General features: G+C 67.3%; 31 protein-coding genes and 5 pseudogenes. 15 read left to right on the forward strand and 21 right to left on the reverse strand.

Translation table 11 applies throughout. The features are described from left to right. The 4 genes and pseudogenes from PV679_RS32060 to PV679_RS32075 form a co-directional block, all read left to right on the forward strand. Positions 1-112 (forward strand): annotated as a pseudogene (locus PV679_RS32060) (ketol-acid reductoisomerase); the annotation flags it as partial. Positions 113-115: 3 nt separating this feature from the next. Beyond that, positions 116-610: an MEKHLA domain-containing protein gene (locus PV679_RS32065; protein ID WP_319684289.1), complete on the forward strand. Its 495-nt coding sequence runs from the start codon at positions 116-118 to the stop codon at positions 608-610. Between the two features lie 270 nt (positions 611-880). Then, positions 881-1,324: a cupin domain-containing protein gene (locus PV679_RS32070; protein WP_416069845.1), complete on the forward strand. Its 444-nt coding sequence runs from the start codon at positions 881-883 to the stop codon at positions 1,322-1,324. Between the two features lie 247 nt (positions 1,325-1,571). Next, complete coding sequence (locus PV679_RS32075) at positions 1,572-3,005, forward strand: aldehyde dehydrogenase family protein (protein WP_319684291.1); 1,434 nt, start codon at positions 1,572-1,574, stop codon at positions 3,003-3,005. Between the two features lie 554 nt (positions 3,006-3,559). Here the strand turns inward: PV679_RS32075 and PV679_RS32080 are convergent. Beyond that, positions 3,560-4,507 (reverse strand): D-2-hydroxyacid dehydrogenase family protein, encoded by a 948-nt coding sequence (locus PV679_RS32080; RefSeq protein WP_319684293.1) that lies wholly within the window; start codon positions 4,505-4,507, stop codon positions 3,560-3,562. A 371-nt stretch (positions 4,508-4,878) separates the two neighbouring features. On the opposite strand from PV679_RS32080, the gene PV679_RS32085 reads away from it, so the two are divergent. The 4 genes from PV679_RS32085 to PV679_RS32100 are packed head-to-tail and all read left to right on the forward strand — an operon-like array spanning position 4,879 to position 12,707. Beyond that, positions 4,879-8,205, forward strand: coding sequence for an ABC transporter permease (locus tag PV679_RS32085; protein ID WP_319684295.1), 3,327 nt, complete (start codon positions 4,879-4,881; stop codon positions 8,203-8,205). 1 nt (position 8,206) lies between these two features. After that, the gene (locus tag PV679_RS32090) at positions 8,207-10,984 is read left to right on the forward strand and encodes an FtsX-like permease family protein (RefSeq protein ID WP_319684296.1); all 2,778 of its coding nucleotides are present in this window, start codon (positions 8,207-8,209) and stop codon (positions 10,982-10,984) included. Beyond that, entirely contained in the window at positions 10,981-11,967 is a 987-nt protein-coding gene (locus PV679_RS32095; protein WP_319684298.1) for an ABC transporter ATP-binding protein, read from the forward strand. The genes PV679_RS32090 and PV679_RS32095 overlap by 4 nt, the downstream gene beginning before the upstream one ends. A 59-nt stretch (positions 11,968-12,026) precedes the next feature. Continuing rightward, positions 12,027-12,707 (forward strand): ABC transporter ATP-binding protein, encoded by a 681-nt coding sequence (locus PV679_RS32100; RefSeq protein ID WP_416069848.1) that lies wholly within the window; start codon positions 12,027-12,029, stop codon positions 12,705-12,707. Between the two features lie 664 nt (positions 12,708-13,371). Here the strand turns inward: PV679_RS32100 and PV679_RS32105 are convergent. The 6 genes and pseudogenes from PV679_RS32105 to PV679_RS32130 all read right to left on the reverse strand — a co-directional run. Then, positions 13,372-13,947 (reverse strand): hypothetical protein, encoded by a 576-nt coding sequence (locus PV679_RS32105; protein WP_319684301.1) that lies wholly within the window; start codon positions 13,945-13,947, stop codon positions 13,372-13,374. After that, positions 13,944-15,341: a hypothetical protein gene (locus tag PV679_RS32110; protein WP_319684303.1), complete on the reverse strand. Its 1,398-nt coding sequence runs from the start codon at positions 15,339-15,341 to the stop codon at positions 13,944-13,946. Before PV679_RS32110 ends, PV679_RS32105 begins: the two co-directional genes overlap by 4 nt. Further along, positions 15,338-15,655: pseudogene (locus tag PV679_RS32115) on the reverse strand (ATP-binding cassette domain-containing protein); the annotation flags it as partial. The gene PV679_RS32110 and the pseudogene PV679_RS32115, both read right to left, overlap by 4 nt. A gap of 62 nt (positions 15,656-15,717) precedes the next feature. Further along, a complete protein-coding gene (locus PV679_RS32120; protein WP_319684305.1) occupies positions 15,718-15,936 on the reverse strand; it encodes a hypothetical protein in 219 nt (72 codons plus the stop codon). Positions 15,937-16,546: 610 nt separating this feature from the next. Next, on the reverse strand, positions 16,547-16,936 hold the full coding sequence (locus PV679_RS32125) for a peptidoglycan-binding domain-containing protein (RefSeq protein ID WP_319684306.1): 390 nt from the start codon (positions 16,934-16,936) through the stop codon (positions 16,547-16,549). 312 nt (positions 16,937-17,248) lie between these two features. Then, positions 17,249-17,556 (reverse strand): annotated as a pseudogene (locus tag PV679_RS32130) (SDR family oxidoreductase); the annotation flags it as partial. A gap of 120 nt (positions 17,557-17,676) precedes the next feature. Here PV679_RS32130 and PV679_RS32135 point away from each other — a divergent pair. Next, the gene (locus PV679_RS32135; protein ID WP_319684308.1) at positions 17,677-17,955 is read left to right on the forward strand and encodes a hypothetical protein; all 279 of its coding nucleotides are present in this window, start codon (positions 17,677-17,679) and stop codon (positions 17,953-17,955) included. Between the two features lie 214 nt (positions 17,956-18,169). Here PV679_RS32135 and PV679_RS32140 read toward each other — a convergent pair whose 3' ends face one another. Further along, a complete protein-coding gene (locus tag PV679_RS32140) occupies positions 18,170-18,493 on the reverse strand; it encodes a helix-turn-helix domain-containing protein (protein ID WP_319684310.1) in 324 nt (107 codons plus the stop codon). A 452-nt stretch (positions 18,494-18,945) separates the two neighbouring features. Between PV679_RS32140 and PV679_RS32145 the strand changes: the two genes are divergently transcribed. Both PV679_RS32145 and PV679_RS32150 read left to right on the forward strand, forming a co-directional pair. Continuing rightward, positions 18,946-20,142 carry a carboxymuconolactone decarboxylase family protein gene (locus PV679_RS32145; protein ID WP_319684312.1) on the forward strand — a complete coding sequence of 399 codons (1,197 nt, stop codon included), beginning with the start codon at positions 18,946-18,948 and terminating at the stop codon, positions 20,140-20,142. Between the two features lie 318 nt (positions 20,143-20,460). After that, the gene (locus tag PV679_RS32150; protein ID WP_319684314.1) at positions 20,461-21,681 is read left to right on the forward strand and encodes a cation:proton antiporter; all 1,221 of its coding nucleotides are present in this window, start codon (positions 20,461-20,463) and stop codon (positions 21,679-21,681) included. On the opposite strand, the gene PV679_RS36270 is transcribed toward PV679_RS32150, so the two are convergent. Beyond that, a complete protein-coding gene (locus PV679_RS36270) occupies positions 21,660-22,268 on the reverse strand; it encodes a MarR family transcriptional regulator (protein ID WP_416069849.1) in 609 nt (202 codons plus the stop codon). The two genes, PV679_RS32150 and PV679_RS36270, sit on opposite strands and share 22 nt — an antisense overlap. 58 nt (positions 22,269-22,326) lie before the next feature. Here PV679_RS36270 and PV679_RS32155 point away from each other — a divergent pair, with 58 nt between their 5' ends. Continuing rightward, entirely contained in the window at positions 22,327-24,711 is a 2,385-nt protein-coding gene (locus PV679_RS32155; RefSeq protein ID WP_319684316.1) for a GH92 family glycosyl hydrolase, read from the forward strand. A 412-nt stretch (positions 24,712-25,123) separates the two neighbouring features. Here the strand turns inward: PV679_RS32155 and PV679_RS32160 are convergent, their stop codons facing one another. The 3 genes and pseudogenes from PV679_RS32160 to PV679_RS32170 form a co-directional block, all read right to left on the reverse strand. Further along, complete coding sequence (locus PV679_RS32160) at positions 25,124-25,552, reverse strand: hypothetical protein (protein ID WP_319684318.1); 429 nt, start codon at positions 25,550-25,552, stop codon at positions 25,124-25,126. Positions 25,553-26,776: 1,224 nt separating this feature from the next. Next, positions 26,777-27,574, reverse strand: a complete 798-nt coding sequence (locus PV679_RS32165; RefSeq protein ID WP_319684320.1) for an SDR family NAD(P)-dependent oxidoreductase — start codon at positions 27,572-27,574, stop codon at positions 26,777-26,779. 380 nt (positions 27,575-27,954) lie between these two features. Further along, positions 27,955-28,105, reverse strand: a pseudogene (locus tag PV679_RS32170) (IS5/IS1182 family transposase); the annotation flags it as partial. 504 nt (positions 28,106-28,609) lie between these two features. Between PV679_RS32170 and PV679_RS32175 the strand changes: the two are divergent. Next, positions 28,610-29,317, forward strand: coding sequence for a response regulator transcription factor (locus PV679_RS32175; protein WP_416069846.1), 708 nt, complete (start codon positions 28,610-28,612; stop codon positions 29,315-29,317). Positions 29,318-29,448: 131 nt separating this feature from the next. On the opposite strand, the gene PV679_RS32180 is transcribed toward PV679_RS32175, so the two are convergent. The 6 genes and pseudogenes from PV679_RS32180 to PV679_RS32205 form a co-directional block, all read right to left on the reverse strand. Further along, on the reverse strand, positions 29,449-30,315 hold the full coding sequence (locus PV679_RS32180) for an alpha/beta hydrolase (RefSeq protein WP_319684322.1): 867 nt from the start codon (positions 30,313-30,315) through the stop codon (positions 29,449-29,451). Between the two features lie 639 nt (positions 30,316-30,954). Next, positions 30,955-32,268, reverse strand: coding sequence for an MFS transporter (locus tag PV679_RS32185; protein ID WP_319684324.1), 1,314 nt, complete (start codon positions 32,266-32,268; stop codon positions 30,955-30,957). Further along, positions 32,265-32,867 (reverse strand): helix-turn-helix domain-containing protein, encoded by a 603-nt coding sequence (locus tag PV679_RS32190; RefSeq protein WP_319684326.1) that lies wholly within the window; start codon positions 32,865-32,867, stop codon positions 32,265-32,267. Before PV679_RS32190 ends, PV679_RS32185 begins: the two co-directional genes overlap by 4 nt. Positions 32,868-33,282: 415 nt before the next feature. Further along, complete coding sequence (locus PV679_RS32195; protein ID WP_319684327.1) at positions 33,283-33,657, reverse strand: VOC family protein; 375 nt, start codon at positions 33,655-33,657, stop codon at positions 33,283-33,285. A 237-nt stretch (positions 33,658-33,894) separates the two neighbouring features. Then, positions 33,895-34,587 carry a class I SAM-dependent methyltransferase gene (locus PV679_RS32200; protein WP_319684328.1) on the reverse strand — a complete coding sequence of 231 codons (693 nt, stop codon included), beginning with the start codon at positions 34,585-34,587 and terminating at the stop codon, positions 33,895-33,897. 209 nt (positions 34,588-34,796) lie between these two features. Further along, positions 34,797-34,961, reverse strand: a pseudogene (locus PV679_RS32205) (pirin family protein); the annotation flags it as partial. A 97-nt stretch (positions 34,962-35,058) separates the two neighbouring features. Between PV679_RS32205 and PV679_RS32210 the strand changes: the two are divergent. Beyond that, complete coding sequence (locus PV679_RS32210; protein ID WP_319684329.1) at positions 35,059-36,213, forward strand: tyrosine-type recombinase/integrase; 1,155 nt, start codon at positions 35,059-35,061, stop codon at positions 36,211-36,213. A 125-nt stretch (positions 36,214-36,338) separates the two neighbouring features. On the opposite strand, the gene PV679_RS32215 is transcribed toward PV679_RS32210, so the two are convergent. Continuing rightward, the gene (locus PV679_RS32215) at positions 36,339-36,524 is read right to left on the reverse strand and encodes a helix-turn-helix domain-containing protein (RefSeq protein ID WP_319684331.1); all 186 of its coding nucleotides are present in this window, start codon (positions 36,522-36,524) and stop codon (positions 36,339-36,341) included. A 370-nt stretch (positions 36,525-36,894) separates the two neighbouring features. Next, positions 36,895-37,977 (reverse strand): PP2C family protein-serine/threonine phosphatase, encoded by a 1,083-nt coding sequence (locus tag PV679_RS32220; protein WP_319684334.1) that lies wholly within the window; start codon positions 37,975-37,977, stop codon positions 36,895-36,897. A gap of 341 nt (positions 37,978-38,318) precedes the next feature. On the opposite strand from PV679_RS32220, the gene PV679_RS32225 reads away from it, so the two are divergent. Next, positions 38,319-39,602 carry an IS256 family transposase gene (locus tag PV679_RS32225; protein WP_416069847.1) on the forward strand — a complete coding sequence of 428 codons (1,284 nt, stop codon included), beginning with the start codon at positions 38,319-38,321 and terminating at the stop codon, positions 39,600-39,602. A 268-nt stretch (positions 39,603-39,870) separates the two neighbouring features. Here PV679_RS32225 and PV679_RS32230 read toward each other — a convergent pair whose 3' ends face one another. Then, positions 39,871-40,374, reverse strand: coding sequence for a hypothetical protein (locus PV679_RS32230; RefSeq protein WP_319684337.1), 504 nt, complete (start codon positions 40,372-40,374; stop codon positions 39,871-39,873). Between the last annotated feature and the right edge of the window lie 476 nt (positions 40,375-40,850).

Below are 40,850 nucleotides of genomic sequence, written 5' to 3' on the forward strand. Positions count from 1 at the left end.
CCACGGCGGTCTGAAGAAGTACAACGAGTACAAGAAGGCCGACAGCGAGCACCTGCTGGAGACCACGGGCCGTGAGCTGCGCAAGCTCATGAGCTGGGTGAGCGAGGACTGACGAGTGCCCGACATACCCGTCACCCGTACCGCCGAGCTGTGGCGGAGTGCCGGTTTCGCGGCGCTGCTGCTGCGCAGTCACCTGGAGGTTACGGGTACGCCACTCTGCCCACCGCGCTGGTCATCCCACCAGGAGGCAGCGCGCTGGCTGTACGCCTCGGCACCCTTCGGCCTGCTGGCCCACGACACCGATGACGACCCCAAGTTCTTCTACGCCAACCAGGCGGCCCAAAGCTGTTTCGGCTACGGCTGGGACGAGTTCGACGGTATGCCGTCCCGGCTGTCCGCCGCGTCCGACCGGCAGACGGAGCGGGAATCCTTCGTACAGTCCGTCCGGAGCAAGGGATTCGCCACCGGTTACCGGGGATTGCGGCGAGCCCGCAGCGGATCGGAGTTCTGGATCGAGGACGTGACCATGTGGGATCTCATCGACGAATCCGGAACCCTTCACGGTCAGGCCGCCGTGTTCCGCTCCTGGTCGGAACACGGGGAAGGATGACGCGAGGCTGACTGTCCCGCTGCCCGCCCGGCGCGCCTCCGAGGTGCCTGGGCGGGCAGCGCGCACATCGGCCGAGTGTGTCGCATCCAGCCTCATCGACTTCTTCGGCCTGCTTGCGCGCCGGACGACACGTCGCCGCTCGCGATGGACGCCTCGGCCGCGCTCCTGGGATTCCTGCCGCATATTGGTGGGTTTGTCCGGCCCTCGCCGTGGAACAGTTGTGTGAGCGTTGCGGCTCATCAGCGCTTGGGACCCATGGAGGTGACCACAGTGTCCAACGACGAATCAGTGAACAGGACCGACAAGCAGCCGCGGTCCGAAGCGTGGAAGACGGCTCTCACCACGCTGCAGGACGTCAAGCCGCCGTACATTCCCGAGGACGGGTCCGTGATGACCATCCTCATCGAGTATCCGCCCGGCGACCCCGGAACCCCTCCGCACCGCCACTCGGGCCCTGCGTTCGGTTATGTGCTCGAAGGCGAGATGCGCTTCGAGCTGGAGGGCGAACCGGAGCGTGTGATCAAGGCCGGCAAAACGTTCTGGGAGCCGGGCGGCGACGTGATCCACTACCAGGACGGTAACGCCAGGACGGACTCGTGGAGCCGTTTCGTCGTCACCATGATGTGTGAACCCGGAAAGCCGATGCTCACACTCGTCGACGAGGAGGAGCTGGCACAGCGGGCGCACTTGCGCGCGCCTCGGCCCACGGTCTGATCAAGGCTGCCCGTCCGGGCCGGCACCGAGCCACTTCTCCGCGGCGGCGGCACGGTGTGCTGTCCCGGAAGCGTGGCGGCGTGGTCGCCTCGATCGCCTCTCGCACACCGTGACGGGCCATGGTCCGATGTCCGCCGGCGCGGATATCCGTCGGCCCTCGGCAACCCATGCTCCGGCAGGGATGTGAAGGGCATCACAGGACAGACTGTCCCTGGTTGTCCATCTGGCCGCGATGTTTTCTGGGCTCATGAACAACTCAAGCGTATTCACCTATCCCCTTCCCTCCCACTGGATCGACGGACGCGCGGTTCCCTCGGACGGACCGGTCCTCGATGTGATCAACCCGGCCACTGGCGCCGTCGTCTCGTCAGTTCCACAGGGCACGGCCGAGGATGTCGACCTCGCGGTGAAGGCAGCCACCGCGGCCTTCCCCGGCTGGGCGGCGGCGGCCCCAGCCGAGCGCGTGGCGGTACTCCGGCGTGTGGTGGAGGGCATACAGAAGCGCGCGGAGGAGATCGCGGCGACGATCACGGCGGAGATGGGAGCCCCTATCTCTTTCGCGCGGATGGCGCAGGCCGGGCTGCCGGTCCTCGCGGCGACCGCCGCCATCGACGCGGCGGAGGACTTCCCCTGGACGGAGGAGATCGCGAACTCGCTGATCGTGCGCGAGCCGGTCGGTGTGGTGGGTGCGATCACTCCCTGGAACTTCCCGTTGCAGCAGCTTGTGACGAAGGTGGTTTCCGCTCTGCTGGCGGGCAACGCCGTGGTGCTCAAGCCCTCCGAGTTGGCGCCGCTGACCGCGAGGATCTTCGCGGAGATCACTGCTGACGCCGGACTTCCGCCGGGTGTTCTGAACGTTGTGCACGGCACGGGGCCCGTTGTCGGCGAGGCGATCGCCGCGCACAGCGACGTCGACATGGTGTCATTCACCGGCTCCACCGCCGCGGGCAAACGAGTGTCCGTGGTCGCCTCCGGAACGGTGAAGCGCGTCGCGCTGGAACTCGGCGGTAAGGCAGCCCACATCATCCTCCCCGACGCCGATCTGCGCGAAGCCGTCACCCGCGGCCTGTCCTACGCCTGGAGCAACGCCGGCCAGGCCTGCGGGGCCTGGACACGCATGCTGGTCCCGGCCGAGCTGCACGATCAGGTGGTGGAACTGCTGCGCGACGCCGCCGCCGGTTACCCGGTCGGTGACCCGAGCGACGAACACACCCTGGTCGGCCCGCTGGCCTCCGAGGTCCAGCGGCAGCGGGTGGCCTCCTACATCGATCGAGGCGTCGCCGACGGTGCCACCTTGGTGGTCGGCGGACCGGGCAGGCCGGAGGGCCTGGAGACCGGCGCCTATGTCAGGCCCACCGTCTTCGCGCATGTCGACCCGGACTCCGCCATCGCACAGGAAGAGATCTTCGGACCGGTCCTCGTCGTGATCCCGTACACCGACGACGACCACGCGGTGGCCATCGCCAACAGCACCGTCTACGGTCTCAACGCCGCGGTCGCGGGCGAGCCGGAGCACGCACTGGCCATCGCCCGACGGCTCCGTGTCGGCCAGGTCGACATCAATGGCGGACAGTTCAACTTCCTGGCCCCGTTCGGCGGCTACAAGCAGTCCGGTAACGGACGCGAGATGGGACGCGCCGGTCTGGAAGAGTTCCTGGAGACGAAGGCCATCACGAGCTGACATGAGCGGTCCGTGTGGCTCCTGCCGGGACGAGCCCGACCCCGGCAGGAGCCACACGTCAAGGCCACAACATCCGGACCGCCTCCCGTCCACTCGTCGGCGGCATCGACCACACCATGTGTGGGACAACCCGGCGCCGCCGCACCACAGCGGCCGGATCCGCCGCTCGGCTCGGCTGCGGGAGATGCTCCGGTCAGCCGCGCATGACTGGCCCGGAGTGGATCCTCGGCACCGGGCCGGCTTGAAAAGCTCACTGAACATTGGGCCATCTGACGCCGTGTACTGTCACAACGGCGAACGCAGGCACGGTCGATATGGCCGGGCCCAGTACGGTCAACGCCATTTCTTTGTGGCCGTCCACTGTCGTGCTGCCGCACGAACGGGCGGCGGATTTGCGCGGAGATGACAAGATGACACGGCAAAAGTGAGGATCCGGACAGCGAGGCTCTCGCCGTGGTGGATTTTGACTCCGTTGCAGTCTGTGTGGAATTTCCGTCGTCTTCGACCGGACAACGCTATGAGGCCGTGCCCGGTGGAGGAGCCGAGCGAAGCGGTTACGGCAGGACACGGATCGGTCTGCCGGAGAGAAACGCGGCGATATCTTCGACGGCGTCTCGGTAAAAGACCTCATATTGCTCATGGGTTACATATCCGATATGGCCAGTGAGAACTACATTGTCCAGGCCCCGGAGAGGATGGTCCGGTTGCAAAGGCTCGGTGTTGTAGACATCGATGGCCGCGCCTCCGATCTGTTTCCTGCTGAGGGATTCCACCAAGGCGTCTTCGTCCACAATGGGACCTCTTGAGGTATTGACCAGAATCGCTGTCGGTTTCATCAATGACAGCTCAACCGCAGACACAAGCCCTCGCGTGCGATCACCGCCTCTTACGTGGATCGACACGATGTCGGACGTGGCGAACAGCTCTTCCTTGGACACGGCCATTACGCCGTGCCGCATCGCTTCCGAGGCACTGAGATGCGAACTCCACGCAATGGTGCGCATTTCAAAAGCCTGTCCGACTTTTGCCACCCTCTTCCCAAGCTTGCCGAGTCCCAGAAGGCCCAGCGTCTTCCCGCTCAGGTCTGTTCCCACGCTGGTTTGCCAGCCGCCCTGGCGCATTGACTGCACTTCGCCCGGGATATTCCTGGCAGCCGCGAGGATCAGCCCCCATGTCATCTCCGCCGCTGGAGACTCCAGATATCCGGTGGCCGAGACCACAATCCCCAGATCCCGGGCCGCAGCCACATCAATCGCGTCATTGTATGGCCCGGTGGTGACAAGAAGTTTCAACTCGGGCAGCCTGCCGAGTAGCTGAGCAGGGAATCTCGTCCGCTCGCGCATCGCCACAATAATCTCCGCCGAAGCAATGTCTTTGATCAGCGCGGTATCATCTGCGAACGGTTTCGAATAGACCATCACATCGGCATCCAGTGAGTCCCAGTCGGCAAAGCTGAGTGCCACGTTCTGATAGTCGTCAAGAATGGCGATTCTCGTAGCCATGAGCCACCTTCCAGTTCGTTTCTGCCGTGGTACTCGATACGACACGCTGCATCTGTCCGAGCGCTGTGGTTCCGCCGTTCCTCTCTCCTCGGCCAACCTCTCACGCGGACACCGGACTGGCCCGGCCGACGGATCTCAGCGGCTGCCCCGAGCACTCAGGCGCTCCTCACTCGTCCGGGAGGTCGCACGCCAGAGGCGGACCACTCCGAGTGACACCGTCGGCTCGGCGGTTGCCCTCACCGCCTCCGGCCCCGACAACACATGTTGTAACCTTCGCCTCCGTGGGTCCGTGTGTCCGGGCCACCCGCCCCCATGGACAGTTTCCGAACGCGGGCGACAAGCCACGGTGATGCTCAGGCGGGCAGGTACGAGTGACAGGGTTCATACTTCTGCGGGTCCAGGCACATCGCCTGTTGCTGACCGCCGCCCTGCTCGCCATCCTTCTGACCACGTGCGTACTCACCGCGCTCGTCGCACTGTCCGACTCGGTCGGCGACAACGCGCTGCGCTACACCCTGGCCCGACGTGAGGCCGCTTCGACCGCCCTCGTCGTCACCGCCGGAATCCCTCACGAGAGGCGGGACGCGGCACAGGCCGCGGTGGTCCGCGGTGCCCGGAAAACCTTCGGCGGCCTGCCGACGACCGTACGCCGACTGGAGCGGTCCGGGCCGTACGCCCTGCCGTCGGCCCTCCAGGACCCGGCGGCCTCGTCCACATACCCCGATCTCACCTATGTCGCGGCACTGGACCGTTCCCGGATCGAGCTGACGGCGGGGACGCTGCCCGGTCCGGCGCCGTCCGCCGGCCGGCCCCTGCCGGTCGCGCTTCCGCACGGCGTGGCACAGGAGTTGAAGCTGCGTCCGGGCAGCGTGCTGACACTCACCGACCGGCTGTCCGACAAGCCTCTGACGGTACGGCTCACGGGCCTGTACCGCGTCGTGGACCGGACCGATCCGTACTGGCAGCTCGACAGCCTGCGCGGCCGCGGTCTCAGCCGGCTCGTCTTCACCGCCTACGGGCCGCTGCTGGCCGATCCCTCGGCCCTGTCGTCGGGACGTGTCAGCGACGGTGACACGGGCTGGCTGGCGACGGCCGACTTCCGCGGAGTGGGCACCGACCGGATCGGCGCGCTGCGCACCGCTGCCACACGCGGAGTCGAGGAACTGAGCGAGGATCCCGCGCTGGCCGGGTCGGTGACCGCACACAGCGGGCTGGCCACCGTGCTCACCCGGGCCGAACGTGCCCTGTTGGTGTCCCGCTCCACCCTGATGATCGTCGGCGTGCAGCTCGTACTCCTGGCCGCGTACGCCCTGCTGCTCGTCTCCCGGCTGCTGAGCAGTGAGCGGGCCGCCGAGACGCAACTCCTGGCGGCGCGAGGCGCCTCCAGACGGAGAATCGCCGCGCTCGCGTGCGCGGAGGCGCTGTCGCTGACCCTCCCGGCGGCGCTCTGTGCCCCGCCCGCGTCAGGTCCGCTGGTCCGGCTCATGACCCAAGGTTCCGTCGCCGGCGGTCCGGTGCCCGCGTCCCACCACGTGGATCCGTCCCGCGTCTGGGTCACGGCGGCCCTCGTCGCGGCGTGCTGCGCGATGGCGCTGCTCGCGCCCGCTCTGGTCCGTTCGGCCGATGTCGGACGGCGAGGCCGCTCCGCGGCGCTGCCCGCTCCCGTACGCGCCGGGGCCGATCTCGGCCTGCTGCTCCTCGCCGCCGTGGCCCTCTGGCAACTGGAGCGGCGGACGAGCGGGGCCCTCACCGGTGACCGCGAGGGACAGCTCGGTATCGATCCGCTCCTGGTGGCCGCGCCCGCACTGGCACTGCTGGCCGGAACCGTCCTCGCGCTGCGCCTGTTGCCGCCGGCCGCGCGACTGGCGGAGCGGGTCGCGGCCCGTGGGCGCGGCGTGTCGGCGGCACTGGCGGGCTGGCAGTTCAGCCGTCGGCTGTCGCGCGGCGCGGGACCGGCCCTGCTGCTGGTCCTCGCGGTCGCGATGGGCGTGCTGGCGATCGGTCAGAGCGCCTCCTGGGAGCGCTCGCAGAACGACCAGGCGGATTTCCGCGCGGGCACCTCGGTCCGCGTGGTGGCCGACCAGGAGATCTCGCCCGGCGAAGCGGGCCGTTACGCCGGACTGCCGGGAGTGCGCGCGGCGGCCCCCGCCCATCGTGCGAGCCTGGAGCTGTCGGGCAACCGCTCCGCCACCGTGCTGGCCCTCGACACCACGGAGTCGGAGGATCAACTGCTGCTGAGGCGGGATCTCGCCCGGCGTCCGAGCGGCGACCTGCGGAAAGCACTCCTGCCGCAGGACGCCTCCCACCCGGGCGCGGCACTGCCGGCCGGCACCCGGCGGCTGGTGCTCGACCTGCGGATCGGCCGGCCGGGAGCCGCGTCCACGGCCGGTTTCCTTCCCACGGTCACGGTGCTCCTGGAGGACGGCTACGGACTGCCGTACCGCATCCCGGCAGGCGAGATACCGTCCGACGGCGCCATCCACTCCCTGGCCGTGAGCCTGGACGAGGCCGCCTCGCGGATCCGCACGGCCCCTCACGGGCAGATGACGCTCACCGGTCTGGTCCTGAGCGGACGCGTGCCGCCCGGCGCGCGCGGCGAGCAGCGCCTGAGCGTCGAGCGCCTGACGGCTGCCGGACCCGGGAAAGCGGCGCGCCCCGTCCCCGTACCGCCAGGCCTGCGCTGGGCGGGTTCCGCCACCACGACGGTCGACGGGGTCGCCGGGAAGGCCGCCACGCTGCGCACGGCCGCGACAGCGGCGACGCCACTGTCCGTGGTGTACGCGGTCGGATCCAGCGTTCCCGAGGACGCTCCGTATCCGCCGCCCGAGGACGTCGAGGTGCGCGTCGGCGTCGTACGGACACCGGCACCGCCGCGAATTCCTGGCATAGCCACCGAGGGGTTCCTGCGCGCGACCGGCGCGAGGAAAGGTCAGAGCGTCGATGTGACGCTCGCCGGCGCGCGACTGCGGGTCACGGTGGTCGACACCGTGCGCCGGCTTCCCACCACCGCTCCACCCGAGACGGCGACGGAGCTTCCGGGTGAGGACGACAGCCGGGACGGCGGTGCGCTGCTGCTGGACCTGCGCACCGTCAACCAGGTGCTCGTGCAACGCGACGGCGGTGGGCTCCCGCCCAACGAGTGGTGGCTGAGCACCGGTCCGCGCGAGGCCGGGAAGGTCGCGGCGATCCTGCGAGGCGGTCCCGACGTGGACCCGGCCGACGTCGTGGTACGTGACGAGGTCGCGCACGATCTGTTCGACGATCCTCTCGGCGCCGGACCCGGCTCCGCGCTGCTTGTCGTCGCCCTGGCCGCCGCCGCGCTCGCCGCTGTCGGATTCGCCACCGCGGCGGTGGGTTCGCAGCGCGAGCGCTCGGCCGAACTCGCCGTCCTGCGCGCCCTGGGAACACCGCGGTGGCAGCTTGTCCGAGCGGTGGCCGCCGAGCAGGGCATGCTCGTCGGCATCGCGCTGATCGTGGGCCTCATACTCGGCGCGGCGCTGACCAGAACACTGGTCCCTCTGATCGTTCTGACCAGCCGCGCCACCGCTCCTCTGCCGCCCGTACGGGTCGAACTGCCGCTGCCGCACGTCGTTCTCCTCCTCTGCGCGGTCGCCGCGCTCCCGCTGCTGACGGTCGCGCTGGTCGCCACCCGCACCGCGGACCCCTCGACAAAACCGCGCGACCAGGGAGTGAACTGACATGAGCAGCCGTCCGGTCGGGCCGGGACGTCCGCGTCCGGTCGCTCCCTGGGTCAGGACCCGGCTCCGTACCGCACCGGGATCCGCTGCCGTCTTCGGTCTGCTCGTCGTCTTCACCGCGTTCCTCGCCGCCGCGTTTCCCCGCGCCGTCGATGTCTACGAGACCCGGGGACTGCGGGAGACCGTCGCCGCCGTCACGCCGCCGCACCGCGCGCTGGAGGTCAGCTCGCCCGAGCCGGGGCTTCAGCTCGACGCCGCCACACGGGAGGACGCGCTGCGGCCGGCCGCCCTGGAGGCCGTCCGGCGCAAGGTGACCGCGGTACTGGCGAAGGAGCCGGTACGCGGGGACCCGGGCCAGTCCGCCCACGGCGTACAGACCGGTAAGCCGCTGGTGGCGAACGATCCCTGGCTGCCGCGGCACGACGGACAGTCTCCGAGGTTCGTCCTCGCCGCCCAGGCGGATCTGGCGGCGCACGCGACCGTACGCCGTGGACGACTGCCGGTGGCCCGGGAGCGGGTGACCGCGGCGACGAAGGACGTCGAAGCCGCGGTGACATCGGCCACCGCCGCGACGCTGCGTCTGTCGGTCGGCACGGTGGTGCGTGTCGGCGCGCCAGGACCGTCCCGCCTCACCGTCCGGATCAGCGGCATCGTCGATCCGGTCCGGCCGAAGGACGGTTACTGGTCGGTCCAGGACCTCCTGCGCACACCCGGTCTCAGCTCGAACGGCGACAAGCCGCCGCTGTTCTACTGGAAGGCCGCGCTGCTCCTGTCCCCGGAAGCGGCGCCGGCTCTGCTGGGAACCGGTGGTGAGCTTGAGCTGTACTGGCGCGTCGCACCGGATCCGACCGGGCTCACCGCGCAGCATCTCGCCTCGCTCTCCGAACGGATCACCTCGCTGGAGGACGGACCCGGTCTGCTGCGCCTGCGGGCCGCCGCCGGTGACAACGCCTCCCTGCGCGCCGACCTGGACGGGATCCTCCTCGCGTACGACGCGGAACGTTCGGCGATCGCGCCGGTGGTGACGGTCGCGGCCGTGGGAATCGGCACGGTCGCGGCCGTCGTACTCGCGCTGACCGGAGCTCTGTACGCGAGCCGCCGCGGCACGGAGCTGGCTCTGCTGCGGGCCCGTGGCGGCTCTCTGCCGGGCATCGGAGGCCGGCTGCTGGCGGAGACGGCCGTGGTCACACTGCCCGCCGCTGCCGCCGGTCTGCTCCTCGCCGTCGCGCTCGTGCCGGGGACGCGAGTGCTGCCCGCCGTCCTCGCCGCCGCGACGGTCGCCGTACTGGCCTCCTGCGCGCTACCGCTCCGCGCGGTCACCGCGCACCGTAGACCGCGGACGCGTGGCGAGCGGGACGACCTGGTACGCGGCAGGCCGAGCCGGCGCCGCACCGTCTTCGAGCTGAGCGTGCTGGTTCTCGCCGTCGGCGCTGTCGCGGCTCTGCGGCGACGCGGCGCCACCGCGCCGGGTGACTATCTCGTCAGCGCCGCACCCGTACTGGTCGGACTGATCGCGGCCATGGTGCTGGTCCGGCTGTATCCGCTGCCGCTGCGGCTGGCCGCCCGTCCGGCGAGGCGGCTGCGCGGCTCGGTCGGATTTCTGTCGCTGGCCCGGGCCGGCCGCGCGCCGATGACGGGAGCGCTGTCACTCCTCGTGCTTGTCATCGCTCTCAGCACGGCCGCCTTCGGCCAGGCGGTCCTCGCCGGGGTCGCGGACACGCGGGACCGGGCGGCGCTGCTGGCCGTCCGTGCCGACGCCCGGATCTCCGCACCCGGCGGCGCGGAGCTGCCGGCCGGCATGGAGCGCGCGGTGCGTGCCGTCTCCGGAGTACGGTCCGTGACGGCCGTGAGGATCGAGCGGAGCGTGAACGTCAACCCTGCCGAAGGAGCGCCCGTGGAGGCGACCATGGTCGCGGTGGAACCGGACTCCTACGCCCAGTTGGCCCGCCAGCTCGGCCTGGGAGCCTTTCCCGCAGGCGTGTTGAGGCCGGACCACTCGGCGCGCGACACCGACAGGAGCGTCCTGCCGGTCGTGGCCTCGCCAGGTGTCGCGAAGCTGCTCACGCGCGACCCACGGAGGCTCAGCACTCCGGCGGGCGGCATCACGGTCCGCGTCGCCGCGGTCCGCTCCCGGACTCCCGCGAGCGCGACCACCGAGTTCCTGATCGTCGACCGTACGCGCCTGCCCCGCTCCGCCGCGACGACCCTGCTGGTCTCCGGCGACGGAGTGGACGGGAAGACTCTGCGGGCTGCGGTCCGCGAGTCGGGCACGCAGTATTCCGTCGACGTACGCGCCGACGTCAGAGCGAAGCTTGTCGCCTCACCGCTCCAGAAAGGTGCCGAACGGATCTACGCGACGGCTGTCGCCGCCGGTATCTGTTACGCCGCGCTCGCCGTGCTGCTCTCGCTGCTCCATACGGCGGCGGAGCGCACCCGGCTGCTGGCCCTGCTGCGCACCATGGGTCTCACGGCCCGGCAGGGACGCCGGCTGTTCCGGCTGGAGGCTCTGCCGCAGTCGGCACTCGCGGCGGCCGGCGGCGCGCTGGCGGGATGGGCGACGATCGTGCTCCTGGCGCCCGGAGCCGACGTACTGCGACTCGCTCTGCCCGGCTCCTCGGATTCCGCCGTGGTCGACGCCGCCGTCCTACGGCCGGAGGTGTGGTCGCTCGTGCTGCCGGCCGTGGGCGTCATGGTCCTCACGAGCACGGTGGCCGCGGTGCAGGCCCGGTGGGCGGTCCGCAAGGTGACCTCGAAAGAACTCAGGGCAGGAGACGCATGATGTCCGACTCCACGTTCGCGGAACTGGAGCAGCGCGCGGCCGCACGCCGCGACGCGGTGAGTCACGGCCACGACGCGCTGATCACCTGTGATCGTCTGGTCCGTATCTTCGCCACCGACGGCGTGGAGGTCCAGGCCTTGCAGGGCCTGGACCTCGTCGTCGAGAAAGGCGACCTGATGGCGCTCGTCGGCGCGTCCGGCAGTGGCAAATCAACGCTGATGAGCATCCTGGCGGGCCTGGACGTTCCCACGGCCGGAGCGGCCAGAGTGGCAGGACACAACCTCCTCGCGATGGACGCCTCGGCGCGTCTGCGGTACCGCAGGGACGTCGTGGGCTTCGTGTGGCAGCAGACCGCCCGCAATCTCCTGCCGTATCTGACGGCCTCTCAGAACGTCGCGCTGCCCATGCAGTTGCGCGGACGTTCGCGCGACAAGGCCGAGCGCGTCGAGTCCCTGCTGGCCATGCTGGAGATCTCCGACTGCCGTGACCGGCGCCCGTACCAGCTCTCCGGCGGTCAGCAGCAGCGGGTGGCGATCGCCGTGGCCCTCGCCAATTCCCCTTCCGTGGTGCTCGCCGACGAGCCGACGGGCGAGCTCGACTCGGCCACCGGCGAGCAGGTCTTCGCGGCCTTCCGCCGTGCCAACGCGGAGCTGGGCACGACGATCGTCATCGTGACCCACGACCAGGCCGTGGCGAACAATGTCCGGCGTACCGTCGCCATCCGCGATGGTCGCACCTCGTCGGAGGTGCTGCGTCACACGGAGATCGACGCCGAGGGCCAGGAGTCGACGGTGACGCGCGAGTACGCGACGCTGGACCGCGTCGGCCGACTCCAGCTTCCCGCCGAGTACATCGCGGCGCTCGGTATGGAGCACCGGGTCGCGCTGGAGCTGGAACGTGACCACATCGGCGTGTGGCCCGACGCCGCGAACGGCGCGGCAGGACAAGGGACGTCGGACGACTCCACGGACAGAGGAAACTGATGGCCAAGGCAATCGAACCGCGCACCGCCGCCGTAGAGCGAGCCCCATACGACGATCCGATGGTCCGGGTCGACCAGGTCCGTCGCGCCCACGGCTCCGGTGCGAGCGCCGTACACGCCCTGCGAGGCGTGTCGTTCACCGTCGGGCGCGGCGAACTGGTCGCTCTCAAGGGCCGGTCGGGCTCCGGCAAAACCACCTTGCTCAATCTGATCGGCGGGCTGGACGTACCGGACGAGGGACAGATCACGGTCGACGGCGTCAGCCTGGCCGGACTGGGAGAGCGAGAGCTTCTGCGGCTGCGCCGCGACCGGATCGGCTTCGTCTTCCAGTCCTTCGGACTCATTCCGATCCTCACCGCGGCGGAGAACGTCGGTGTGCCGCTGCGGCTGGTCAAGTCCGAGCCACGGGCGCGTGAGGAGCGAGTGGGACTCCTGCTCTCCCTCGTCGGTCTCGGCGAACATGCCGCCCAGCGCCCGGGCGAGCTGTCCGGCGGCCAGCAGCAGCGCGTCGCGATAGCCCGCGCTCTCGCCAACCGGCCGGTGCTGCTGATAGCCGACGAGCCGACGGGCCAGCTCGACGCGGGCACGAGCGTGGTGGTGATGGACCTCATTCAGGCACTCGTCCGCAGTGAGGGAGTGACGGCGCTGGTGGCGACCCATGACACCCAGTGGCTCGGACTGGCCGACCGGGTCCTCGAACTCAACGACGGCGAAATCACCGAGGAACGCGTACAGCACTGACCACCGTATTGTTTCCACGGGAGCGAACTCGCGCTCCTCGAATGAATTCGCCGGCGGCAAGGGACTTGACGGACCCTGTGCAACGGACTTGAAGGACCTTTTGCTTCAGCGTTCCTGACCACTCCGTCCATCTGGAAGTCGGTTCCGTCCGACGAGAAGCAGCCGCAGGCTCCGCATAGACGATTCCGGCGAAGGATTACTGGACAATGCGTCTGCTGATCGCTCGCGAACTTGTGGAGCAGGACCGGTGCAGTTCACATCCGGCTCTTCGCCCTGGTTGATGAACCGCCCTGCCGACGAGGACGAGCCGAGCCGCTGGAACCGGCGGCGCGCCATGGTCGAGGCGTCGCTCGCGAAGCGCGCCGGCGGACGCCGAGCCGCGCCGATCGCTCCGGTGCGGCAGGGCCTGTGGGTGCTCAGCAAGCTCACCAGAGACGTGCCGATGTACAACGAGTCCTGGCAGTGCCGGGTGACCGGTCCGCTGGACCGTACGGCATTCGAGCGCGGCGTATCGCGCAGGCGCAGCGCGTGCGCGACGTTGTACGACAACTGCGCGCCGTGCGACTCCTTCTCTTCTGGCCGCCGTCCTCGTGAGCGCCGCGGCGGGGCCGTGACGCTCACGAGGACGGCGGCCTCGCACGATCACAGCCGTGGCCCGATCCGGTTACCGTCGCGGTCCCGCGACGGCGTAGGCCGCGGCGCCGGCGACCGTGAGGCCCAGGGCCGTCCAGGTGGCCGCTGCCGTGCCGGGTGGCAGCAACATCCAGGTCGCCACCTGCATCGGCACACTCGTGGCGGGCGGGGCGAAGAACGAGAACACGAGCGAGGCGAACGGCAGCGTCCATGCGTACTGGCCGCCCGAGAGCGCCGCGCCCAGGCCGACCAGTCCCATCAGGCCCGCGCTGTCCCGGACGACGAACGCGGTGGTGGCCATGTCCTCGCCCATGGTCTGCACGATCAGCAGCACCGTGCCGACGACCGCTCCGGCGAGCAGCACGTGCGCCGCTCTGCGGGGTGCCCAGCGGATCGCGGCCGCCCGGTCCAGCGCGAGGTCCTGCCCGCTGAGCCCGATCGAGGCTGCCATCGCCCCGGTAGCGAGGACGAACGCGGGCAGCCGCGGATCACCGGGTCCCTCGCCTCCGTCCCGGGCGAGTGCCCACACCGCCACCGCGCTGATCACCACCGCGGCGAGCGACGCGGGTATCTGACGCGAGCGCGCGTAGAGCGTCAGCCATCTCACCGGGACGCACCGCCGTTCAGCGCGTCGAACGCGTCGCCCTCGCAGGAGAGCGCGGCGGCGCGCATGGTGTTGATCCGCGAGAGCTGCTCGGCCCGCGGAAGCGCCTTGAGTTCCTTCCACACCGGGCGGGTCTCGGCGTCGACCTCGCGGCGCAAGCCTGCCGGCTCTGTGCCGGGAAGCGGCCTGAGGTCCCCGAGGACCCAGGCCACCGCGACGGTCCGCGCGAATTCCTCTCCGCCGAAGCTGCTCCAGCCGACGGGAGAGCATCCTGGCACCATGCCTTGGGCGATCAGGGCCCGGGTCAGCTCCTCGTCCTTCGCGGCGGCGATGATCTCGTCGTCGAAGTCGAAGAGCACGGTCTCGCGGGACCACTGCGGCACGGCGCCCTCCGGCAGTACGGCGGTGTTCTCCCGGACCGAGACCGGCGCCCGGCCACCCAAGGCGCCGTGCAGCAGGCGCAGCGCCTCCTTACCGGGACCCGCCAGGTCGGCGAGTCGCGCCCGGTGCGTCTTGGCCACGCACACCGGACCGTCGCACACCAGCTCCGCGGCGGCCTCGTCGACGACATATATCCGGCGCGGGTCGGAGGGAAGGACGAGCAGGGCGAGTGCCGCTCCCGCCAAGACGGGCGTCAGGGCGATCAGCCGGGCGCGCGGGGTCGCGGCGACCAGCAGCGCGAAGCCGGTCGCGGCCAGGCCGAGCAGCCAGATCGTCTGCCCGACGTGCACGGAGGCGGAGAGCGTGACGAGCACATCGCGCACCTCCTGCACCGCCGGTGACAGCAGGGAGACCCGGTTCGGCTCCGTGCTCGGGATCCCCGTCGCCGTGGTCGTCTCCGTCCGGCCCAACGACATATGCAAGAGGGCCATGAACACGAAGGCGCACATGGCCAGCATGGGCGGGGTGAGCGCGGACGGCAGGGCCCGCCCGACACCCATGCCCAGCACGGCACCCGCGACGAGGAAGAGTGCCCCCACCAGCGAGATCGGCAGCCACCCGAGGTGCGTGTACTCGGTGTTGGCGAGCACCTGGACCGCGCCCACCAGGACGAGGAGCGCAAAGGCCGAGGCCAGCGTGATCGCCGTCGCGCCGGCCGTCGTGGCCGCACGGTGCCAGGCGGGCCTCGGCGTGCTCGTCAGCAGCTCGGACATCTTCGAGCGGTGGTCGCGCAGGCCCTGCAGCGCGCCGAGCCCTACGGCGAGCGGCCACAGGTAGAGCAGCAGGGAGCGGGTCCACAGGGCCATGGACGTCCACTGGGCCGTCCACGCCGTGGTGCCCCTCCACCACGCGCCGTTCAGCAGGTACAGGAACGCCAGCGCGGTCGCCAGGACCACGGCACCGGCCAACGGGGCGACGGAGCGCCTCAGTTCGATGCGCAGAACACGGACGTTCACCAGGTGCCCCTTGTCTGACCGGGGTTGAGCAGCAGCGCCGAGTGGCCGCGCTCCAGCGGGCTGTCGCCCGGGTGTTCGGGGCCGGCCGTCGGCTCGTCCAGCAGCAGGATCGTCGGGTCGTTGACGATGGCCTGGGCGATGCCCACCCGCCGCACCATGCCGCCGGACAGGGTCTTCGTCCTCTCGTCGGCGCGGTCGGCCAGGCCCACCCACTCCACGGCGCGCTGCGCCGCTGTGCGGATGTCCGCCTTGGGCACCTCCTTCAGCCACGCCATGTACTCGACGAACTCGCGCACCGTGAAGCGCTTGTAGTAGGCCGTCGGCGCGATGTCAGCCGCGCTCACCGCGGTCATCATGTGGTGATCCTTTCCGATGGTCAACGATGCACTCTCAGCACGGAGTACGCGCCCCTGCGGGCGATCACGACGCCAATGCCGAGCGCGCGGATCAGCCCCCGCGCAGGCAGACCGGCCGTCTGCGGGGCGAAGGTCATACTCGGATGGGCCTCCAGGGGCCACACCTCGTCGGCGGCGATGTCCGTGTCACCGCGCGCGTAACCGCCGATGATCCACGTCGACGCGTGTTCCACGCTCATACCCCCTTGGCCACCAGCCGGACGAGACGCTCGTCGGCCAGCTCGCCCGGGGCCTTTCTGACTGATCTCACACCCACAAGACGTCGCGCACGGGCCGCAGGTTTTCGCCCCGACGTGATCCCCGCCACATGCGGGAAACGCACGCATGCCTGGAAGCAGCTCCGGAACCCGTGCGTCTGGCAGGCCCCGCCGAGATCATGTCCGTACGGGCCTGCCCGCGCCGGCACCGCCGGCGGCCCGGTGCGTACTGCCGCGTATCACAACGGACTCGCCGAGGACCTGCTCAACGGCCTGCACAACGGAAGGTTCGACGTGGTGTGGTCGGCAGTCCGGCCACGTGGCCGCTCCCTGATCGCGGTCCCACTGACGGACGCTGATCGACACCAACAACAGCATCAACGCCGTTGCCGCGGCGGCCTTTCGGACGGCACCTCGCACGTCGAAACACAGCGTTCCGCCTCGCTGGATCTCCTCCAGCGAGGCGGAACCACCAACAGCATGCGGTGTACCGGACAGCGCCCAACCGCGTTGTGGCGGCGACGTATTCATCCCACGGCGGGCCGCGGCCCGCCGACTCACCGCAGGGTTGCTCGCTCGGCGAAGCCGGCGCTCAGCCCCAAAACGCGACCCGCAGGTAGCCCCACGACAGGGGACCAGGCATTCCGTCCTCGTCCAGGCCGGCGTTGTACGAGTTCGCGGCGTGCTGGAGCTGTCTCATGGCCTCCCGCGAGTTCGGACCGAAGACCCCGTCGATGGTGCCGGGGTTGTAGCCGCGGCTCTTGAGGATGCACTGCGCCTCGATACCGGCCGCGGACACTCCCGTCTTGGACGGAATCACCGTCATACCGCTGTAGTAGCCGGCCTGCCACGTATTGCCGCTGATGTGGGTGTTGCTGCACGAGTAGGTGGCGGCCGAAGCCGTCGGGGCGGGGCCGGCCAGCAGCCAGCCGAACAGACCGATGACAACGGCCACCACGGCCGCGCGGTTGCGTACACTCATGGATTTTCCCTCTCCATCTGCGTGGGTGAAGGTGTGCACGTCAAGCCCGTGATCCGCGAGCTCGACGCCTTGTGTCCGGCTCACCGGAGCAAGCCGACGCCGACCTCACGCGGTCGACCCGGACAGGTTCGACCAACCGCAGAGGCGAAGATATTGAAGCGCACGTAACAATATGCGGCAACTACCCTTGTGCTGTGCGGAGTTCACCATCAAAAGCCCGCCTCGGAGGATAGGAAGCGGACGTGAGGAGTCCCGCCAGGTGTACCGCGTCAACCGCCAAGGTGCGGGTGGTGGAGGCGACGGCTTCCGGCGTTACGCGCTGCCGCCGGTGGCGTTGAGGATCTCCGCCGTGATGTAGCCGGCCTGCGGTGAGGCGAGAAAACATATGCGGGAGCCATCTCGGCGGGTTGCGCCGGCCGCCCGAGAGTGGCCTGCTTCCCGAACGACGTGGTGTCGGGCATGGTCGCGGGGATGAAAGGGCCCCAGACGGGCCCGAGAACCACCGCGTTCACCCGGATGCCGTCCTCGGCCGGCATCTGCGCCGGCCCTCGCGTGAAGGTGACGATCGCCCCCTTCGTCATGGCGTAGTCCAGGAGGTGCGGACTGGGCCGGTACGCCTGCGGGAAATGACGGGTTCCCGAAGAACAAGACCGAATCACCTCACACGGCGGTCCTTCGTGCGCCGGATGACTGAGTGGATGTTCAGCCCTGTTCCGGCGAAGAGTCCTTAAGATACGTACGTGGCTCACACTCTGGATGAACTGGTCGAATTGCAGCACGCCGCCGACAGGGCGCACGACCGCGCCAGAGAACTGCGCGAGGCGTTCGGGCCGCCGACCGTCGAGCAGTGGACCGAGGGACAGAGGGCGATGTACGAGACTGCCTTGCGCGCATGGCGCGACCTCGACCGAGACACCACGGACGCGATCACGCGGTACGCGAAGAACGAAGCCCTTGACCGGTCCGCCGTGGAGCGGACCGTCAGGAGCCGAGTGGAAGAACGCCAGGAGGAGGAGTAGCGGGCACGAGGCCGCGATGTCCTCCACGACGGTCGAATGACGCGCCGCGCTGGTCATCAGTATCCGAGAGCCGAAACCACTCCGCACGCCTCCGCGCCGGTGAGCCGTGTCCGAGGACCGGTCCGCGACCGGACTCGTCCGCGGAGGATGTATTTTCGGGCAGGGGCACTTCTTCGAGCGGCTTTGACGAGCCGGACAGCGCCCGCTCGGCCACTTACTCGCCGCGCTCGTTGCGAAGCAGGTCGAGCAGACCGGGAAACCGCTTGTCCAGGTCATCCTGGCGTACGGTCACACCCCGGCGGTTCCCGTAGTTGGGGTCCCAGATGATCCCGGCCTCGCGCAGCACCCGGAAGTGGTGTGTCTGCGACGACTTCGACACAGGCAGCCGGAACGAGGCGCAGGTCCGCTCCTCGCCTTCGGGCATGTCCAGCAGCTCCAGCACGACGGAGCGACGGAGCGGGTCGGAGAGAGCAGACATCACCCTGCCGAGGTCCATGTCCTCGACGCCGGGAAATGCGTCATCGTTCGCCGCAGGCACAGCTGACTCCCTTCCGACACGTACGGCTATTATCGTACCTGCTTGTGGCGCCGCAGTCCACGCACCCCTCCCGCCCCTCCAGGACACGGAAAACCGGCCTGCCCGCAGACGGCCGCCCCGAAGCATGTCACCACGGGAAATCGCCGCTTCGATCTTGTCTCTGACCTCTGGATCCGTCTCGCTCGACCCGCCTGCGCAGCGCGAGACGCGCACCGAACCGGAACCTGAAGGTACGCCTTGCCTCATACCTTCCGACGGTGTTAACTGTCATTCATCGGCTAGGTACACATAGAGACGTACCTAGAGGCCGAGTCGGACCTCACGCGGGGCACTCGCGACGTGAAGGTACGAAGAAAATCGTACCTTTGTTGCATGCCTGCCCTTCGCGTGGCCCGTCCGCAGCACCGACCATTACCCACAGATCCCCATGGGACATCCAGGAGAGCAGCAGAATGACTGAGCAGAACATCGCCCGTGCCGCCGCCGCAGAGCTGAAGCACCAGTACGAGTCCCTCCTGGACACGTACGCCACCACACCCGCGCTGTCGGTGATGGACCGGGAGCTGGCCACAGTCGCGGCGCTGGCCCCGATCGGCAGCAAGGGTGTGTCACGGCTGGCGGCGCACATGCACGCCGCGCTCGATGCCGGGGCTACCCAGCAGACCATCGTCGAGGGCCTGGCCACGATGTCGCAGGCCTCGGGCACACCGACGTCCGTGAACGCCATCGCCGTGGCGGCGAAGGTTTTCGCCGAGCGGGACGACAAACAGGTGAGCACCGAGGCCGAGCGCGTCTGGGTCGAGGGTGACGCCCCCGGCGGCAGCCCTCAGGAGCGCTCGGAGCGCGCGCAGAAGACGATCCTCGAAGTTTACCCGGCAGGCCCGACCGACGAGACGTACACCGCCATCAGCACACTGGCACCGCACTTCTGGCGGGATGTGATCGGAGTCTTCTACAACGACCTCTTCCTCCACCCGGGCACCTCCATCAAGTACCGCGAGCTGTTCGTCATGAGCACCTACGTGGCGGTCAACTCCACGCCCCTGCAGATCATCTGGCACACCAACGGCGCTCTCAACACCGGCTGGACCCGCCAGGAGGTCGCGGAGATCTTCACCCATCTCGCGCTGGACATCGGCATCACCAACGCCATGACGGCCCTGCGCTACGGCAAGCAGGTCTTCGACCAGCGTGACGAACGCGGCACCGCCAAGCCGCACGAACCCCAGACCGTGAACACCGGCCGCGGAAGGCCGGACGCCCGCTTCGAGAAGGGCTCGGCAGCTCTGGCGCAGCTCAACCCCGAGGGGCTGCCGCGCGGCGAGGGATGGGATGTCGCCGAGGAATACGCCCCGGGTCTGCACCGGCTGGCCGTCGGCCATCTCTATGGCGACCTGCTCGCCCGTGACGGCCTGGACGACAGGGCCAAGCACCTCGCCCTCATCTCGGCCGTCACGGCCCAAGGCGGTGTCACCGAGCAGCTCGCCTTCCACATCGAGGCAGCACTCAACGCCGGCGTGACCCGCGAGGACATCGTCGAGACCATCACCTTGATGGCCGCCGTCGGAGGCTTCGTCAGGGCCGGCGATGCGATCGAGACCGCCGAGACCGTCTTCACCCGCCGCGACGCCGCCGGCCTGAGCAACTGAACCAGCCAGGGAAAGGCCCGCCTTCTGCCGGTCTTGTGACTGCTCCACGCGCAACGACCGGCAGAATTCCCACCTCTCCAGCCCGATGGCGGCGGCACAGCCGCCATCGGTTCGTCCCGAGAGCACAGCTGTCCGTCTCCACGGCAGCACAGCTGTCCGTCTCCACGGCACCTTCCGCACTCGGCGCCCGGCCGCGAGGAAAGGTCCCCGTAGGAGCGCCGTCCAGCCCGAACCAGGGAACGTACTGGCTGCGGCCCCACACCTGCCGGAAGCGCCGACCACCACCGGCCGCGCCGCGCCCTCAACGGAGCACCATCCATGTCCTACGACAACCTCGTGGTCGTGCTGGCGGTGTCCACCGCCATCCCCTTCCTTCTCGCCCTGGCCCCGCGCCTTCCCATCCCCAGCGCGGTACTGGAACTGGTCGTCGGCATCGTCCTTGGACCGGCCGTCCTCAACGCGGTCCGCGCGGACACCGCCGTCACCGCACTGGCCACCATCGGCCTCGGCTTCCTGCTCTTCCTGGCCGGTCTGGAAATCGACACCCGGCAACTGCGCGGCGTACGCGCCCGGCTCGTCGGCATCGGCCTCGTCGGCACCCTCGCCCTGGCCGCCGTCGCCGGATGGCTCCTCACTCGTGCGGGAGCGGCGGAAGACCCTCTGCTGATCGGCACAGCACTCACGGCCACCTCCCTCGGGCTGCTCGTTCCTGTCCTCAAGGACTCGGGCACGACCGACCGGCCGGTAGGTCAACTGACCATAGGCGGAGCCTCAGCGGGAGAAGTCCTCGCCATTGTGCTCCTGGCGCTGTTCTTCTCCGAGCATTCCACCAGCATCGGCTCCAAACTCCTCCTCCTGCTCAGCCTCGTCGCACTGGCCGCCACCGTGGTGGCGGTCAGCCTCCGGGCCAAGACCTCCACCCGGCTGACCCACACCGTCAACACACTTGCCGACACCAGCGCACAAGTACGCGTCCGCCTGTCGATGCTCCTGGTCGTGGGAGCATCCGCGATCGCTATGAGATTCGGCTTCGAAGCCATCCTCGGGACGTTCATCGCCGGCGCCGCGCTGCGGCTCATCGACCCGGATCCCGATCAGACCCACCCTCAGTTCCACACCAAACTCAACGGCATGGGCTACGGATTCCTCGTCCCCGTCTTCTTCGTCACCAGCGGCATCCAGTTCAACCTCGGCGCCCTGTTCGCCAACGCCTCAACGGTGCTCCGCGTCCCTCTGTTTCTGGCCGCACTTCTCCTGGCGCGCGGTCTGCCCGCACTCCTCTACCGCTCCGGCGGCCTGACCCGAACCGAATCCATCGCCAGCGGACTCCTCCAGGCCACCTCACTGCCCGTCATCGTCGCGGCGGCCACCATAGGGCTCAGGCTCAACACCATTTCATCCGCGACCGCCTCCGCACTGATCGCCGCCGGTCTTCTCTCCGTCGTCCTCTTCCCTCCGGCAGCCCTCGCCCTCCTACGCGGAGAAACCCGCCGTCACAACGCTCAGCCAACCGCGGTTCACCACGGAGGCCAGATCTGAAACCTCACACCGATGTCGGCCCGCACAACGGCCGCTCGGCCTTCCGGGCTGCCTCGTGCACCCGACTTGATCGGGCACAAGATGTCGGGTCCGGCATGGTAGGTGGGACGGCCAGCCGTTCGAGGATCGCCAGGACAGCGGAGTGGTCCGCCGCTCCAAGAGCGGTCCACCAGGTGTCGCCGGACGGCAGCCGCGTGGACCGGACGGGCCCGCTCGGTGGCTCGGCGCCCGTCATCAGTGACAACGACGTCCACACCGCCGACCGCGCGCTCGCGGGTTATCAACCCTCGTTCTTCCATCCGAGTGAGGTGATGGGACAGCCTGCTGCGATGGACACCCATGAGTTCGGCCAAGCGGCTCTGCCGCAGCCGACCGCCGCCTGTCTCGACGACGCGGGTGAGTACGCCGAAGTCGGGTCCGAGAGCCCTGTGGAGGGCCCGGAGGACAGAGGCGAGGCCAGGAAATACATGACGGACCGTCAGGAATTCACATACGGCTCGGGGACTGGGAGGCGGCCGGGCAGTGTCCGAGTAAAAGATCCGGCACGCTCCTTGACAGTCCGCGTCGCGGTGACGGAGATTGCTCAGCGGAAGACAACGTTGTCAATAGCGGTACGCCCCTCCGTACCGCGCGGGAGGCAGTCTCGTGCGCACCCAAGACGAACCGTTCGATAGGCGCGGATTCCTGTTGGCGGGCGGTGGTGCGGCGGCGCTCGTCGCGCTCGGGAGCGGCGGTTCCGCCGTCGCGGCGGGCCGGGGCGCCGCTCCGGCCCTGTCCTCGCCCGCCGCCGTGACAGTGGCACAGGCCACGAGGACCGTACGGCGTGTCACGGCTGTCGACTTCATGAATCCGCTCACCGGCGCGCTGACGACATCGCCGGACACCGCGTGCGGCAAGACGTTCCCGGGCGCGGTCACTCCCTTCGGGCTTGTCCAGCTGTCCCCGGACACGGTGAGCGGCGGTGACAACGGCAGTGGTTACTCGGCCGATATGACCACGATCGAGGGGTTCAGCTTTCTGCACCTGGGCGGTATCGGGTGCTACGGCGATCTGGGCAATCTCCAGGTGATGCCGGAGACCGGAGACCTCGTCGTGGACCGTGACGCGGCCAAGAGTCCATTCGGCAAGGACACCGAGGTCGCGGAGGCGGGCTACTACAGCGTCGAGCTGGACCGCTACCGGGTGCGGACGGAGCTGACCGCCGGCGAGCGCGCCGGCATCCTGCGCTTCACGTTCCACGAGGCCGGCACCGGACGGCTCAAGGTGGATCTGGCCCGCCGTATCGGCTTCGACGGATCGCACACCGTGGCGCAGGAGTTCAGGCTCGTGGACAGGCATACGGTCGAGGGCTCGATGCGGTCGGACCGCTCGGGCGGCGGCTGGATCTGCGGCAACGGCCCCAGCTACACGGTGTACTTCTCCATGCGGTTCGAGCAGCCCATCGCCTCACTCGGCACCTGGGACGGCGACAAGGTCACGCGCGGCGCACACGAGCAGACCAGCGCGAGCGACAGCGCCGGTTTCTTCGTGGAGTTCCCCGTCAAGGCCGGGCAGCGGATCCAGGTGAAGGCCGGGATCTCGTTCACGAGCGTGGCCGGAGCCCGGGGCAATCTCGCCGACTCCATCGACGGCTGGGACTTCGACCGGGTCAGGACGCGGGCCCGTGGCGCCTGGTCGAAGGTGGCCGGGAAGGTGAAGGCGACCGGCGGTACGGACAAGCAGCGCGAGATCTTCTATTCCGCGCTCTACCACACCATGATCGACCCACGGATCTCCGGGGACGCGGACGGCTCCTCGCGGTTCGGCGAGGGCCCCGTACGGCACCACGACTTCACCGTACGCACCGTGTTCAGCGGCTGGGACGTCTTCCGCACGCAGTTCCCCCTGCTGTCGATCATCGACGAGCAGGTGGTCTCGGACCAGGTCAATACCCTGGTCGCGCTGACCGAGTCGGGCGCGGTCAAGGGGCTCGCCCGCTGGGAGTTGCTCGGGACGGACACCGACACCATGGTCGGTGACCCGGCGGTCAACATCATCGCCGAGGCCTATCTCAAGGGTGTGCGGGGCTTCGACGTCGAGAAGGCGTACGGCTACTGCCGCGATGTGGCCCTGGGGCCGGCCGAGCGGTCCAATCGCAACGATTTCCAGAACTGGACGAAGCTCGGCTACTGCGTCGACACCAGCCTGTCCAAGACGCTGGAGAACGCGTACTCCGACTTCGCGCTGGCGCGGTTCGCCGAGGCGACGGGGCACCATGATGACGCCGCGGCGCTGGACACGACCGCGCGGAACTACCGCAATGTATTCAACAAGGATGTGGGCTGGTTCCGCGGGCGCAACGCGGACGGTACGTGGATGGGTGACCAGGACGGCTGCGTCGAGTCCAACCCGGAGCAGCAGGGCTGGTTCGTTCCGCACGACGTGGAAGGTCTCGTCGGTCTCCTCGGTGGCCGGGAGAACTTCAACACCCGGCTCAACGACATCTTCGAGCAGACGCCGCCCGAGGACATGATGAAGTGGAACGACAAGTACAACCACTCCAACGAGCCGGTTCACCAGATGGCTTTCATGTTCGTGCACACGGGCGCGCCGTGGCTGACGCAGAAGTGGTCCCGGTACATCTGCGAGCACGCGTACAGCACGGGTCCCGCCGGGCTGGCGGGCAACGACGACTGCGGGCAGATGTCGGCGTGGTACGTGATGGCCGCGTCCGGCTTCTATCCGGTCAACCCGGCGAGCACGGTCTACGCGCTGGGCAGTCCGCTGTTCCCCGAGGTCACGTACACCACGAGCCGCGGCACACGGTTCACGGTGGAGGCGGTGCACAACTCCGGCACGAACATCTACGTGCAGTCGGCGAAGCTCAACGGACGGCCGCTGCACCGAGCCTGGATCACACACGAGGAGATCGTCTCCGGCGGGCGGCTGACGCTCGTGATGGGTTCCCGTCCGAACAAGAGCTGGGGCAGCGATCCACGTGACGCTCCGCCGGCCTCGGTAGGGCCGGTCCGGCCGCGTGCCGGGCGGTAGGCGGAGCGCCGGCGGCGTGTGACGCGTGGAGGAGAAGCTCGTCGATCGCCTCGCCATCCAGTTCGTGGAGGCGTCCACGCCTCCGTCGGCGAAGAACGTGAGGAGCGGTGTCAGGTGACCCGGGCCCAGAAACTGGTGAGGGTTTCCGCCGCTTCTTGCGGTCTCCGCAGCATCCACCAGTGTGCGGTTCCGTGCAGCACGGCGCGCGGAGCTTATCGGGAACACCTGTCGCTGCGGGAGACCAAGAATCGTCCCGCAATCCCTGGCGGGCGCGCGACGACAGCCACGGCACCTCGCCGCATTGTCGGAACGTCCCTATACACCCAGTATGGGGACGCCCCTCCGCCTTGCGATCCACCGCATCCGACGCCGCGCTCTGATCCACCAGGGATCACGGAACAGCCCTTATCGACTATCCCCCGAACCATCCCGAGCAATTGCTACTGACACCACCATTGCACACCTTGAAGCGGGCGTTGAAACCGGAAGCGTTGGTACTGAAATAGAAGGGCTCCGGCGGCCCGTCATAGCCGTTGCTGTTCCGCGCCACCTCCGTGGTCGACCCCCAAGCGCCAGCGGGGGTCAGCGCCTGCACGTAGAGCCGCGGCCCCAGTCCGTCCTTGGCGTAGTCGTGCAGAAGACCTTCGACGACTATGCCTTCCGAGTTGCCGCCAGTGCCCACGACGCACTGCAGATCGAATTCGGCGTAGGCCCCCATGTCCGAAGACCAGTCACCAGTGTGCCCACAATAGGCCGCTGCCGATGACTCTGCCGCCTGGGCAGGCGCGATGGAGAGCCCCAGGGCCAGGACGGCACCGGCGATACCAGTGACTACCGGCATACCACTTATTCTCACGGCGTTTCCTCTCTAGGGGAATCGAACTCTTTTTGCTTCTTCGCGAGGGAAGACCGACCTTGCGAACAGGACAAGCCGTGCCACGGGTCGGCTGCGATTGCGCTGGTGCCACTGTGCTCGTGTGACCTTGGAGGAACCTTGAGAAAATCTTGCATCGCCAGGCAAGGAGTCGTGATGGCGTGGACGCCGCGACGCCGGCGGCAGCACAAGCGTTGTGAGGGGCCGGAATTCCAACTGGGCCCGCTGACGTGGACGGACGTCTCACATGGCGTGCTCTTCGAGTCGACCGGCCAGCGCGTCTTCTCCCTGGCGCGCTACCTCGTTCACACCGACAGGTGCGCCTGGGTGGACGACAATGGCAACCCGTCTTCCGTGCAATCGCCTATTTCTTGGCCCTCTTGGTGAACAGCCTTGTCCCGTCGTTGAGATGCCGCCAGCCTGGCAGCGCCGACGTTCCTCTGGCGCAACGTGGTCACACCTCATCGGGGCGGTGCCGGGCTGCGGGCGAGTGGTGACTACTCGGTGGCGGCCGCGCTGAAGACTGGTCGCCCGAATACATCCAGTATGCGAGCGCCCCTCCGCCCTGCGATCCACCGCATCTGACACCGCGCACTGATCCACCAGGGATCACGGGACAGCCCTCAGGGAGCGATCGTGAGGTCCTCGATCAGTCCGGAGCGTAGCGTGAAGCGGTAGCGGAAATCGGCGCGCCCGCCGGGGAAGTTGCCCTCCAGCCGATTCGTTACGACCCAGTGTGTGTCGCCCCGTTGCTCTGCGCCGAGCCGTTCGATGGTGAAAGTGAACTCGCTCGCCGACGTTGGCGCCGTCGTTCGCGAAGCGGTGTGCCAGTGCGCTGCGCAGGGCCCCGACGGCGCCGGTGATCAGGACGGTCGACCCCGACCGGGCGTGTTTCGAAAGTAGCGCCGTCCGCCCGGAGTATGGAGCCCGCGGCGTCCGGTGCGCGCGATCGCAAGGCGGAGGATCGGCATCGTCGATGGACTGGATGTACTCCGATGACTCTGCCGACTCTGACGAATCCGACGACTCCGACGACTCCGATAACGCGGCGAGCGCCCGTGCCAGGCGTCGCGGGCCAGGCGAGATTTTCGCAACACGACCTGGATGCACACTCATCGAATGTCACCGTGGTCGACCGCCGCGGCCCCGCTGGGAAGCCGCTCCAGGGGAAGGCTGGCCTCCCGGCTCACCTCACCGCGGCAAGCTCATCACCAGGCCCCCGTCGATGACGACGTCCTGGCCCACGATGTAGCGGGACCGCGGCGACAGGAGGAAACCGACGGCGTACGCGATGTCCTCCGGCGTCCCGTTGTCCCCGGCCGGGACCGCAGCGGCGGTGGCCTCCCGCCCGGCCTCACTCGGCACGAACGAGTCGTACATCGGCGTGCGGATGTAGCCAGGGCTCACCGAATTCACGCGGATTCCCTCGTGAGCGAGATCGGTCCCGAGGGAGCGCGCGAGATTGTGGACGGCCGCCTTGGTGGCCGCGTAGACCGCCGCCGGGAACATGCCCCGGTGCATGGTCCAGGAGGCATTGAGGACGATCGAGCCGCCGCCCGCCTGCCGCAGCAGCGGAAGGGCCTTCTTCACCATGAAGAAGACACCCTTGAAATTCACCGCCACCAGTTCGTCGAAATCGTCCTCGTCGGTGTCGTGGATGGTCTTGAAGATTCCGGACCCCGCGTTGGCGAAAAGGCCGTCGAGCCGGCCGTACCGCTCACTGATCTGGTGCATGAGCGCATCCATGCCCAGGAGATCCGCAGCGTCCGCTTGCACCGGCAGGAGCCGGGAACCCTGGTCAGAGACGTCCCGAAGCTGTTCGCAAGCCGTCATCAACCGCTCATTATTCCGCCCCGTCACGACCACCCGCGCACCGCTCTCAAGAAGATGGCGCACGGTGGAAAACCCGATACCGCTCGTGCCGCCGGTCACGAGCAGCACCGTATCGGTGAGACCGCTCTGCCGGGTGTCCGTCTGCGTCGACGTCATTTTTGCTCCGTCTTTCCTTTACCGCTTCTGCTCGGCCCGGCGGGCGCCGGATCCGCTGTATTTCATTCCCCATCGCTCGGAAGTTCTCAGGAAAAGGCCCGAGTGGGATCCTCACCGGTTTCCCAGGAGACGCCCAGTCGTCGGCGAGCGAGCTGCCCGCCGTCCGCGGTGCGGACGATTCCCACGTATACGGTCCGCCCATGGCGTACGGCTAATTCTGCAGGTGCGGTTCGGGTACCGCGACGCACCACATGTAGGAGATACCGGCCGCCATGTCGCCGACGACGTCAAACTCCATGTTGAGGATGCCCGAATTCCATCAGCGCGTCCCCATCCTTGCCGTCCACGGCGCGCCAGCCACGGATCATCAAGGAGCACATTCCCTTGTCGGCCCAGCAGGTGATGCCGACCTGGTCGAGAGCGTCGACAATGCCGTGTTCGCGGGCCGTGCGGACGTCCTGGACCGCTCCTGTCAGAGCCGGGCAAGGCCCACCGGAGCCGACCGGACGGGTCCGCGATGACCTTCACGTCTATGCCCTGTTGCTTGTGTCCGAGGCAGTAGGCCGCCGCGACCCAGCTCGCGGAACTCGTACGCGACCACCGGAATCCAAGCGCTGTCCCATGATCCCTGGTGGATCACGGGACAGCCCTCAGGCCACGCACCACGGGTGGTGTCACAAGATCGACGCCCTTCCGGTCTACGTTGTCGAGCCGACAATCAAAAGGGAGAGGACGTTGTGAAAGTAGCGTGGGACGTGGGTCTGTCCCGGCCGGCTTCCCGGCGCGACCATGATGCCGACGTGAACGTATATGTAGAGGATGTGGACAGCGCAAGGCGGACTGTCACAGCAGCAGCACATTGGAAGGGCAGTCAGCCGGACGCAATGGAGCGTTCGGGACTTTCCTTCCTCCGGGCAGAGCCGGCGGCATCCGTGCTCAATGATGTCCAGTCGGAGTGTGGCATTTCACACGGTGTATGACTGAGGCTGCCACCCTTCTTCACAACATGCTCGAAGACGACAAAGCAAGGTGCTGATGTCAACTCAGGACGCCCATGAAAGCGGGATACCCCCGCGGGGCCGGAGGACGACTGGTCCGGGGACACCCGGCCCGTCGGCGAGGCCCACGACCATGCGGATCAGCGTCGCCGTGTACGCGGAGGATGTGATCCTGCACGCTGGGACAATTCACCTGCTGCGCCAGCGGCCGGAGATCGAGCTGGTGCCGGACGAGGAGGCAGGCAACGCCCAGATCTCGCTCGTCGTGGCGGACTTTGTGAACGAGTCCACCGTCCGGCGGCTGCAGCGGCTACAGCGCAACACCGCCACCCGCACCGGCCTGATAGTGAGGTTCTTCGAGGTCGACGCCATACAGACGATGCTTGAGTGCGGCGTCGCCGCGGTGCTGCCCCGAGCCGACGCCGACCAGGACGAACTGATACATCTGATAACCAAGATGGCCATGGGAGAAGGTTTTCTGTCCGGCGAGTTGCTCGGCAAACTCATTTACCACGTCGGCAGCTCCCAGCGCGCCTACCTCGGCCCCAGGAGGCTGACCCTGTCCGCACGCGAGGCCGCCATGCTCAGACTCGTGGCGGAGGGTTTCAAGACGGCCGAGATCGCACAGAAAACCTCCTATTCCGAACGCACCGTCAAGAACGTGCTGCATGGGCTCATCACTCGGCTCGACGTGCGCAATCGGACCCAGGCTGTCGCCTTCGCCACGCGGCACGGACTGATCTGACCGGTCCACCGCGGTGCCGGCGACAGAACGTGGAACGCCACAATTTCGCCGCCCGGTCATGGGCGAGATGGGCGGCACAGCGTGAGCGATTCGGAGCACTGCCTGACCAAGGGCTGTCCCGTAATCTCAGATCACACCAGTGTCCGGCCGAGGAACCCATGCATATAGCCACTGATGGTGTCCAGTTGGCTTTCCAGGGCGAAGTGCCCGGCAGGCAGGAGGTGAATCTCCGCCTCGGGAAGGTCGCGGGCGAAAGACCGTGCACCATCGGGACCGAAGATCTCGTCTCCCTCGCCCCACACTGCCAGCAACGGCACCTGGCTCGTGCGGAAGTACTCCTGGAGCTCCGGATAACCCTCGACATTGGTCGGGTAGTCGCGGAACAGCGCGAGTTGGACCTCGTCGTTGCCGGGCCGCTCAAGCAGGACCTGGTCGTGCTCCCAAGCTTCCGGGTCAACGAGAGTGCGGTCCGGGACGCCGTTCTCGTACTGCCAGCGTGTGGTCTCTGGTTTGAACTTCTCGCGCGCGCCCGGCTCCGTATCGGGCCCGGGCGCCGACGCGTAGGCGAACAGCGAGTCCCAGAACGGCTGGGCGAATCCCTCCATATACGCGTTGCCGCTCTGTGACGTGATCGTGGTGACGTCATAGGAGGGATTGAGAGCCAGCCGCCAGCCGATGGGCGCGCCGTAGTCGTGCACGTAGATGGAGAAACTGCTGATGTTGAGGTGGTCCAACAGCCCGGCGGTTACAGCGGCGAGATGGTCGAAGGTGTAGTCGAACTCGTCCACCGTGGGCATGGCGGACTGTCCGTAGCCGATATGGTCCGGGGCTATGACGCGGTACCGGTCCGCCAGTGCGGGGATCAGCGTGCGGAACATGCGCGAGCTACTCGGGAAACCGTGCAGCAATAGCACGACCGGTGCGTCGCTGGGGCCGGCCTCGCGGTAGAAGACCTTCTGACCGTTGATCGTCGCCGTCTTGTGATGAGTGGGGAGCACGCCAACCTCCATGGCTACTTCCTGGAGCAGCTCTGCTCTGACCAGCCCCAGGATGTGATGACGTAGGGCGCCTCCCAGGCATCACGGACGACGCACGTCACTTACTGTCAACCAAAAATGTAATCCTGACAGCAAACGCGGGCAACATGTGAGATGCATGCCGTGATGTCAAATTGCATTAATTATACGACGCATCCTCACTTTCCGCCGCAGCGCACTCGACGACCAACTGTCCATCGCCCGTGTTGCGGAGTTGGCTGAGAGGTGGGTGTGTCAATTCAGCGGCCAATCTCGTTTGTTACGAATCAGTTTTCAACCCGTAGTGGGCCGGCCTTCGAGCTGGTCTGGAAAATTGAGCCGCTCCGATGAGGAGCTCCGCCTGGTCACGTCGGGTAAGGGCTGTCCCCTGCCGGGCGGCCGCAACACGGCTGACGATCGCCGGTTCGGATGACCGGCGATCGTCGCAACCATTCAAGCTCTCCCCACCTTGAGCTTCCCGTGGAGAACGTTCAGGCAGCGCTCGACGAACAGGGCGTCGGCAACCTCGGCGATCTCCTTCCGTACCGCCCGGCGGGTGCGTTCCCGAAGGCCCGGAGCAAAGGCTCAGAGCCGCCGTTGCGGTTCGTCCGTCGGTCGTGGTCAATGACGCGGTAGGACCGGTTGGCCGTCGGGATCCAGCGGAAGTGTGGAATCACTCGTTGGCCGGCGGGACGTCGGCAGATGTCGGGACCGCCGGATCGGGGAGAAAAACAAGATCAGCGCGGCGAGCGGAACCCCCGCTGTCGTGATCGCCATGGCGGTCCGGATACCGAGCGCGGTTCCGAGCGCGCCGCCGAGCAGCGCTCCGAGAGGGATTGTCCCGTAACTGAGGAATGCTGTGCTTGCGGTGAGGCGACCGAGGAGCTCCGGCGGACAGTAGCGTTGCTGGAAGCTCACCTTGATGATGTTGCCGGCTACGACGCCTGCGGAGACACAGAAGCCGCCTGTCACAAAGAGCAGGATCCCGAATCCGTCGACGGTCAGCGGGATGAGCAGAGCGAACATCGGAAGACCCAGCTCGAACAGCAGAGTCGCGCGGGCCGTGCCGATCCGGCTGGCGACGCGGCGTGCGGCGAAGGCCCCGGCAACGCCTCCGGCGCTGGTAGCCGCGATGAGTGCGCCAACCGGCCCGGGAGTCAGGCCGACGCTCCGGACCAAGAAGACCACCTGGATCAACTGATATCCCATCAGCGCCAGGTTGGAGGCGGCTCCGAAAAATACCAGTGTGCGGAACCATGGATCGTTGGCGATCAGCCGCAGCCCTTCGCGGACGTCACTGGCCATTGCTCTGGGGCGAGGTTCGCTCTTGTTGACGCGTGGTTCGCGGTGCCGGATGCCTGCCAGACACAGAAGGGAGACGAGGAATGTCGCGGCGTTGGCGAACATCCCGTTCACGGCACCTGTCAACTGTGCGATCAGACCGCCGGAACCGAGCCCCGCGATCTGCGCGGCGGACGCGCTGCCGTGCAGTTTGGCGTTGCCCTCGGGCTGGTCATCGGATTCCAGAATGCTGGGGAGATAGGCGCTGTAAGCGGTCTGGAAAAACACCGCTGCCGTGCCCGTCAGCAGTGCGACGGTCAGCAGCAGCCCGATGCTCAACCACCCGAACCATGCGGCCACCGGGACGCCGGTGAAGAGTAAGAGAGAGATCCCGGCGGCGGCCAGCATGATCGGTCTGCGCCGCAGCCGGTCCACCCAGACACCGACAGGGAGACCGATGATCAGCCAAGGAGTCCAGGCGGCGGCGCTCAGTAGACCGACCTCGAAGGTGCTGGCGTGCAAGGTGGAGACGGCGACCAGTGGCATTGTCACGCCGGTGACGGACGTTCCGAACTTGCTGGTGGTCTCGCCGCACCACAACAGGCGGAAATCGCGGTGGCGGCGCAGGAGGCCATCGCGTACGCCCTGGCTCATGTGGTGCCACGTCGCTTACGGGGGAAGGACTGGAGCTGGACAACGACAGGGAGCGAGTCCGGTGCGGGCTCGGCGTCCGGGTCAGGGGTATGGCGGGCGATGACGGCCATCAGTTCCGCGTTGAGCGCCTCCAACTGGTGCGGTGTCATCCGCAGATCACGCCAGTCCGAGATGGTGCCGGCGCTCCGCCATCTGTCGTCCCAGTCCTCGCTGAGGTACTTGATGACCCGGCTGAAGTACTGCTGCACCAGTTCATGCAGGTAAACCGAGAGTGCGCCCCGGGTGTCGGAATCATCGCGGAAATCGGTGGTGTTCAGCTCGTTGGTGACGCCGACCCTTCTCCACCAGCGCTCGCGTCTTGTACCCCGTCCGGTTTCCTCCTCAATGAAGCCGTGCTCGGCGAGGTGGCGCAGGTGCCAGCTGACGGTACCGGTGTTCTCCCCAAGGCGTTCGGCGAGACCCGTGGAGGTGGCGGGACCGTCCAGACTGAGCAGTTCAAAGATCTTCATCCGCAGCGGATGAGCCAGCCCCCGCAGGCTGCGCGCATCAATGCGCCGGGTCGGCTTGGCAGAGTGTGGTGCGCGTTCGGGCTCGGACATGTGAGCAGAATATATTGCAGAGTATTCTCTGCATAGAGCCCTCTGCAGAGAAGGCTCTGCATCATGGGGCCCGCTGCCGGCTCGGTTGGCGAAGCCGCGGCTGGGAATCCAACAGCACGAAAGCCTTGGAGCCGACCAGGCCGGCACGGAGAACCAGCCCGGCTACCCCGTGGTCGTCGACCAGCGGACCGTCTTCCGGCCGCTCTTGGCCGCGGTCTCGGTGTGGGCACATGGGTCACTCGCCGGATGGCTACTGGGCGTGTTTCGAAAGTCCCGCCTGGCCCCCGACGCCTGACCCGCACGCTCGCCGCGTTGTCGGAGTCGTCCGAGTACATCCAGTACGAGGACGATCCTCCGCCTCGCGACGCACCGCATCCGACGCCGCGCGCTGGACAGGACAGTGGGCCCGATGGGCTCAGTGGAGGCAGAGGCAGAACGGATGGCCGGCCGGGTCCGCGTAGATCCGCCAGTTGGCCTCCGGGCGGAGCTGGTCCGTCCGCTCCAGCACGGTCGCGCCGAGGGCGAGCGCCCGCTTCTCTTCTCCGTCGAGGTCGTCCACGTCGAAGTCCAGGTGGAGCTGCTGCGGGCGCTCCTGGCCGGGCCATTCGGGCGGCTGGTAGCCGACCACCCGCTGGCAGGCCAGAGGTGTCCCCTCGAACCCGTGCACCTCGACCCAGTCGGGATCCTCAGGGTCCGCGATCACCCGGCCGCCGAGCAGATCCGCGTAGAACTCAGCGAGCCGTACCGGATCAGCGCAGTCCAGCGCGACCGCCTGCAGCTTTCGAATCACTTCCGACGCCCCTCGCTCCTCGGCCGCTTCCACGACGCCCCCGTACGGGAGGGGTCGTACCCGCCACCGGTGCGGGCATGCCCGGCGGCACGCCGGACCGCCGCCGGGCGTCGCCCGGAATGGAGGCGGCGGCGTGACGTGCGTGGCCCTTCCCGGTGCGTGATGGTGGACGGCCGCTGCCTCCGCACCGATATCCGGTCGTAGAAGCCCAGGCCGGTCGACTGAATCCCCGTGAAATCAGGCCGTATCCGGCAGCGCCCGTACCCATGTACGGTCCTCAGTCAGGTAGGCGTCGATAACGAGACCTGCCTGAGCCAACGCCTGTTCGAAGTCATCATCGCTCAGTGGGCAGGACAAGAAGGTCTGCGTCCAGCGCTCGTCAGAAAACACGTATTCGACGTGGACGGAACGCACCCCCGGGCGAACCGGCTCAGAAGACACCACTCGGATGAGACCGCCGGATACCGCCCGCTCACGCGGAAGATCCTCGTGGCGCCCAGGTCCTTCTCGCTGGATCAGGACACACCCGTCATCCTTCACATGCAGTCGGCACGTCTCCAACAGCTCCTGCCGAAGCCCCGGAGCGGCAGCGTGCACCAGGAATGATCCGAGCAGAACAACGTCAAAGCGAGTGTCGAGTCGCAGTGACTCAATCGCGCTGCGGACGGTACGGGCGCCACTGACCCGCCCGAGCATCTCGGATGACTCATCGACGGCGGTCACCGAGAACCCACGCCGCACCAGCGGATGCGTGATGCGGCCGACGCCGGAGCCCAGTTCCAGGATGTCGGCCCCCGCACGGACAGCGCCCTGGACGATGTCAGGCTCATCACCCGCCGGCAGGCGCTCGTACAACTCGACGGCACACCCGTCCGGTGTGATCGAACCTCGTCCTGTCCCGGAATGTCCTTGGCGACCTCGCTGGCTCATGGGCTCATCGGAACACAACCGAGGTGGCGGCGAAAGAGCACGCACCGCGTCATGAGGCTCCCCTCGTGGCGTGGAGTCCATGATCGCCCTCACTCCTGACGCACCCTCAGATCCAGGTTCGGGCATCACCCGGCCGCTCCTCCGGGCCGACCGACGCTTCGAGATCGGACTCCACCCACAGGGATCCGGACCGCACACAACGCGCCAGGTCAGCGCACTCGACCGCGTGGTTTCAGCGCCACCGGCGGCAGTTCCGGAGCCGACAGCCGGCTGCCGTCGTAGCCCGTCACCTCGCCAAAGCGGGACCCTTCCATCCAGTCCTTCCGGGCCGCCTCAACTTCTTCGTGTGAACGCGCGATGTAGTTCCACCACATACCACACCTTCCCCGTCTTGGTGCAGGTCAGGGACGTGCGGACCATCGGCGGTCAGCATACCGTCAGCATCGGTCCCCCCGAGGAGACAGCACGACCATGGCAACCAAGACGTTGGCCCGCGGCATGGGCACCTTCTTCAAGGACTGCATCCACCCCGAGTCCCGGTGGTCCAAGTGCCCCCACGAGTACAAGATCCGGTACCGCGACGCGGCCAGCAAACAGACCGAGGAATCCGGCTACGCAACCCAAGACGATGCTATCGACCGCCTCACGGAGGTCTACACCGCCAAGAGGGCCGCACCTCCCAATCAAGCCAGGGCCGACCGCATCAAAAAATACGGCGCAATGCGGTTCGAGGAATACGCCAACGAGTGGAAGGCCGGCCAGCGTGATCTGGCCGCAAGCTCTCTCCGGCACCTCGACTCGCTCCTGAAGCACCATCTCTTCCCCGCCCTCGGCAGCCGCCGGATGAACACCTTCGACCACAAGGTCGTCGACCGCTTCATCCAGACCATGGAACGCAACAACGCGGGCCTGGCAACCCAGTCCAACGCCTTCGACAAGCTCAAGTCCATCCTCCTCGACGCCCACCGTCTGGGGCTCTTCAGCGAGAACCCTCTGGAAGGCGTCAAGCCCCCTCAGTACGACCCCGAGCGCGCCGTCATACCCTCCCCAGCACAGCTCCGCGAGATACGTACCGCCGGCGACGACACCTTCCTGCTCTTCGCCGACCTCATGAGCGGCTGCGGCATGCGGAACGGGGAAGCTGCGGCCGTCAACATCAAGAACATCGTGGCCGACAACGTGTACCGGATCAGCGAACAGGTCAACCAGACCACCGGGAGCTACGGGCGGCTCAAGCACCGCAAGCTAGGCGAATACCGCGACGTCCCTCTCCCCTCACAGATAAAGGACACCATCGAGTGGTACGCACACAAGCACGGCACTGTGGACGGTTACCTGCTCCGGCACCCGCAGAACCCCGCCAAGGCATTCCCTTACTACTACCTAGGGAACCAGTGGCAGAGGATCAAGAAGGCGAACACAACAGACATCCCGACCGGCATGGTCATGTACGGCTTCCGCCACTTTTTCGCCTCCAACTGCCTCACCCACGGCATCCCCATCACCGACGTCGCCGAATGGATGGGGCACAACAGCCTGGACATCACGTTCAAGATCTACCGCCACCTCATGCCCGGCTCGATCAGCAAGGCGGCCAAGATCCTGGACATGGGCCTGGCTGCCTGAAGCGAAGAGTCCCCACTCCGAGAGGAGTGGGGACTCTTCGCCCTGCCTGCTGCAAAAAGCGTGATGTGTACACAACCCGTTTGGCCAATAATCCAGGTTGCGACCGCGCAGAATTCCTGCAGGCGCTAACCCAGTTTCTGCTGTTTGACCCATGCTTGCACCTCGGACACCCTGAACTGAATCTTCGCATTACGGCCCCGCCCGAACTTATAGGGGGTCAGCCCAAGAGCCGGTGCGTCCCTGTATACCCAGGCGACCGACATGTTCAGGTATTCAGCGGTCTCCCGTACATTCATGAACTGCGTGGCCATCTTCCGTCCTCCACGGGTTCCATACGTATCCAGACCCAGCAGTTTGGGGGAAACCATCGATTCGGCCCGACTGGCCTTCTGTGATAGTGAGGCTGAATTCCCCAGGCGGCCGACCTGTTCGGTACGGCGTCGCATGCCGCGTGTCATCGGCCTCGCCCGGCCTGTGGGTAGCACCCGGACCGGCCGCGCGACGATCCGCTGGTGGTTGAGGAAGAAGCTGGGCCGACTTGGATCAGGGGGCGCCGATCCGAGGTTCACGCTCCCTCATTGATGGATGCCGCCGACGACCTTGCCCGTCCTCTCCAGGACCGCGAAGTCCGCGTCGACCGCGAAACCCTCACCCCTATCGCATCCATCTCAGCGCCGAGAGCTACACCGGATACACAACGGGAGGTGCGCCGGGAGTGAAGCGCGCAGCAAGGAGTACTGCGTCGTCGAAGAGATATTGTCCGGCGAGTGTCGCCAAGATGTCATCGCACAGCGACTCCAGCGGTGGGGGCTGAAACCTCGCACGACGGTGTGCAGCAACCAGGGTGTCGCACATGTACGTGATACCGGTAGAGATCTCACGAAGACGAGTCTCAACCAGTCCGTCGGTGTAGAGGAAAATGGTCGAACCCAGGGGGATGTCCAACTCGGTGGTTTCCATACCCTCACCGCCCAGGCCAATCGGTGTTCCCGTAGGCACGTCCAAGGGGAATGCCTCTCCTCGATCGTTCAGCAAGACGGGCGGCACATGCCCTGCAGCCGACAGCGCCAAGGTTCGCGCCTTGCTGTCGTATACAACACAAACGCAGGTGGCCAACCCCTCGCTGCCGAGCCGAGCTGACTGGGCATCTAAGCGCCTCAGCACTTCATGCGGAGGCAGTCCCAGCTCAACTAGTAGCTGAAGCGTGCTCCGCATCTGGCTCATAATGGCGACGGAGAGCGTAGAGGGTCCCATCACGTCTCCCACGACCAGAGCAATCTTATTCTCACCTAAACGGAAGGCGTCGTACCAATCTCCGCCGGCGTGGTCCCGTACGGCTGGTAGGTAGTGGTACGCCAGTTCTACGCCGTCCAGCCTCGGCAGGTGATCCGGGAGAAGCCGACGCCAGTCCTCGGTTGCTTCATCGGCGCTCCCAGCGCCCGACGAAGAATGCCGCGCCTCATTGCCCTGGGCGGCTCGCAGCCACACTGCATGCAAGACCGCTTGATCTTCCTCCGGCCGCCCGCCAGGGGTCTGCGAGGCAAGGATTTCTACCAGCGCGTCAACAACCTTCCACTTCGGCATCCGCTGGCTGCTGAAGGCGTCGTGCACCGTGCTTCTCGAGATGCCTGAATGTCGCAATTGTGCGGCGATGTCTGCAAGGCTTGGCAGACCCGCATGCAGATGGAGCCTGTGCAAAGCGGCGTTAAGTTCCGCGTGCGCGCCACGCAGCTCCGGCTTCCGCAAATACCCGGCTCGTCCCATCTCGCGTGTCCCCCGTCCGCAACCATCGGAATCCGTCCGAGAATCATGCCATCCCGTCAGAGGGCGTTGTGTGGTGTCCGAAGGCATGGCGATCCGGCAGCAAGCATCCAGGGGCTCCATGGTCAGCGAAGGATGCAAGGCACCAGCCCGGACCCGTCCAGGGAACGGCAACGACCCGGGAGCCATCGCCATGAAGAAGCAAGCCGAGCAACCAAAGTCGTCCAACACCACATTGCGCCGACTCACACGCAGTGCATTGTTCGCTCTTGTCCGAGGCACCGCTACAGCTGCGGGGACTGTAAAACTAACGGCGGATCTGATGATCAAGAGAGAGACGCCAGATGACCGAGACCGCCGTTGAACCCCACGAGGCCACCGCGCCGTCGGCGAGTGGGACAAGTGACGAGCAGTTGATCGCGATGCTCGTGGACCGGGCCCGTACGGAGGGCCTGCAACTGACCGGCGAGGGCGGGTTGTTGCAGCAGCTGACCAAGCGGGTCCTGGAGTCGGCCCTGGAGGGCGAGATCACTGACCACGTCGGCTATGACAAGCACGACGCGGCCGGGAAGAACAGCGGCAACAGCCGCAACGGCACCCGGTCCAAGACTGTGCTGACCGATGTCGGGCCGGTTGAGGCGAGGGTGCCGCGCGACACCGCCGGCACCTTCGAGCCGCAGATCGTCAAGAAGCGACAGCGGCGGCTGACCGGGGTGGACGAGATGGTGCTCTCACTCTCGGCCAAGGGCCTCACCCACGGTGAGATCGCCGCGCATCTCGCCGAGGTATACGGAGTGGAAACCTCCAAACAGACCATCTCCAACATCACAGACAAGGTGATGGAGGGCATGGCCGAGTGGGCCAACCGCCCCCTCGATCCCGTCTATCCGGTCCTGTTCGTGGACGCCATCAACGTCAAGATCCGAGACGGGAAGGTCGCGAACCGTCCGATCTACGTCGTCATGGCCGTCACCGTCGAGGGCACCCGCGACATCCTCGGAATCTGGGCCGGCGACGGCGGTGAGGGCGCCAAGTTCTGGCTGCAGATCTTCACCGAGCTGAAGAACCGCGGCCTGGACGACTGCCTGATGCTGGTCTGTGACGGGCTGAAGGGCCTCCCCGACGCGGTGGAGACCGTCTGGCCTCGCACGATCGTCCAGACCTGTGTGATCCACTTGCTGCGGAACTCGTTCCGTTACGCGGCCCGGCAGGACTGGGACAAGATGGCCAAGGCCCTCAAGCCCGTCTACACCGCACCCAGCGAGGCCGCCGCGACCGAGCGGTTCCTGGAGTTCTCCGAAACCTGGGGGACCAAGTACCCGGCCGTGATCAAGCTGTGGTCCGACGCCTGGGCCGAGTTCGTGCCCTTCCTCTCGTTCGACGTGGAGATCCGCAAGGTGATCTGTTCCACGAACGCAATCGAGAGCGTCAACGCCCGCATACGCAAGGCCGTTCGGTCCCGCGGGCACTTCCCGAACGAAGCCGCCGCGCTCAAGTGCGTGTATATGGCGCTGATGAGCCTGGACCCCACTGGCCAGGGACGACGACGCTGGACCATGCGTTGGAAGGCGCCGCTGAACGCCTTCCAAATCGCCTTCGAGGGCCGCCTCACCCCCACCAACCACTGACCCCTCAACCACCAAGATCAGCCGTTAACTTTACAGACCCGTACGAAGGCGACGAGTTCAAGGACGACTTCTCCGTCCGCTACATCAATCGGGAAGAAAACCAGGAAGCAGGCCGTCGCCTGGGCGCCTGGTATCACAGTGACCGGATCCTCGACTGGGAAGCCTTCACCGTCACCATCGGCGACTGACACTCCAGCACTGATACTCCGGTAAACCAAGGCAGGGCCGTCCCCATTCGGGGGCGGCCCTGCGGTCCCTTCGACGCGGCTCAGGCGGTGGCGGTCCGCCAGATCTGAACCAGACAGAACTGATCCTCCCCGCCCAGAGCGGCTTCATGACCGGCGGGCGTGGCCAACACGTCGGAACAACCCTGCAGAGGAGAGGTGAAAGGACCCGCATCCGGGTTGAACACCCACTGCCACCGCATCCGGTACGTGCCCGGCGACGGCAACACCAGCGGAATCTCCCTCAGCCCGCCGTCGACGGTCTGCAAACCAAGCTCGCCCTCAGGCAGGTCCACCTCGACCTCCTCGCACCCCGCCCACTGACCGGGCGGCAGCGCCGGTGCACTGGTCCACGACTCCAGACGTATCACCGTCGTGCCCACCTCCGAGGGCACCTGCAGATACACCAGGCCCGGCCCGGGAAGCAGCCACTTCGATCTGTCCGCATCGTCATCGAACGTTTCAGCCCCCATAGTCGTGTCGACCAGCCCGAACAGCCGATAGCTCGCCGACACCGTCGTATCGCAGGAATCCAGCAACCTACCCATCAAGCACCTCGCAAGTCGGGGGAAACACCGCTCAATGGCGGCGCCGCCACCGACTGTAAACGCAAGGAAGGAGGCATGTTCCGTAGAAGTCAGCTACGAGCCGCGTTACCCGAGAAGGGCCCGCTGGTGCTCCCGGGTCGCGCCGGCCGCCTCTCGTACGTCCGGATCCCCAGTGTGCGGCGACTTTATGGACGGTGAAGTCGGCCCGAGGCGCGGTTCCGGCCTCGGCGGCCGGTCCGTTTGCCCGGACCGCTTCCCGCACCCGGCGTGCCCGTTTCCGAGCACCGGGCGCTCCACAAGCCCTGTGCAGGACCTGCGTATTGTCCCCATCCAGGCCGGGCCAAGGGGTCGGACTGTTCGTTCCCCGGTAGCGGCAACGTGAAGCTTCCCCTTGATCGTGGACACCTGGAGACTGGGATCAGAGTGGTTCCAGAGGAAGCAGTGACCAGGTGGCAAGCAAGTACACGAAGCGGTAC

It is taken from the genome of Streptomyces sp. AK02-01A, assembly GCF_033795305.1.
Lineage (GTDB): Bacteria > Actinomycetota > Actinomycetes > Streptomycetales > Streptomycetaceae > Streptomyces.

What these genes read in the sequence shown, in the direction of transcription:
- PV679_RS32080 (WP_319684293.1), bottom strand. Translation starts at nt 4,507, where the DNA reads ATGGCTACGAGAATCGCCATTCTTGACGACTATCAGAACGTGGCACTC.
- PV679_RS32190 (WP_319684326.1), bottom strand. Translation starts at nt 32,867, where the DNA reads ATGTCCGAGCCCGAACGCGCACCACACTCTGCCAAGCCGACCCGGCGC.
- PV679_RS32160 (WP_319684318.1), bottom strand. Translation starts at nt 25,552, where the DNA reads ATGCCGGTAGTCACTGGTATCGCCGGTGCCGTCCTGGCCCTGGGGCTC.
- PV679_RS32125 (WP_319684306.1), bottom strand. Translation starts at nt 16,936, where the DNA reads ATGAGTGTACGCAACCGCGCGGCCGTGGTGGCCGTTGTCATCGGTCTG.
- PV679_RS32210 (WP_319684329.1), top strand. Translation starts at nt 35,059, where the DNA reads ATGGCAACCAAGACGTTGGCCCGCGGCATGGGCACCTTCTTCAAGGAC.
- PV679_RS32165 (WP_319684320.1), bottom strand. Translation starts at nt 27,574, where the DNA reads ATGACGTCGACGCAGACGGACACCCGGCAGAGCGGTCTCACCGATACG.
- PV679_RS32230 (WP_319684337.1), bottom strand. Translation starts at nt 40,374, where the DNA reads ATGGGTAGGTTGCTGGATTCCTGCGATACGACGGTGTCGGCGAGCTAT.
- PV679_RS32095 (WP_319684298.1), top strand. Translation starts at nt 10,981, where the DNA reads ATGATGTCCGACTCCACGTTCGCGGAACTGGAGCAGCGCGCGGCCGCA.
- PV679_RS32145 (WP_319684312.1), top strand. Translation starts at nt 18,946, where the DNA reads ATGACTGAGCAGAACATCGCCCGTGCCGCCGCCGCAGAGCTGAAGCAC.
- PV679_RS32120 (WP_319684305.1), bottom strand. Translation starts at nt 15,936, where the DNA reads ATGAGCGTGGAACACGCGTCGACGTGGATCATCGGCGGTTACGCGCGC.
- PV679_RS32150 (WP_319684314.1), top strand. Translation starts at nt 20,461, where the DNA reads ATGTCCTACGACAACCTCGTGGTCGTGCTGGCGGTGTCCACCGCCATC.
- PV679_RS32100 (WP_416069848.1), top strand. Translation starts at nt 12,027, where the DNA reads ATGGTCCGGGTCGACCAGGTCCGTCGCGCCCACGGCTCCGGTGCGAGC.
- PV679_RS32175 (WP_416069846.1), top strand. Translation starts at nt 28,610, where the DNA reads ATGTCAACTCAGGACGCCCATGAAAGCGGGATACCCCCGCGGGGCCGG.
- PV679_RS32075 (WP_319684291.1), top strand. Translation starts at nt 1,572, where the DNA reads ATGAACAACTCAAGCGTATTCACCTATCCCCTTCCCTCCCACTGGATC.
- PV679_RS32200 (WP_319684328.1), bottom strand. Translation starts at nt 34,587, where the DNA reads ATGAGCCAGCGAGGTCGCCAAGGACATTCCGGGACAGGACGAGGTTCG.
- PV679_RS32215 (WP_319684331.1), bottom strand. Translation starts at nt 36,524, where the DNA reads ATGGCCACGCAGTTCATGAATGTACGGGAGACCGCTGAATACCTGAAC.
- PV679_RS32225 (WP_416069847.1), top strand. Translation starts at nt 38,319, where the DNA reads ATGACCGAGACCGCCGTTGAACCCCACGAGGCCACCGCGCCGTCGGCG.
- PV679_RS32220 (WP_319684334.1), bottom strand. Translation starts at nt 37,977, where the DNA reads ATGGGACGAGCCGGGTATTTGCGGAAGCCGGAGCTGCGTGGCGCGCAC.
- PV679_RS32185 (WP_319684324.1), bottom strand. Translation starts at nt 32,268, where the DNA reads ATGAGCCAGGGCGTACGCGATGGCCTCCTGCGCCGCCACCGCGATTTC.
- PV679_RS32090 (WP_319684296.1), top strand. Translation starts at nt 8,207, where the DNA reads ATGAGCAGCCGTCCGGTCGGGCCGGGACGTCCGCGTCCGGTCGCTCCC.